The 55,367-nt window shown below is 67.4% G+C and carries 56 protein-coding genes (2 of these 56 running past the window's edge); 30 read left to right on the top strand and 26 right to left on the bottom strand.

Going from position 1 to position 55,367, the window contains the following annotated elements; genetic code table 11:
* Window positions 1-878, bottom strand: the 5' portion of a protein-coding gene (locus J2P76_RS04230) for a protein adenylyltransferase SelO (RefSeq protein WP_207404694.1). The gene continues 616 nt to the left of window position 1, outside the view; the window shows 878 of its 1,494 coding nt (coding positions 1-878); its start codon is at window positions 876-878; its stop codon lies beyond the left edge, outside the window.
* Complete coding sequence (locus tag J2P76_RS04235; RefSeq protein ID WP_207404696.1) at window positions 875-1,258, bottom strand: DUF2069 domain-containing protein; 384 nt, start codon at window positions 1,256-1,258, stop codon at window positions 875-877. The genes J2P76_RS04230 and J2P76_RS04235 overlap by 4 nt, the downstream gene beginning before the upstream one ends.
* A gap of 17 nt (window positions 1,259-1,275) precedes the next feature.
* Between J2P76_RS04235 and J2P76_RS04240 the strand changes: the two genes are divergently transcribed.
* Window positions 1,276-2,628, top strand: a complete 1,353-nt coding sequence (locus J2P76_RS04240; RefSeq protein WP_207404698.1) for a YihY family inner membrane protein — start codon at window positions 1,276-1,278, stop codon at window positions 2,626-2,628.
* Window positions 2,622-3,080: a CBS domain-containing protein gene (locus tag J2P76_RS04245; protein WP_207404700.1), complete on the top strand. Its 459-nt coding sequence runs from the start codon at window positions 2,622-2,624 to the stop codon at window positions 3,078-3,080. The genes J2P76_RS04240 and J2P76_RS04245 overlap by 7 nt, the downstream gene beginning before the upstream one ends.
* 23 nt (window positions 3,081-3,103) lie before the next feature.
* On the opposite strand, the gene dusA is transcribed toward J2P76_RS04245, so the two are convergent.
* Window positions 3,104-4,117, bottom strand: a complete 1,014-nt coding sequence (gene dusA / locus J2P76_RS04250) for a tRNA dihydrouridine(20/20a) synthase DusA (protein ID WP_207409113.1) — start codon at window positions 4,115-4,117, stop codon at window positions 3,104-3,106.
* 161 nt (window positions 4,118-4,278) lie between these two features.
* On the opposite strand from dusA, the gene J2P76_RS04255 reads away from it, so the two are divergent.
* Entirely contained in the window at window positions 4,279-5,247 is a 969-nt protein-coding gene (locus J2P76_RS04255) for a homoserine kinase (protein ID WP_207404702.1), read from the top strand.
* A 56-nt stretch (window positions 5,248-5,303) separates the two neighbouring features.
* Window positions 5,304-6,119 carry a BPSS1780 family membrane protein gene (locus J2P76_RS04260; RefSeq protein ID WP_207404704.1) on the top strand — a complete coding sequence of 272 codons (816 nt, stop codon included), beginning with the start codon at window positions 5,304-5,306 and terminating at the stop codon, window positions 6,117-6,119.
* 28 nt (window positions 6,120-6,147) lie between these two features.
* Here J2P76_RS04260 and J2P76_RS04265 read toward each other — a convergent pair whose 3' ends face one another.
* Window positions 6,148-7,026 (bottom strand): LysR family transcriptional regulator, encoded by an 879-nt coding sequence (locus J2P76_RS04265; RefSeq protein WP_207404706.1) that lies wholly within the window; start codon window positions 7,024-7,026, stop codon window positions 6,148-6,150.
* A 170-nt stretch (window positions 7,027-7,196) separates the two neighbouring features.
* On the opposite strand from J2P76_RS04265, the gene J2P76_RS04270 reads away from it, so the two are divergent.
* From J2P76_RS04270 to J2P76_RS04285, 4 genes are read left to right on the top strand one after another with little or no spacing between them, the layout of a single operon-like run.
* The gene (locus J2P76_RS04270; RefSeq protein WP_207404708.1) at window positions 7,197-9,050 is read left to right on the top strand and encodes an assimilatory sulfite reductase (NADPH) flavoprotein subunit; all 1,854 of its coding nucleotides are present in this window, start codon (window positions 7,197-7,199) and stop codon (window positions 9,048-9,050) included.
* A gap of 20 nt (window positions 9,051-9,070) precedes the next feature.
* Window positions 9,071-10,840: an NADPH-dependent assimilatory sulfite reductase hemoprotein subunit gene (locus J2P76_RS04275; RefSeq protein WP_207404710.1), complete on the top strand. Its 1,770-nt coding sequence runs from the start codon at window positions 9,071-9,073 to the stop codon at window positions 10,838-10,840.
* Between the two features lie 5 nt (window positions 10,841-10,845).
* On the top strand, window positions 10,846-11,292 hold the full coding sequence (locus tag J2P76_RS04280; RefSeq protein WP_207404712.1) for a DUF6306 domain-containing protein: 447 nt from the start codon (window positions 10,846-10,848) through the stop codon (window positions 11,290-11,292).
* A 49-nt stretch (window positions 11,293-11,341) separates the two neighbouring features.
* Window positions 11,342-11,983 carry a peroxiredoxin gene (locus tag J2P76_RS04285; RefSeq protein ID WP_207404714.1) on the top strand — a complete coding sequence of 214 codons (642 nt, stop codon included), beginning with the start codon at window positions 11,342-11,344 and terminating at the stop codon, window positions 11,981-11,983.
* 53 nt (window positions 11,984-12,036) lie between these two features.
* Here J2P76_RS04285 and J2P76_RS04290 read toward each other — a convergent pair whose 3' ends face one another.
* The 11 genes from J2P76_RS04290 to J2P76_RS04340 all read right to left on the bottom strand — a co-directional run bounded on the left by J2P76_RS04290 (window position 12,037) and on the right by J2P76_RS04340 (window position 21,002).
* The gene (locus J2P76_RS04290; RefSeq protein ID WP_207404716.1) at window positions 12,037-13,410 is read right to left on the bottom strand and encodes a replicative DNA helicase; all 1,374 of its coding nucleotides are present in this window, start codon (window positions 13,408-13,410) and stop codon (window positions 12,037-12,039) included.
* 8 nt (window positions 13,411-13,418) lie between these two features.
* Complete coding sequence (locus J2P76_RS04295) at window positions 13,419-14,249, bottom strand: hypothetical protein (RefSeq protein WP_207404718.1); 831 nt, start codon at window positions 14,247-14,249, stop codon at window positions 13,419-13,421.
* A 96-nt stretch (window positions 14,250-14,345) separates the two neighbouring features.
* On the bottom strand, window positions 14,346-14,801 hold the full coding sequence (gene rplI / locus J2P76_RS04300; RefSeq protein ID WP_207404720.1) for a 50S ribosomal protein L9: 456 nt from the start codon (window positions 14,799-14,801) through the stop codon (window positions 14,346-14,348).
* A gap of 15 nt (window positions 14,802-14,816) precedes the next feature.
* Window positions 14,817-15,089: a 30S ribosomal protein S18 gene (gene rpsR / locus J2P76_RS04305; protein ID WP_012249960.1), complete on the bottom strand. Its 273-nt coding sequence runs from the start codon at window positions 15,087-15,089 to the stop codon at window positions 14,817-14,819.
* A 75-nt stretch (window positions 15,090-15,164) separates the two neighbouring features.
* Window positions 15,165-15,488, bottom strand: coding sequence for a primosomal replication protein N (gene priB, locus J2P76_RS04310; protein ID WP_207404722.1), 324 nt, complete (start codon window positions 15,486-15,488; stop codon window positions 15,165-15,167).
* 38 nt (window positions 15,489-15,526) lie between these two features.
* On the bottom strand, window positions 15,527-15,904 hold the full coding sequence (gene rpsF / locus J2P76_RS04315) for a 30S ribosomal protein S6 (RefSeq protein ID WP_207404724.1): 378 nt from the start codon (window positions 15,902-15,904) through the stop codon (window positions 15,527-15,529).
* 157 nt (window positions 15,905-16,061) lie between these two features.
* Window positions 16,062-16,859, bottom strand: coding sequence for a GTP cyclohydrolase FolE2 (folE2, locus tag J2P76_RS04320; protein ID WP_207404726.1), 798 nt, complete (start codon window positions 16,857-16,859; stop codon window positions 16,062-16,064).
* A 138-nt stretch (window positions 16,860-16,997) separates the two neighbouring features.
* A complete protein-coding gene (gene dxs, locus J2P76_RS04325; protein ID WP_207404728.1) occupies window positions 16,998-18,881 on the bottom strand; it encodes a 1-deoxy-D-xylulose-5-phosphate synthase in 1,884 nt (627 codons plus the stop codon).
* 8 nt (window positions 18,882-18,889) lie between these two features.
* Window positions 18,890-19,801, bottom strand: coding sequence for a polyprenyl synthetase family protein (locus tag J2P76_RS04330; protein WP_207404730.1), 912 nt, complete (start codon window positions 19,799-19,801; stop codon window positions 18,890-18,892).
* 4 nt (window positions 19,802-19,805) lie between these two features.
* Window positions 19,806-20,072, bottom strand: coding sequence for an exodeoxyribonuclease VII small subunit (locus J2P76_RS04335; protein ID WP_207404732.1), 267 nt, complete (start codon window positions 20,070-20,072; stop codon window positions 19,806-19,808).
* A gap of 102 nt (window positions 20,073-20,174) precedes the next feature.
* Entirely contained in the window at window positions 20,175-21,002 is an 828-nt protein-coding gene (locus J2P76_RS04340; protein WP_207404734.1) for an IclR family transcriptional regulator, read from the bottom strand.
* Between the two features lie 108 nt (window positions 21,003-21,110).
* Here J2P76_RS04340 and J2P76_RS04345 point away from each other — a divergent pair, with 108 nt between their 5' ends.
* The 4 genes from J2P76_RS04345 (at window position 21,111) to J2P76_RS04360 (ending at window position 25,248) form a co-directional block, all read left to right on the top strand.
* Window positions 21,111-22,076: a Bug family tripartite tricarboxylate transporter substrate binding protein gene (locus J2P76_RS04345; protein ID WP_207404736.1), complete on the top strand. Its 966-nt coding sequence runs from the start codon at window positions 21,111-21,113 to the stop codon at window positions 22,074-22,076.
* Between the two features lie 122 nt (window positions 22,077-22,198).
* A complete protein-coding gene (locus tag J2P76_RS04350) occupies window positions 22,199-23,206 on the top strand; it encodes an acyltransferase (RefSeq protein WP_207404738.1) in 1,008 nt (335 codons plus the stop codon).
* Between the two features lie 150 nt (window positions 23,207-23,356).
* A complete protein-coding gene (locus tag J2P76_RS04355) occupies window positions 23,357-24,499 on the top strand; it encodes an aromatic ring-hydroxylating oxygenase subunit alpha (protein WP_207404740.1) in 1,143 nt (380 codons plus the stop codon).
* 176 nt (window positions 24,500-24,675) lie between these two features.
* Window positions 24,676-25,248: a phosphonate degradation HD-domain oxygenase gene (locus J2P76_RS04360; protein WP_207404742.1), complete on the top strand. Its 573-nt coding sequence runs from the start codon at window positions 24,676-24,678 to the stop codon at window positions 25,246-25,248.
* Window positions 25,249-25,255: 7 nt separating this feature from the next.
* On the opposite strand, the gene J2P76_RS04365 is transcribed toward J2P76_RS04360, so the two are convergent.
* Both J2P76_RS04365 and J2P76_RS04370 read right to left on the bottom strand, forming a co-directional pair.
* Window positions 25,256-26,107, bottom strand: coding sequence for a sulfurtransferase (locus J2P76_RS04365; RefSeq protein ID WP_207404744.1), 852 nt, complete (start codon window positions 26,105-26,107; stop codon window positions 25,256-25,258).
* 26 nt (window positions 26,108-26,133) lie between these two features.
* A complete protein-coding gene (locus tag J2P76_RS04370; RefSeq protein WP_207404746.1) occupies window positions 26,134-26,988 on the bottom strand; it encodes a DMT family transporter in 855 nt (284 codons plus the stop codon).
* 148 nt (window positions 26,989-27,136) lie between these two features.
* Here J2P76_RS04370 and htpX point away from each other — a divergent pair, with 148 nt between their 5' ends.
* Window positions 27,137-28,018, top strand: coding sequence for a protease HtpX (htpX, locus tag J2P76_RS04375; RefSeq protein ID WP_207404748.1), 882 nt, complete (start codon window positions 27,137-27,139; stop codon window positions 28,016-28,018).
* A 54-nt stretch (window positions 28,019-28,072) separates the two neighbouring features.
* Here htpX and J2P76_RS04380 read toward each other — a convergent pair whose 3' ends face one another.
* Window positions 28,073-29,062, bottom strand: a complete 990-nt coding sequence (locus J2P76_RS04380; RefSeq protein ID WP_207404750.1) for a quinone oxidoreductase family protein — start codon at window positions 29,060-29,062, stop codon at window positions 28,073-28,075.
* A gap of 73 nt (window positions 29,063-29,135) precedes the next feature.
* Window positions 29,136-30,089, bottom strand: a complete 954-nt coding sequence (locus tag J2P76_RS04385) for a DMT family transporter (RefSeq protein WP_207404752.1) — start codon at window positions 30,087-30,089, stop codon at window positions 29,136-29,138.
* Between the two features lie 64 nt (window positions 30,090-30,153).
* On the opposite strand from J2P76_RS04385, the gene J2P76_RS04390 reads away from it, so the two are divergent.
* From J2P76_RS04390 to J2P76_RS04410, 5 genes are all read left to right on the top strand, one after another.
* The gene (locus J2P76_RS04390) at window positions 30,154-31,011 is read left to right on the top strand and encodes a DMT family transporter (RefSeq protein ID WP_207404753.1); all 858 of its coding nucleotides are present in this window, start codon (window positions 30,154-30,156) and stop codon (window positions 31,009-31,011) included.
* Window positions 31,012-31,072: 61 nt separating this feature from the next.
* On the top strand, window positions 31,073-31,573 hold the full coding sequence (locus J2P76_RS04395) for a MarR family winged helix-turn-helix transcriptional regulator (protein ID WP_207404755.1): 501 nt from the start codon (window positions 31,073-31,075) through the stop codon (window positions 31,571-31,573).
* Window positions 31,574-31,691: 118 nt separating this feature from the next.
* On the top strand, window positions 31,692-33,113 hold the full coding sequence (locus J2P76_RS04400) for an efflux transporter outer membrane subunit (RefSeq protein ID WP_207404757.1): 1,422 nt from the start codon (window positions 31,692-31,694) through the stop codon (window positions 33,111-33,113).
* Window positions 33,114-33,133: 20 nt separating this feature from the next.
* A complete protein-coding gene (locus J2P76_RS04405; RefSeq protein ID WP_207404759.1) occupies window positions 33,134-34,324 on the top strand; it encodes an HlyD family efflux transporter periplasmic adaptor subunit in 1,191 nt (396 codons plus the stop codon).
* Window positions 34,321-35,910, top strand: a complete 1,590-nt coding sequence (locus J2P76_RS04410; RefSeq protein WP_207404761.1) for a DHA2 family efflux MFS transporter permease subunit — start codon at window positions 34,321-34,323, stop codon at window positions 35,908-35,910. The genes J2P76_RS04405 and J2P76_RS04410 overlap by 4 nt, the downstream gene beginning before the upstream one ends.
* 121 nt (window positions 35,911-36,031) lie before the next feature.
* Here the strand turns inward: J2P76_RS04410 and J2P76_RS04415 are convergent, their stop codons facing one another.
* Window positions 36,032-37,126 (bottom strand): tartrate dehydrogenase, encoded by a 1,095-nt coding sequence (locus tag J2P76_RS04415; protein ID WP_242697288.1) that lies wholly within the window; start codon window positions 37,124-37,126, stop codon window positions 36,032-36,034.
* 41 nt (window positions 37,127-37,167) lie between these two features.
* Complete coding sequence (locus J2P76_RS04420; RefSeq protein ID WP_207404765.1) at window positions 37,168-38,718, bottom strand: PLP-dependent aminotransferase family protein; 1,551 nt, start codon at window positions 38,716-38,718, stop codon at window positions 37,168-37,170.
* Window positions 38,719-39,003: 285 nt separating this feature from the next.
* Between J2P76_RS04420 and J2P76_RS04425 the strand changes: the two genes are divergently transcribed.
* From J2P76_RS04425 to J2P76_RS04460, 8 genes are all read left to right on the top strand, one after another.
* The gene (locus J2P76_RS04425; RefSeq protein WP_207404767.1) at window positions 39,004-40,578 is read left to right on the top strand and encodes an ABC transporter substrate-binding protein; all 1,575 of its coding nucleotides are present in this window, start codon (window positions 39,004-39,006) and stop codon (window positions 40,576-40,578) included.
* A 94-nt stretch (window positions 40,579-40,672) separates the two neighbouring features.
* Window positions 40,673-41,686 carry an ABC transporter permease gene (locus J2P76_RS04430; RefSeq protein ID WP_207404769.1) on the top strand — a complete coding sequence of 338 codons (1,014 nt, stop codon included), beginning with the start codon at window positions 40,673-40,675 and terminating at the stop codon, window positions 41,684-41,686.
* Window positions 41,683-42,522, top strand: coding sequence for an ABC transporter permease (locus J2P76_RS04435; protein ID WP_207404771.1), 840 nt, complete (start codon window positions 41,683-41,685; stop codon window positions 42,520-42,522). Before J2P76_RS04430 ends, J2P76_RS04435 begins: the two co-directional genes overlap by 4 nt.
* Before the next feature lie 9 nt (window positions 42,523-42,531).
* A complete protein-coding gene (locus tag J2P76_RS04440) occupies window positions 42,532-44,175 on the top strand; it encodes an ABC transporter ATP-binding protein (protein ID WP_207404773.1) in 1,644 nt (547 codons plus the stop codon).
* A complete protein-coding gene (gabT, locus tag J2P76_RS04445; RefSeq protein WP_207404775.1) occupies window positions 44,172-45,437 on the top strand; it encodes a 4-aminobutyrate--2-oxoglutarate transaminase in 1,266 nt (421 codons plus the stop codon). The genes J2P76_RS04440 and gabT overlap by 4 nt, the downstream gene beginning before the upstream one ends.
* 28 nt (window positions 45,438-45,465) lie before the next feature.
* Window positions 45,466-45,756, top strand: a complete 291-nt coding sequence (locus J2P76_RS04450) for a cupin domain-containing protein (RefSeq protein WP_207404777.1) — start codon at window positions 45,466-45,468, stop codon at window positions 45,754-45,756.
* 54 nt (window positions 45,757-45,810) lie between these two features.
* Window positions 45,811-46,878 (top strand): histone deacetylase family protein, encoded by a 1,068-nt coding sequence (locus J2P76_RS04455; RefSeq protein ID WP_207404779.1) that lies wholly within the window; start codon window positions 45,811-45,813, stop codon window positions 46,876-46,878.
* Window positions 46,879-46,897: 19 nt separating this feature from the next.
* On the top strand, window positions 46,898-47,809 hold the full coding sequence (locus J2P76_RS04460) for a DMT family transporter (protein WP_207404781.1): 912 nt from the start codon (window positions 46,898-46,900) through the stop codon (window positions 47,807-47,809).
* On the opposite strand, the gene hemN is transcribed toward J2P76_RS04460, so the two are convergent.
* The gene (gene hemN, locus J2P76_RS04465; protein ID WP_207404783.1) at window positions 47,806-49,191 is read right to left on the bottom strand and encodes an oxygen-independent coproporphyrinogen III oxidase; all 1,386 of its coding nucleotides are present in this window, start codon (window positions 49,189-49,191) and stop codon (window positions 47,806-47,808) included. The two genes, J2P76_RS04460 and hemN, sit on opposite strands and share 4 nt — an antisense overlap.
* Before the next feature lie 175 nt (window positions 49,192-49,366).
* Between hemN and J2P76_RS04470 the strand changes: the two genes are divergently transcribed.
* From J2P76_RS04470 to J2P76_RS04485, 4 genes are all read left to right on the top strand, one after another.
* The gene (locus tag J2P76_RS04470; protein ID WP_207404785.1) at window positions 49,367-51,358 is read left to right on the top strand and encodes a ribonucleoside triphosphate reductase; all 1,992 of its coding nucleotides are present in this window, start codon (window positions 49,367-49,369) and stop codon (window positions 51,356-51,358) included.
* 68 nt (window positions 51,359-51,426) lie between these two features.
* The gene (gene nrdD / locus J2P76_RS04475; protein WP_207404787.1) at window positions 51,427-51,597 is read left to right on the top strand and encodes an anaerobic ribonucleoside-triphosphate reductase; all 171 of its coding nucleotides are present in this window, start codon (window positions 51,427-51,429) and stop codon (window positions 51,595-51,597) included.
* Window positions 51,560-52,321 (top strand): anaerobic ribonucleoside-triphosphate reductase activating protein, encoded by a 762-nt coding sequence (locus tag J2P76_RS04480; RefSeq protein ID WP_207404789.1) that lies wholly within the window; start codon window positions 51,560-51,562, stop codon window positions 52,319-52,321. The genes nrdD and J2P76_RS04480 overlap by 38 nt, the downstream gene beginning before the upstream one ends.
* Before the next feature lie 79 nt (window positions 52,322-52,400).
* Window positions 52,401-53,594, top strand: coding sequence for an NAD(P)H-dependent flavin oxidoreductase (locus J2P76_RS04485; RefSeq protein ID WP_207404791.1), 1,194 nt, complete (start codon window positions 52,401-52,403; stop codon window positions 53,592-53,594).
* A 51-nt stretch (window positions 53,595-53,645) separates the two neighbouring features.
* On the opposite strand, the gene J2P76_RS04490 is transcribed toward J2P76_RS04485, so the two are convergent.
* The 4 genes in view from J2P76_RS04490 to ubiU are tightly spaced (at most 5 nt apart) and all read right to left on the bottom strand, a layout consistent with a single transcriptional unit that may run on beyond the window.
* The gene (locus J2P76_RS04490) at window positions 53,646-54,038 is read right to left on the bottom strand and encodes a putative zinc-binding protein (RefSeq protein WP_207404793.1); all 393 of its coding nucleotides are present in this window, start codon (window positions 54,036-54,038) and stop codon (window positions 53,646-53,648) included.
* Between the two features lie 4 nt (window positions 54,039-54,042).
* Window positions 54,043-54,459 carry a ubiquinone anaerobic biosynthesis accessory factor UbiT gene (ubiT, locus tag J2P76_RS04495; protein WP_207404795.1) on the bottom strand — a complete coding sequence of 139 codons (417 nt, stop codon included), beginning with the start codon at window positions 54,457-54,459 and terminating at the stop codon, window positions 54,043-54,045.
* Window positions 54,456-55,340 carry a U32 family peptidase gene (locus tag J2P76_RS04500; protein WP_207404797.1) on the bottom strand — a complete coding sequence of 295 codons (885 nt, stop codon included), beginning with the start codon at window positions 55,338-55,340 and terminating at the stop codon, window positions 54,456-54,458. Before J2P76_RS04500 ends, ubiT begins: the two co-directional genes overlap by 4 nt.
* Window positions 55,341-55,345: 5 nt before the next feature.
* Window positions 55,346-55,367, bottom strand: the end of a protein-coding gene (ubiU, locus tag J2P76_RS04505; RefSeq protein ID WP_207404799.1) for a ubiquinone anaerobic biosynthesis protein UbiU. 995 nt of this gene lie beyond the right edge of the window; only the last 22 of its 1,017 coding nucleotides appear in the window; its start codon lies beyond the right edge, outside the window; the stop codon is at window positions 55,346-55,348.

Consider the following 55,367-nt stretch of genomic DNA (forward strand, 5'->3'; position numbering starts at 1 on the left):
TCGCTGTCGGAATGGTTGCAGATGTGGTCCAGCCGGAAGGTGTCCATGAAGCCGTAGGGGCCGTAGTCCAGCGTCAGCCCCAGAATCGACATGTTGTCGGTATTCATGACGCCATGGCAGAACCCCACCGCCTGCCAGCCGGCCATCAGTTCGGCGGTGCGGCGGGTAACCTCGGCCAGCATGCGCAGCAGGGCGCCGTCGGCGCCCGGCGCGTCGCCGGGCCGCGGCTCGCGGCACTCGGGATAGAACTTGTCGATGACGTAGTCGGCCAGAATGCGCAGTTCGTCGGGCTGGCGGCGCGACGACCAGTGCTCGAACGACCCGAACCTCACGAAGCTGGGCGACATGCGGGTCACGATGGCTGCCGTTTCGACCGTTTCGCGCATGACCGGGTCGTCGGACACCACCAGCGCCAGAGCGCGCGTGGTGGGAATGCCCAGGCCGTGCATGGCCTCGCCGGCCAGGTATTCGCGCACCGACGAGCGCAGCACCGCCCGGCCGTCGCCCATGCGCGAATACGGGGTCATGCCCGCCCCTTTCAGCTGCAGTTCCCAGTTGCCCCGGGGCCCGGCCACTTCGCCCAGCAGGTGCGCGCGGCCGTCGCCCAGCTGGCCGGCCCAGACACCGAACTGGTGGCCGCTGTACACCGCCGCCAGGGTCTGGCCGCCGGGCAGCGGCTGCTGGCCCGAGAACACGCGCAGGAATTCGTCGGACTGCAACGCGTCGCTGGACAGGCCGATCAGGGCGGCCGCCTGCTCGTTGGCGTGCAGCAGGCGCGGCGCGGTCAGCGGCTGGGGCGCCAGGCGGGTGTAGAACGCCGCCGGCAGGGCCGCGAAGGAATTGTCGAGCCGCAGTTGGCTCAGGGTGGCGACGGTCATGGCGTGTCTCCGGCGCGGCGGGCGCGGGCGGCGCGCTTGGCCGGACGCACATACAGAATGGCGGACAGGAAAAACACCAGCGACAAGGCGATTTCCACACCGGCCAGCGCCGCCGACAGCGGCGCCGGATCGGACATTGCTCGCACCACGCCCTCCATCAGGTACAGCAGCACCAGCATCGAAGCCCACTGGAAGGTGTACAGGCTGCCCCGCAGAATGCCGCGCAGCGGAAATGCCAGCGGCAGGGCCTTCAGGAACAGCCACGAGCCGCCCGGCCGGATCGGCGCCAGGAAGGTCTCCCAGGCGACGCACAGCGCAATGAGCGCCAGCAAGGAAACCACCGCCAGGCGCCGCAAATGGGGGTTGAGTTCAGGGTTCATACTGCTATTATCGCCTGATGAGCCACCCTGCCGGGCCCGCTGCCGCTCAGCCGGCAACGGCCGCCGCCCCTCGCCAGCGCACGCCCTGGATCACCCGCGTGGGCAGGGTGTTCCGTTTCGCGGCGCAGCGCGCCGACGAAGAAAAGCTGCTGCAGGTCGCCTCCAGCCTCACGTTCACCACGGTGCTGGGCATCGTGCCCATGCTGGCGGTGGTGCTGTCGCTGTTCACGGCTTTCCCCGTCTTCCAGGACTTCCGCCTGGCGCTCGAAGACTTCCTGACGCACAGCCTGATGCCGCCGGCCGTGTCCGACAACATCATGGACTACCTCAACCAGTTCGCATACCAGGCCTCGCGCCTGACCGCCATCGGCGGCGCGTTCCTGGTGGTCACGTCGCTGCTGCTCATCATGACCATCGACAAGACCTTCAACGACATCTGGCACGTCACGCGCCAGCGCCCCCTGCCCCAGCGCGCGCTGGTGTACTGGGCGGTGGTCACGCTGGGGCCGGTGGTGGCCGGCGCCAGCCTGTGGGCCACCTCGTTCCTGGCGCGCGAATCGCTGGGCCTGGTGCGCGACGTGCCCGAAGTGGTCAGCCTGGCGATCTCTTTCGTGCCGCTGATCCTTACCGGGCTGGGCTTCGCGGCATTGTTCGTGGTGGTGCCCAACCGCCATGTGTACTGGCGCGACGCGCTGGCCGGCGGCTTCGGCACGGCCATCGTGCTGGAACTGATGAAAGCGGCGTTCGCCTACTACCTGACGCGCTTCCCCACCTACACCGTCATTTACGGCACTTTCGCCACGCTGCCGATTTTCCTGTTGTGGATCTACCTGTCGTGGCTGGCGGTGCTGTTCGGCGCCACCGTGGCCGCCAGCGCGCCGCTGATCCGGCTGGGGCGCTGGGAAATCAACCGCAGCCCCGGCGCGCCCTTCATCGACGCCCTGGCGGTGTTGCGCTCGCTGCACGCGGCCCAGGGCATGCGGCCGGCCGGACGCAGCGCCAGCGCGCTGGCCAAGCGGCTGCACCTGCACCACGACGAGCTGAACGCGGTGCTCGAAACGCTGGAAAACCTGGGGCTGGTGGCGCGCACCGCCGAGCAGCGCTGGGTGCTGGCCTGCGATCCGCGCAAGACCACGCTCGAGCCGGTATTCGACAATTTCCTGCTCGACCGCCGCCAGCCCCGGCTGCGCGACGACCCCCAGGTCGTCCAGGTCGCCGCCGCCGTGCTGGGCCAGGGCCAGGCCCCCACGCTGGAAGAACTGGCCGGGCTGGCGCACAATATGCCCATGGGACTCGCGGCGATCGTGCCGCTCGAGGCAGGAAAGAATAGTAGAAGGGGGCCGCATGCCCCGGGAGAATCATCATGCTGAAAGTCAGTGAAATCCTTCGCGTGAAGGGCGATACGCTCTATACGGCCTCGCCCGACATGCCCGTGGCCATGGCGGTGCAAACCATGAGCGAGCAGGACATCGGCTCGCTGGTCATCATGGAATCTGGCATGCTGACCGGCATGCTGACTTTCCGCGAAATCATCCGCCACCTGCACGACCACGACGGCCAGCTGGGGCAAACCACCGTCCGCGCCATCATGGACGACGCCCCGGTCAGCGTATCGCCCAACACCAGCGCCGACGAAGTGCAGCGGCTGATGCTCGAAAAGCACGCGCGCTACATCCCGGTCATGGACGGCCCCACCCTGATGGGGGTGATTTCGTTCTACGACATGGCGCAGGCCATCGTGGCCGCCCAGCAATTCGAAAACAACATGCTCAAGGCGTATATCCGCGACTGGCCCATGGACGGCGACACCGCCAAATCCTGAGCCCCGGGCGCCCTGGCGCCCGTTCAGCCGGCCTCGGGCAGGGCCTCGGCCGGCGCGTCTTCGCGCGGCGCGCCCTGCAGGCTGCGCCAGGCCTGGTAGATCAGGCCGGCATCATTGGCCGCCAGGTGGGCGGGATCCGACAGCATGCGCCGCCAGCGGCGCGCCCCCGATTGCCCGTTCACCAGCCCCAGCAGCGGGCGCACGATCACCCGCAGCGGCACGCCCCGCGCAACCTGGCCCGCCGCGTAGCGCACCATGGCGTCCACCACCTGCGCATCGGTGGGCAGCCGCACCGACGGCCACAGCTGCAGCGAAACCTCGGACAGCACGCGCGGCGTGTGCCAGGCCGCCCGGCCCAGCATCACGCCGTCGAATGCGCCGGCGGCGCCCACGGCCTGGGCGGCATCGGCCAGGCCGCCATTGAGCACGATGACACTGTCGGGAAAATCGGCCTTCAACTGCCGCGCCACCTGGTAGCGCAGCGGCGGGATCTCGCGGTTGTCTTTGGGCGACAGCCCCTTGAGCACGGCATTGCGGGCATGCACGATGAACACGCGGCAGCCGGTATCGTGGATGGCCCCGACGAAATCTCGCACGAACCCGTATGACTCGTCATAGTCGAGCCCCAGCCGGTGCTTGATCGTCACCGGCAGGTCGACGGCGTCCTGCATGGCTTTCATGCAATCGGCCACCAGCGCGGGCTCGGCCATCAGGCAGGCGCCGAAGGCGCCGCGCTGCACCCGTTCGGACGGACACCCGCAATTCAGGTTGATTTCGTCGTAGCCCCATTGGCGGCCCAGGCGCGCCGCGTGCGCCAGCGCGTCGGGCTCGCTGCCGCCCAGCTGCAGCGCCACCGGATGCTCGGCGGCGTCGAAGTCCAGATGGCGCTCCACGTTGCCATGCAGCAGCGCCCCGGTGGTGATCATCTCGGTGTACAGGCGCGCGCGCGGCGCCAGCAGCCGATGGAAATAACGGCAATGCCGGTCGGTCACGTCGATCATGGGGGCGACGCACAGCCGCCAGTCTGGAGAACTCAACATGGCTTGGAAACGGTGGGGAATCGCCTATTTTACGGCCGCGGCGCCGCAGCCGCCCGCCCCGCGCCGGGTCCGCCCCGCTCGTAGACTAAAATTGCCAGCGCCGCCCGGGCCGCGCCGCCCGCGGCAACTGCCCGCCGTCCCACCCTATTCGCTGATCCATGGCCGTTTTCACCCCTGTTTCCGACGACGACGCCCGAACCCTGCTGGCGCATTTCGATCTGGGCGACCTGGTGTCGCTGCGCGGCATCACCGCCGGCATCGAAAATACCAATTACTTCCTGGCCACGACCCGCGGCGAGTACGTGCTGACGCTGTTCGAAGTGCTGACGCAGGCGCAACTGCCCTTCTATATCGAGCTGATGCACCACCTGGCCTCGCGCGGCGTGCCGGTGCCGCAGCCGCAGACCTTGCGCGACGGCACCCGCCTGACCACGCTGCACGGCAAGCCCTGCGCCATCGTGACGCGCCTGCCCGGGGGCTACGAGCCCGCGCCGGGCCCGGCCCACTGCGCGCTGGCCGGCGCCACGCTGGCGCGCACGCACCTGGCCGCGCGCGACTTCCCCCTGCAGCAGCCGAACCTGCGCGGCCTGGCCTGGTGGACGGCTACGGCGCCCAAGGTGCTGCCGTTCCTGGACGCCGCCCAGGCGCAGCTGCTGACCCGTGAACTCGACGAACAGCAGCGCGTGGCGGCCACGCCGGCCTGGCAGGCGCTGCCGGCCGGCCCTGCCCACTGCGACCTGTTCCGCGACAACGTGCTGTTTGCCGGCACCTTCGAAGACCCCCTGATGGGCGGCATTATCGATTTCTATTTCGCGGGTTGCGATACCTGGCTGTTCGACGTGGCGGTCAGCGTCAACGACTGGTGCATCGAGCGCGACAGCGGCATCTTCGTGCCCGCGCTGGTGCAGGCCTGGCTGGAGGCCTACGCGGCCGTGCGCCCGTTCACCGACGGCGAGCGCCAGGCCTGGCCGGCCATGCTGCGCGCGGCGGCGCTGCGCTTCTGGCTGTCGCGCCTGTACGATTATTTCCTGCCGCGGCCGGCCCAGACACTCAAGCCCCATGATCCGCGCCACTTTGAAAGAGTGTTGCAAGCACGCCACCGCGCAGACCTGCCAGCCTTGCCCTAGGCGCGGCGGTCCGCATAATTGAGTGTAGCCACCTCTTACGATCCTGACCGAGACCTATGCAAGCAGCATCCCTACCCGCATCCTACGGCTGGCAATGGGTACGCGACGGCCTGCGGCTGTTCATGAAGCAGCCGCTGGCCGTGTTCACCTGGGCCCTGGCCATCAGCCTGCTGGTGCTGTTCGCCACGTTCACCCCGCCCGTGGGGCCGCTGCTGTTCGTGGCCCTGATGCCCGTGGTCACGCTGATGACGCTGTCGGCGTGCAAGCACATCGAAGCCGGCCGCATCATGCTGCCCTCGATGTGGCCCCAGCCGCTGATGCGGCCGGGCGTCTTCAAGAAAATGCTGATCATCGGCGTCATGTATGCCGCCTTGTGCATCGCGGCCGGGCTGGTGTCGTTCCTGCCGTTCTCCCATGCGCTCACCGAAGGCATGCGGGCGGCATCGGTCGAACAGGATCTCACGCCTTTCATCAGCGCCATGCGCGTGCCCCTGGCACTGTTCGGGGCGCTGTACGTCATCATCGCCGCCCTGTTCTGGCATGCCCCCGTGCTGGTCGCCTGGCACGGGCTGCGCATCGGCCAGGCGCTGTTTTTCTCGGGCATCGCATGCTGGCGCAACAAATGGCCATTCCTGGTCTACGGCACGGCCTGGATACTGGTGTTCCTGTTCATCGACCTGTGCGCCGGCCTGCTGGTCAGCGCCGGCGTCCCGTCGCAACTGGCCGGCACGCTGCAGATCCCGTTCAACATCGCCGCCGGCGGCGTGCTGTACTGCAGCTTCTACCCTGCCTACACATCGGTGTTCGGCATCGAAGACACGCACGCGCACCTCGACGGCGGCTCCAACGGCCAGCCGCAGTCGCAACCCTGAAGTACGAAGCCGCATCGGGCATCAGCTGTCAGGCCTGATGGCTGCCCGACGGCACCTGCGGGTGCTGCAGGCCGGCCGCCACGGCGTGCAGGCCGTGGCGCACCTGCTCCATGACCTCGCTGCGCTGCTGCGTGGCGTACAGCGCATAGGCCGAATACGAGAATTCCGGCGCCCCCGCCACGCGCCGCAGGCGGCCGCTGTCCAGGAACGGCCGCGCCGCCCCCACCCGGAAATAGCCCGATCCCCCGACTGACAGCAGATAGCCCAGCGCCAGCGGCCCCAGCGAGATCGACACCGGCGGGCTGCTCAACTCGGGAAACGCCGCCTGATGGTTGGCGGCGAATGCCGGCCCCCAATCAACATACACATACTGCTCCGGCAGCAGCGCCCCGCCGGCGTCGCTGGTGACCAGAATCAGTTTTTCCTCGGCCAGCAGCTCGGCCACCAGGCCCGGCCGCTCGGCCGGGCTGTACAGCACGGCCAGGTCCAGCGAGCCATCCTGCACGCCCTGCAGCAGCCGCGCCGGGCTGTCCACGTCGGCGCGCAGCGCCACCTGGGGGCAATGCGCATGCATCCACACCATCCAGTCGGCCAGCAGCGGGTGCCACAGGCTGAGCTCGGCGCCGATGCTGATGCCGTCTTCGCGCCCGGGCGGCAGCCCGACCTGCTGGCAGGCCCTTTCCCATACCTGGACCAGGGTGCTGGCATGGCGTGCAAAGCGCTCGCCCGCGGCGGTCAGGCGCGCGCCGGCCTTGTTGCGCACGAACAGGCGCCGGCCCAGCTGCTCTTCCAGGGTGCGCACGCGTGCGCTGACCGCGGTCTGGGTGATGTCGAGCCGCTCGGCGGCCGCCATGAAACTGCCGCTGTCGGCAACCGCCAGGAATGTCTTGGCTAAATCGATATCCATCTTTGTTTATATGAATAATTTTGGTTTTATATTAAATAAAGTTAGTTTGATTGCATTAATTATGAAGACACAATCTAAGAGATGAACCGTTAACGCATTGCGAAAGCACATGCTCGGGTGCATAGCCGCACGGCCCCCGGCCCAGGATTGCTTTCAGAACTCCCTCGCTCATGCTCATCTCTGAATTTCGCGGCCCCGGTTTCACCGAGGTCCAATGGCAGTACGTCAACTCGCTGGCCACCTCGCTGGATGCACGCCAGCTCATGTGGGCCAGCGGTTTCCTGGCAGGCGCCGAACTGCTGCGTTCGAACGGCTCCGCCGCCGAGCCCGGCCCGGCCCCGGCCCCGGCCCCGGCGCCCGCCGCACCCGCCGCCCAGCCGGCGCAGCGCCGCCTGACCGTACTCTACGCCAGCGAAACAGGCAACAGCACCGCGCTGGCCAATGCGCTGGCCGGCCAGGCCGCCGCGCAGGGCCTGCAGGCCGCCGCGCACGACCTGGCCGACTACAAGACCCGCAACCTGGCCGGCGAACAGGACGTGCTCATCATCACCAGCACCTACGGCGAAGGCGACCCGCCCCAGCCGGCCGCCGGTTTTTTCGAATTCATCGAAGGCCGCAAGGCCCCCAAGCTGCCCGGCCTGCGCTTTGCCGTGCTGGCCCTGGGCGATTCCACCTACGAGCATTTCTGCGAAGCCGGCAAGCGCCTCGACCGGCGTTTTGAAGAACTGGGCGCGACGCGCCTGCAGGCGCGCATCGACTGCGACGTCGACTACGACGGGCCGGCGCAGGCCTGGGCCGACCGCCTGCTGGCCTGCCTGGAACCCGCGCGCGGACAGGACGCGCCGCCCGCCGGGCCTTCGCCGGCCCAGGCCGCCGCCGCGCCCGCCGCAGCCCGCTACGACAAGCGCAATCCCTATACGGCGAACGTGGTCGACAATCTCGTCCTGACGGGACGCGGCTCGTCGAAAGAAACCCGCCACATCGAGCTGTCGCTCGAGGGATCCGGGCTGGCGTACGAGCCGGGCGACGCGCTGGGCATCATGCCGGCCAACGATCCGGCGCTGGTGCGCGACATTGTGAGTGAACTAGGCCTGGCGGCCGAGGCGCCGGTCAGCGTGCAAGGCGACTTTCTGCCGCTGGGCCGCGCCCTGGAAGAACGCGTCGAGATCGCCGCGATCACGCCGCGCTTCCTGGAACAGTGGGGCAAACTGGCCCAGGCGCCCCGGCTGCAAGAACTGGCGCAGCCCGGGCAGGCCGAAGCGCGCACCGACTTCGCGCGCCACCACCACATCATCGACGTGCTGCGCCAGTTCCCGGCCAGGGGCCTGGATCCGCAGGATGTGCTCGCCGCTCTGCGCCCCCTGCAGCCGCGCCTGTATTCCATCGCCTCGAGCCAGCTGGCCGCGCCCGATGAAGTGCACCTGACCGTTTCCGTCGTGCGCTATGGGCTGCAGGGCGCCGCCCGCACCGGCGTGGCTTCCGGCCACCTGGCCGAACGCGCCCTGCCGGACGCGACGCTGCCGGTCTACATCCAGTCCAACCCCCATTTCCGGCTGCCGGCCGACGATGTGCCGATCATCATGGTCGGCGCGGGCACCGGCGTGGCGCCCTACCGCGCGTTCCTGCAGGAACGCGAGGCCCGCGGCGCCGCGGGGCGCTCCTGGCTGTTCTTCGGCGAACGCAATTTCCGCAGCGACTTCCTGTACCAGGCCGAATGGCAGGGCTTGCTGAAAGACGGGGTGCTGACGCGCATGGACGTGGCATTCTCGCGCGACCGGCATGCCGCGGGCGGCGCCAAGACCTACGTCCAGCACCGGCTGCAGGAACAGGCCCGCGACGTCTATGCCTGGCTGGAAGAAGGCGCCCATGTGTACCTGTGCGGCGACGCCAGCCGCCTGGCGCCCGACGTGCACCAGGCCCTGGCCAGCGTGGTCGCCTCCCAGGGCGGGCTGAACCCGGAAGCGGCGGAAGACTACCTGCGCCGCCTGCAGCGCGAAAACCGCTATCAGCGCGACGTCTATTGATCATCCCGCGAATCGACCCCATGCAATCCACCGACAACGACCTTTCCCAGCCGCCGCAAAAGCTCAGCGCCGACGAGCGCCTGAAAGCCTCCAGCGACCAATTGCGCGGCACCATCCTGCGCAGCCTGGCCGACCCGCTCACGGGCGCGGTGTCGGACATCGACACCAAGCTGTTGAAATTCCACGGCATCTACCAGCAGGACGATCGCGAGCAGCGCGATGAGCGCCGCCGCCAGAAACTCGAGCCGGCCTATCAGTTCATGATCCGCGTACGCCTGCCGGGCGGCGTCTGCAGCGCGGCGCAATGGCTCAAGCTGGACGAACTGGCGCGCGCCTATGGCGGCGATTCGCTGCGGCTCACCACGCGCCAGACCTTCCAGTTCCATTGGGTGCTCAAGCACAACCTGCAGGCCACGCTGCAGGGGCTGCACGAAGTGCTGCTGGACAGCATCGCGGCCTGCGGCGACGATGCGCGCGGCGTGATGTGCTCGGTCAATCCGCAGCTGTCGGCGCTGCATGCCGCCGTGTACGACCTGGCGCGCCAGGCCAGCGACCACGCCATCCCGCGCATGCGCGCCTATCATGAGATCTGGTACGGCGAGCAGCGGATCGCCTCGTCCGCATCCGAACCCGAAGAGCCGTTCTACGGCCAGACCTACCTGCCGCGCAAATTCAAGGTCGGCTTCGCCATTCCTCCCGTCAACGATATAGACGTCTACGCCCAGGACCTAGGCTTCATCGCCATCGCCGATGACCACGGCTCGCTGCAGGGCTTCAATGTGGCGATCGGCGGCGGCATGGGCCGTACCGACCAGGCTCCCGCCACCTACCCGCGCCTGGCCGACGTGATCGGTTTCGTGCCGCCCGAAGCCGTCATTGCCACCTGCGATGCGGTAATGGGCGTGCAGCGCGACTACGGCAACCGCAAAGACCGCGCCCGCGCGCGCTTCAAGTACACCATCGACGATTACGGCCTGGATGCCGTCAAGGCCGAAATCGAGCGCCGCCTGGGCTTCGCGCTGCAGCCGGCGCGCCCCTTCCGGTTCGAATCGAACGGCGACACCCTGGGCTGGCAGACCGGCGAAGACGGCCGCCACCACGTGACCCTGTTCATCCAGAATGGCCGCCTGGTCAACCTGCCGGGCCAGCCGCTGCTCGACGGCCTGCGCGAGATCGCCCGCATCCATGCGGGCTCGTTCCGCGTCACGCCGAACCAGAACGTGGTCATTGCCGATATCGGCGACGCGCAGCGGCCGCGCATCGAACAGCTGCTGCGCCAATACCGTCTGGAAGCCGATCAATCCGCCAGCGCGCTGCGGCTGAATTCGATGGCCTGTGTGGCGCTGCCGACCTGCGGCCTGGCCATGGCGGAAAGCGAACGCTACCTGCCCGATCTGGTCGGCAAGATCGAGACGCTGCTGCGCGCGCACGGCCTGGAACGCGACCCCATCACGATACGCATGAGCGGCTGCCCCAATGGCTGTTCGCGTCCCTACATCGCCGAAATCGGATTGACCGGCCGCGCCCCCGGCAAGTACAACTTGTACCTGGGCGGCGGTTTCCACGGACAGCGCCTGAACCGCATGGTGCTGGAGAACGCCGCCGAGGCGGCGATCCTGGCGACGCTCGACACCACGCTGGGCCACTACGCCCGCGATCGCCACAGCGGCGAGCATTTCGGCGATTTCGTGGTGCGCGCGGGCTATGTCGAAGCCGTGACCGCCGGACGAGACTTCAATCTGCGGCGCGCGCCTGCGCGGGATGCGGGCGCCGCCGCCCGACAGGCCTGAACACCATGCCACCCGATTCCGCCCTGCCCGCGGCACAGCGCGACGCGCTGCTCGCCGAACTGAACGCCCTGCTCGAAGCCGAGCGCGCCGGCGCGCGCGTGGCGCTGGAAACCGGCCGCGCACTTGACGAGCCGCGCATGGCGGAACTGGTGGAGCACATCCGCCTGGACGAAGTGCGCTGGTGCGGCATGCTGCTGCGCGCGATCCGCGCCCTGGGCGCCACGCCGTCGGACCTGACGGGCGCGTTCCACGGCAAGGCCATGGCCATTGCCGATATCGAGCAGCGCCTGGTGCTCCTGAACCGCGGCCAGGGATGGGTGGTGCGCAAGCTGCAAGACCTGCTGCAGCGCCCCCTGCCCGATTTCCTGCGCGCCGATCTGGCCGACATGCTGGCGGCCCACGAGTCCAACATCGGGCTCGTCAAGGCCGCTCTGCCGCCGCAGGCTCCGTGATTTCCCCTCCCGGCCCGCCCAGCGGGCACTCTTCAGAAGGTACACAACCATGAGCAAAATCCATCTGGGCGACACCGTGCCCGATTTCGAACAAGACAGCTCTGTCGGCCCGATCCGGTTCCATGAATGGGCCGGCAATTCGTGGGTGGTGCTGTTCTCGCATCCGGCCGATTTCACGCCTGTCTGCACCACCGAGCTGGGCCTGACGGGCAAGCTGCAGGGCGAATTCGAAAAACGCAATGTCAAGGCGATCGCGCTGTCGGTGGACGATGCCGATTCGCATCGCGCCTGGACCAAGGACATCGAAGACACGCAGAACACTGTCGTCAAATTCCCCATCATCGCCGACCGCGACAAGAAGGTGGCCACGCTGTACGACATGATCCACCCGAACCAGTCGGGCACCGCCACGGTGCGCTCGGTGTTCATCATCGACCCGGACAAGAAGCTGCGCCTGACCCTGACCTACCCGCTGAGCATCGGCCGCAACTTCGACGAGATCGTGCGCGTCATCGACGCTCTGCAGGTCAGCGACAAGTATGGCGTGGCCACCCCGGGCAACTGGAAACACGGCGACGACGTCATCATTCCGCCGGCCTTGCAGGACGAGGAACAGATCAAGGCGAAATTTCCGCAAGGCTACAAGGCGCCCCGCCCCTACCTGCGCTTTACGCCGCAGCCCGGCAAGTAAGAACTGGCGGCCCGGGTGTCTGACTCCCGTCAGGGTGTCGGACACCCCGGGGGTCAGTACTGCGGCGCCGCGGTGAAGTTCAAGAAGCGCGTGCTGGAACCCTGGAACGTCAGCCGCACCGTGCCGATCGGCCCGTTACGCTGCTTGCCCACGATGATCTCGGCCGTGCCCTTGTCGGGCGAATCGGGGTTGTAGACTTCGTCGCGGTAAATGAACAGGATCAAGTCGGCGTCCTGTTCGATGGCGCCCGATTCACGCAGGTCGCTCATCACCGGGCGTTTGTTGGGGCGCTGTTCCAGGCTGCGGTTGAGCTGCGACAGCGCGATCAGCGGGCAGTTCAGTTCTTTGGCCAGCCCTTTCATCGAGCGGCTGATTTCCGAGATTTCGGTGGCGCGGTTCTCGCCGCCGCCGTTGCCCGCCATCAGCTGCAGATAGTCGATGATGATCAGGCCCAGCTGGCCGCACTGGCGCGCCAGGCGGCGCGAGCGCGCGCGCACTTCCATGGCGCTGAGCGCGGGGGTTTCGTCGATGTACACCTGGGCATCCTGCATGAGCTGCACCGCGTGCGTCACGCGCGGCCAGTCGTCGGCCACCAGTTTGCCGGTACGCATGCGGTGCTGGTCCAGCATGCCTACCGAGCCCAGCATGCGCATCGCCAGCTGCACCGCGCCCATTTCCATCGAGAACACCGCCACCGGCAGCCCCTGCTCGATCGCCACGTGTTCGCCGATGTTCATCGAGAACGAGGTCTTGCCCATCGAGGGACGTCCGGCCACGATGACCAGGTCGCCGGGCTGCAGGCCCGACGTCATCTTGTCGAGGTCGGAAAAACCGGTAGGCACGCCGGTGACGTCGGAATCGCCCTCGCGGTGGTAAAGCTCGTCGATGCGCTCGACCACCTGCGTCAGCAGCGGCTGGATTTCCTGGAAGCCGGCCGAGCCCTTCTCGCCTTCCTGGGCGATCTTGAACACCTTGGATTCGGCCTCGTCCAGCAGCTGGCGCGCTTCCTTGCCTTGCGGGTTGAGGGCGGCCGAGGAGATCTCGTCGGCAATCGTCACCAGCTTGCGCAGCATGGCCCGCTCGCGCACGATCTCGGCGTAGCGGCGGATGTTGGCGGCCGACGGCGTGTTGTGCGCCAGCGCGTTCAGGTAGGCCAGCCCGCCCGTGTCTTCGGCCTTGCCGGCGCTGATCAGCGACTCGTTGACGGTGATGACGTCGGCCGGCCGCGCCAGCCCGATCAGCCGGGCAATGTGATGCCAGATCAGGCGGTGGTCGTGGCGGTAGAAGTCTTCTTCGCCCAGCACGTCGGCGATGCGGTCCCAGGCGCCGTTGTCCAGCAGCAGCCCCCCCAGCACCGACTGCTCGGCCTCGATGGAATGCGGCGGCACGCGCAGGTAATCTAGCTGGGAATCGGCGGGATTGTTCATCGAATGGACTAGTAAAGAGTACGCAGGGTGTCGGCCACCCGGAAGAAACCTTGGATGTCGCGGCCGGGCAGCCGGCCGCCCACGGGGCGCAGCACGGCGGCGCAGCCGCATACTACGCGCGCCAGCCGCTGCAGGCGGGCGCGCACGGCGGGGGCTGGATGGGTTTCGAAATAAATGTCCAGCATCAGTTTACCCAGCCCTGGCAGATTGTCATCTTCCAGTTTGCGCAGTCCCAGCAGCGACGATACCAGCTGGAACAGATCGTAGGCCTGGGCCATGGGCAGCGACAAGGCGCCGCCGGTATTTTCTTCAAAATCAATGCGCCACAGCTCGCCGTTGTGCAGGGTGATGTTGCGCACCTGGGCGCCGCCGTGCCAGTGGCCTTGCGCGTGGAAGGCCGCCAGGTCGGCGGCCAGGGCACGCACCCACTGCACGCGCTGCGCCGGGTCGGCATGCCTGACCAGCCCGGCGAAATCTTCGCCCACGTGCTCCAGCACCAGCAGGCCGGGCGCTTCCCACCATACCTGGGGCACCCGGCAGCCGGCCTGCGACAGCCGGCGCAGCCGCCCGGCCTCGTGCGCCAGGCCGTTGCGCAACAAGACGCTGGGGCGCGGGAATTCGCCCAGAAACAGCCGGCAGCCCACGGCCAGCGCCAGCGCCCGCACGTACCGCAGCGCGTAGCCCGCGCCTTGCAGCAGGCCCGAACGGCGCCGCTTCACCACGCAGGCGACCCCGTCGATGACGACTTCACGCACGGAAGGCTCGCGCGCGGCGTCGACGCTATCGAGCCAGGCGCGCAGGCCGGCGGGCGCTTGCTGATGCTGGGGCGGCTGGCTCAAGAAGACATCCTTGTAGGCTTGGGCGTGAAAGGGCCGCAATAAGCAAAAAAGCCGGCACGGCCGCCGGCTTTTCTGCTTGGCGTAAACGCGACAGGCTTAGGCGATGTCGCCTTCGACCACGACGGTCACGTCCACGGTCACGTCGGCGTGCAGCGCGACCTGGATGGGGTACTCGCCCACGGCCTTCAGCGGGCCGTTGGGCAGGCGCACCTGAGCCTTTTCAACGGCCTCGAAGCCGGCCTTCTTCAGGCCTTCGGCCACGTCGGCGTTGGTAACGGAGCCGAACAGGCGGCCGTCGACGCCGGCCTTTTGCACGACCTTGAGCTGGTAGCCAGCCAGGCGGCCACCCAGCGCTTCGGCGGCGGCCAGCTTTTCAGCCTGGACTTTTTCCAGTTCGGCGCGGCGGGCTTCGAATTCCTTCAGGGCGGCGTCGGTAGCGCGACGGGCCATTTTCTGGGGAATCAGGAAGTTGCGGGCGTAACCATCGCGCACGCGGACGACTTCGCCCAGGTTGCCGAGGTTGACGACTTTTTCGAGCAGGATGACTTGCATTTCAGTAACCCCGGATCAGTTGTGGTTGTCGGTGTAAGGCAACAGGGCCAGGAAGCGCGCGCGCTTGATGGCGGTGTCCAGCTGGCGCTGGTAGTGTGCCTTGGTGCCGGTCAGGCGAGCCGGGATGATCTTGCCGTTTTCTTGCACGAAATCGCGCAGGGTGTCCAGATCTTTGTAGTCGATCTCTTCGACGCCGGCGGCGGTGAAGCGGCAGAACTTGCGGCGCTTGAACAGCGGGTTCTGCTGCGTGAATTTGCGTTTCTCTTTGCGTTTTCCGAAGAAAGCCATGATGTGCCTCTTAGTCTAGTCGGGCCGGGGTTTCATTCCGCGGACCCGGAATCTGTGTCTGGTTCCGGTTGCCTGTCATCCCACCAGCGGGTCGCGCCCTGCACTGCCGCCGACTTTGCGGGCCAGCTGCATGTGCAGCTTGACCTTCACCGAATCTTTGCGGGCAGCGGCCAGAAAGCCCTGCACCTGCAGTTCGGTCCCCAGAGGGGTGCCGGCCAGCAGTTGAGCCAGATCGCCGAGGGCCACGGCGGTAATCGTGAGTTCGACGCGGCGGGGATGGCCTGCTTCGACGATTTCCGATTCGTGGGCCAGCAGCATTTCCAGCGCTGGCACGCCGGCGGGAGTATGGCGCAAAGGCTCGCATTCGAGAACGCGGGCGCTGAGTTCCAGGGTGTTCATCCTGCCGGTGCGTGGTGGTAAAACTTGGCGCGGCCGGGTTACTGGGCCTGGGCCGGCGCCGTCGCTTCCGTGCTGGCCTTGCGGGCCTCTTCGCGCTCGACCGACTTCATCATGATCGAGGGCGTGGTCTGGGCCTTCTTGGTCTTGATGACCAGGTGGCGCAGCACGGCGTCGTTGTAGCGGAACGAATGCTCGAGCTCGTCGAGGGTGGCCTGGCCGCACTCGATGTTCATGCAGACGTAGTGGGCCTTGACGAGCTTCTGGATGGGATAGGCCAGCTGGCGGCGGCCCCAGTCTTCCAGGCGGTGCACCGTACCGCTCTGGCCGGTAACGAGCGCCTGGTAGCGCTCGACCATGGCGGGCACCTGCTCGCTTTGGTCCGGATGGACAATGAACACTACTTCGTAGTGACGCATGGGTAAAACTCCTTGAGGATGTCTTGCCTGGCCGGGCAGTTTGCCGGCCCGCAAGGGGCAGCCCGCCACCCCCAAAAAGGGGCGATCGAGCAAAGAAAGCCCACGATTATCGCCGATCCGGGCGCATCGTGCAAGCTACCGTAAACGCCGGCCCGCGTCAGCCTTCGACGACGGCGTAGGCGGAATGGTTATGGATGGATTCGAAATTCTCGGCTTCGACGCGGTAGCGCGCCACGCCGGGGTGCGCCGCCAGGCGCGCCGCCACGTCGCGCACCAGGTCTTCGACGAACTTGGGGTTGTCGTAGGCGCGTTCGGTCACGAATTTCTCGTCGGGGCGCTTGAGCAGGCCCCACAGCTCGCACGAGCCTTCGTCCTCGACCAGGCGAATCACGCGATCCATGGCAACGTCGCCATTGAACACGGCCGACACCGTGACGTGCGAACGCTGGTTGTGCGCGCCGTATTCGGAAATCGCCTTCGAGCACGGGCACAGGCTGGTCACCGGCACCTGCACCACCAGTTCGAACTCGACCTGGTCGCCGGCGGCGCGGGCGATCCATTGCACTTCGTAGTCGAGCAGGCTCTGCACGCCCGATACCGGCGCGGACTTGTTGATGAAGTACGGGAAAGCGGCCGTAATGTCGCCGCGCTCGGCGTGCAGCAGCGGCAGCATGTCGCGCGCCATGGCGGCGAACAATGCCGGCGTCATGGGCACGCTGCGGTATTTTTCGAGCAGCGCCACGAAACGCGACATGTGCGTGCCCTTCTCTTCGGCCGGCAGCGCCACCGTCAGGGTCCAGGTGGCCACGGTGGGCTGGGGCGCGCCATCGGCGCCCGCCACCAGCATGGGATGCCGCACGCCGCGGATGCCTACGCGCTGAATCGGGATATGCCGCGTATCAGCCGAGCTTTGGACATCGGGCATGACCAGGGCGGGATCGATCGGAGAATTCATAGGATTACCTGTCAGGGCGGGATGAAATGAGAATCGCTGTTGCCCTGAAATATGTTAGCGGAGCCATTATTACCGAAAAGCCGGGCCGGCTGCGCGGAAAACCCTCCTACTAGTAGGTTGGTAGTCCGGCCTTGACCCCTATTGCGCCTGCGCGGCGGCCGGGCGGCCCGTTTTTTCGAAGCGGGCGCGGATCGAACGCTCGATTCCGGCGGCATCCAGCCCCACCCCGGCCAGCAGCGCGGCCTGGTCGCCGTGGTCGATGAAGCGGTCGGGCAGGCCCAGTTGCAGCACCGGCACGCCCACGCCTTCCTGGTGCAGCACCTCGGTCACGGCGCTGCCCGCCCCGCCCATGATGGCGGCCTCTTCGAGGGTGACGATGGCGTCGTGGCTGGCGGCCAGCTCCAGGATGAGCTCGCGGTCGACCGGCTTGACGAAGCGCATGTCGGCCACGGTGGCGTCCAGCGCCTCGGCCGCGCCCAGCGCCGCCTGCGCCAGGGTGCCGAACGCCAGGATGGCGATGCCGCGGCCCTGCCGGCGGATGACGCCCTTGCCCACCGGCACGGTGTCCAGGCCGGGCGAGACTTCGGCGCCGCGGCCGGCTCCGCGCGGATAGCGCACCGAGGCCGGGCCGGGATATTCATAACAGGTCGACAGCAGCAAGCGCGCCTCGTTTTCATCCGAGGGGGTGGCGACCACCATGTTCGGCACGCAACGCAGGTAGGCGATGTCGTAATTGCCCGCGTGCGTGGCGCCATCGGCCCCCACCAGGCCGGCACGGTCCAGGGCGAAGGTGACGTCCAGATTCTGCAGGGCCACGTCGTGGATGAGCTGGTCGTAGCCGCGCTGCAGGAAGGTGGAATAAATGGCCACCACCGGCTTCTGGCCTTCGCAGGCCAGCCCGGCCGCGAATGTCACGGCATGCTGTTCCGCGATGCCCACGTCGAAATAGCGGCGCGGGAAGCGCTGCTCGAACTCGACCAGGCCGCTGCCTTCGCGCATGGCCGGCGTAATGCCCACCAGGCGTTCGTCGCGTTCGGCCATGTCGCACAGCCACTGGCCGAACACCTGGGTGAACGTTTTGCGCGCCGACGGTTTGCCCTGCTGGATGCCCACGGCGGGATCGAACTTGCCCGGCCCGTGATACAGCACCGGATCGGCCTCGGCGAGCTTGTAGCCCTGGCCCTTGCGCGTCACCACGTGCAGGAACTGCAGGCCTTGCAGCGCCTTCAGGTTCTGCAGCGTGGGCACCAAGGCATCGAGGTCGTGGCCGTCGATCGGGCCCACATAGTTGAAGCCGAACTCTTCGAACAGCGTGGCCGGCGTGACCATGCCCTTGGCGTGCTCTTCGAAGCGGCGCGCCAGCTCGAGCACCGGCGGCACGTGCTGCAGCATGGCGCGGCCGACGTTCTTGGCGGCGGCGTAGAAGCGCCCGGACATCAGACGGGCCAGGTAGCGGTTCAGCGCGCCCACGGGCGGCGAGATCGACATGTCGTTGTCGTTCAGCACCACCAGCAGGTTGATATCGGGGGTGACGCCGGCGTTGTTCATGGCCTCGAAGGCCATGCCAGCCGACATGGCGCCGTCGCCGATGACCGCGATGTGCTGGCGCTGCACGCCGGCGTTGCGCGAAGCCACCGCCATGCCCAGCGCGGCCGAGATCGAGGTCGACGAATGAGCCGTGCCGAACGCGTCGTATTCGGATTCGCTGCGCTTGGGAAAGCCCGAGATGCCGCCTTCCTGGCGCAGGCGCGCCATGCCGGCGCGGCGCCCGGTCAGGATCTTGTGCGGATACGACTGGTGCCCGACATCCCAGACAATGCGGTCGTGCGGCGTGTCGAACACGCGGTGCAGGGCCAGGGTAAGTTCGACGGTGCCCAGATTGGACGACAAGTGGCCGCCCGTCTTGGATACCGACTCCAGCACGAAGCCGCGCAGCTCTTCGGCCAGCGCCTTGAGCTCGCGGCGATCCAGTTGGCGCAGGTCGGCGGGCGTTTGGATGCGGTCCAGCAATTCTGTCGTCATGCTTGGTATCAGCGGTCTCTGAGTACGATGTAGTCTGCCAGGCGGGCCAGCGTCGAGCCGGCATCGCCCAGCGGCGTCAGGGCCGAGTGCGCGGCGCCGCGCAACTCTTCGGCCAGCGCGCGGGCGTCGTCCAGCCCCAGCAGCGACACATAGGTGGGTTTGTTGCCAGCGGCGTCTTTGCCGGGCGTCTTGCCCAGGCTGACAGTATCGGCGGTAACGTCAAGAATGTCGTCCACGACCTGGAAGGCCAGGCCGACGGCCTGGGCGTAGTCGTCGAGCGCCTGCCGGGTGCTGGAACTGGCCCCCGACACAATGCCGCCCAGCGCCACGCTGCATGCCAGCATGGCGCCGGTTTTCATGCTGTGCATGGTTTGCAGTTCGTCGCGCGACAAAGCATGGCCGACGCTGTGCAGGTCGATGGCCTGCCCGCCCGCCATGCCCTGGCTGCCGGCCGCGCGGGCCAGCGCCTGCGTGGCCTGCACCACCAGTGCCGGCGCGATGGGCATGTCGGCCAGCAGCTCGAAAGCCAGCGGCTGCAGCGCATCGCCGGCCAGCATCGCGGTGGCTTCGTCGAATTGCACGTGCGTGGTGGGGCGGCCGCGGCGCAGCGTGTCGTCGTCCATGCAGGGCAGGTCGTCGTGAATCAGCGAATAGGCGTGGATCAGTTCCACCGCCGCGGCGGCGCGATCCATCGAGGCCTGGATGGCCACTGCGCTGCCGTTGACGGGGCAGGCCTGGCCGGCCGCATAGACCAGCGCGGCGCGGATGCGTTTGCCGCCGCCCAGCACCGCGTAGCGCATGGCCTCGTGCAGGCGCGCGGGCAGCGCGTCGGCAGCCGGCAGGCATTCGTCCAGGACCGCTTCGATATGCTGCGCGCGGCCCTGCAGCCAATCCGCGAACGCAAGGTGTTGTTGCTTCATCCGGTTATTCGTCGTCGAGCGCGCGCGGATCCAGCGGCCGCAGCAGGCCGTCTTCCAGCACCCTGACCTGCTGCTCGGCCTGCGCCAGGCGCTCTTGGCAGACGCGCGTCAGTTCGACGCCGCGCCGGTAGGCGGCCAGCGATTGCTCAAGAGGCAGGGACCCGTCTTCCATGGCGGCCACCAGCGTTTCGAGCTCGGCCAGCGCGGTTTCGAAATCCTGGGGCAAGGGGCGGTCGTCGTGCTGCGGATCGGTTTGCGGGGAAGTGGCCAAACGGGGCTCCGTGCGCGGAAATGAGTGATTCGATCCGTGAATTGTACGATGATGCGCGCGCTTTCCGCGCCCGGCCGCGGCGCCTTTCAGCGTAACCGGGCCCTAAGAAAGACTGCCCGACAGCTGCCGCACCGCCTCGCGCAAGGCCGGCGCGACACGTTCGCGCAGCGCCGCCGCGGGCAGCAGCGCGGCCGGCCCGCCGCAGCTCATGACGAACAGGCCTTCTCCGGTCACCGACTGAAACGGCACCGCCACGGCGTTGATGTCGGCCCGCCAGGCCCCCAGCGCGAAGCAGCAGCCATCAGCGGCCAGATCGGCGCGCGCCTGCGCCACCATGGCCGGGTCGGGCGCGGCCTGCCCCAGGCGCCCGAGCAGCGCCGTGCGCTGCGTGTCAGGCAAGGCCGCCAGATAGGCCCGCCCCATGGCGCTGTCCAGGCTGGCCCGGTAGCCCACGGGCAGGCGCAGATACAGTTCGGACGAACCGTGGATGGCCTCGACATAGACCATGGCATCGCCGTCGAATGCGCCCAGCGCCACCGCGCCGCCGGTATCGCGCGCCAGTTGCACCATGGACGCCTTGGCCAGCTCGCGCACTTCCAGCCCGGCCAGCAATCCGAAGCCCAGCGCCAGCACGCCATAGCCCGGCGAGTATTTGCCGCTATCGGGGTGGTAGCGCAAATAGCCCAGCTCGGTCAGCGTGTAGGTGATGCGGCTGATGGTGGGCTTGGGCAGGCCGGTAAGGCCGGCCAGGTCCTGGTTGCCCAGCGTGACGGCGCCGGGCCCGAAGCAGCGCAGCACATCGAGCCCGCGGGCCAGCGCCACGATGAAATCGGGCGTGGCCCGGCCCTGGCTGTCGCCGCGCCGCCGCCGGGCGGGCCCGCTGCGTCCGGCGTCTGCGCCGGGCCCGGGAGGATCGGAAGGGGCTTGCATCGTATGGGCTTCGTTCTTATAGTTTATTTCGTTAAACAAAATTAAATTCCATTCTACGGAATTTTATAGAACCCAACCACCACTTTCTGCCATTACCAAGGGGAAAACATGTTCAAGCGCGTCTCTCTCTTCGCGGCCGCCGCGGCCCTGTCGGCCTGCGCCGGGCTGGCCCAGGCCGCCTATCCTGAACGGCCCATCACCATCATCTCGCCCTTTCCCGCCGGCGGCGCCACCGACGCGCTGACGCGGATCCTGGCCGAACGCATGAGCAAGGCCCTGGACCAGAGCATCATCGTCGAGAACAAAGCCGGCGCCGGCACCACCATCGGCGCGGCCTATGTCGCGCGCGCCCAGCCCGACGGCTACACCCTGCTGATGGCCACCAACTCCACGCTGGTCACCAACCGGTTCCTGTACAAATCGCTGCCGTACGACCCGGACGGCTATGCGCCGGTCGGCATGGTGGGCATCGGCCCGCTCATCCTGCTGTCGAACGACAAGCATGGCTTTAAAAGCACTGCCGACGTGGTCGCGCAGGCCAAGCAGCGGCCCGGCAGCCTGACCTTCGCCACCTTCGGGCCGGGCACCTCGTCGCACCTGGCCGGCGAGCTGTTCAAGCAGGAAGCCGGCATCGATCTGCTGCACGTGCCGTTCAAGGGCGCCACGCAGGCCCTGCCGGCCCTGATCAACGGCGACGTCGATGTGTTTTTCGACATGGTGGCCACGGGCATGCCGCAAGTCGCCGCGGGCAAGCTCAAGGTGTTCGGCATTACCAGCAAGACGCGCCTGCCCACCCTGCCCGAGGTGCCCACGCTGGCGGAACAAGGCTATCCCGCCTTCGACCTGACGGCCTGGTTCAGCTTCGTAGCCCCCAAAGGCACGCCTGCCGATACGCTGGCGACCCTGCAGCAGGCCCTGGCCGCCACGCTGCAAGACCCCCAGATCCGCGACAAGATGCTGACCATGGGCATCGAGCCGCGCTCGGGCACGGCGCAGGAACTGACCCAGCAGATCCGCAACGAACAGCCGGTCATCAAGAAACTGGTGCAGCAGGCGGGCCTCAAGCCGCAATAAAGCCCGCTCCAGTTGCAACAAAATGCCCCCCGGCCGCGCGCGCGGCGGGGCATGTTTGCGTTTGCAAGCCGCGACTAACGGTTCGAAACATCGGCCCGGGCGGGCGCTGCTAAGGTGAAAGCATGCCTCATTCCGCAGATCGCCTGGACCGACTCGACGCCGCGCGCTGGCTGGCCGCGCTGGCAGTGGTATTGCTGCATAGCGCCGCACAGGCCGTTTCCGATGCCGGCGCCTACGGCAGCGGCGACTGGCTGGCGGCCAACCTGTACGACTCGGCGGTGCGCTGGTGCGTGCCCGTGTTCGTCATGGTCAGCGGCGCCCTGCTGCTCGACGCCGACCGGCCGCAGGATGCGCGCAGCTTCTATCTGCGCCGGGCCGCGCGCATATGCGCGCCGCTGGTATTCTGGACCCTGTTCTACCTGAGCTGGCGCAGCCTGCTGGACTGGTGGGACGACGGGCGCGTCGACCTGTCGTTCTGGCCCCGCAAGGTGGCCGAAGGCGCGCCTTATTACCACCTGTGGTACCTGTACATGATCGTGGGCCTGTACCTGTTCGCCCCGCTGGTGCGGGCGCTGTACCAGCGCAGCCTGCCGGCCGCGCGCCGGCTGTGGGTAGTGGGCATCCTGGGCATCGCCATCCTCGACGCGCTGTATCGCCAGGCGCTGGGCGCGGGCCAGGGCTTCTTCCTGACCTGGTTCCTGCCGTACCTGGGCTACTTCGTGGCCGGGCGCATGATTTTCGACGGCGAACTGCGCGTGCCGCGCCCCGCCCTGCTGCTGGCCCTGAGCGTGGCGGCGACTGCCTGGGGCGTGTACTCCTTGTCCGAGGCCGGCAAGCTGAACCTGTATTTTTACGATTACTTCAGCATCACGGTGCCGTTCATGTCGCTGGCGGCGTTCCAGTGGATCATGAACACCTCGCGCGTGCCGCCGCTGTCGACACTGGCTCCGTTGACGTTCGGGGTGTACCTGATCCACCCCCTGTTCCTCGACCTGGCCGATCGCGCCGGGGCCCACGCCGGGCCCGGCGCGGCCTGGCACGTGCCGCTGCTGGCGACCGCGGTGTTCGGCCTGTCGGCCGCCAGCAGCTGGCTGCTGCGCCGCCACCCCGTGACGCGGCGGCTGGTGTAAGAAACGCGTCATGCGCGGCCGGTATGGCGCAAGGGTGCCCCGCAGCAAGGGATAGGGTACAATTCACGGTTTGATCGGCCAGCCCGATTTTTCTTCGCGCCAGAACGGAAACTCTGCCGTCCTGGCTTTTTTATCCGAGCGGAGGGAATCATGACCGACGTTGGTCGGATGGCGCATGTCGTGCCGGCTCGCACCCAGCTTCCCGTCAGTGCGTATTTTGACGAAGCCCGCTTCAAGCGCGAGCAAGAACTCATCTTCAAGCAATCCTCGCTGTATGTCGGCCACCAGAAACTGGTGCCTGAAATCGGCGATTGGCGCACCCTGCCCCAGGAAGACGGCGGGCGCGTACTGGTGCGCAACGCCCAGGGCGTCGAACTGATCTCGAACGTCTGCCGCCACCGTCAGGCCCTGATGCTGGGCGGCCAGGCGGGCAATGTCAGCGGCCCCGCGCCCGGGCAGGGCAACCTGAAAGAAACCGGCGGCAACATCGTCTGCCCCCTGCACCGCTGGACATACAACAACCGCGGCGAGCTGCTGGGCGCCCCGCAGTTCGACTCCACGCCCTGCATGAACCTGCAGCGCTTCCGCCTGCGCGACTGCCACGGCCTGCTGTTCGAAGGCCCGCGCGATCCGCAGGCCGACCTGGCGCCGCTGTTCGCGCGGCCCGAGTTCGATTTCGGCGACTACGTGCTGGACCACGTCGAAGTGCACCAGTGCAACTACAACTGGAAGACCTTCATCGAGGTCTACCTCGAGGACTACCACGTCGGGCCGTTCCACCCGGGCCTGGGCCGCTTCGTCACCTGCGACGACCTCAGCTGGGAATTCGCCGACTGGTACAGCCTGCAGCGCGTGGGCGTGCACAAGGCGCTGGCCCAGCCCGGCTCCGACGTCTACAAGCAGTGGCACGATCGCGTGCTCGATTACCGGGCCGGCGACGCCCCCGATTTCGGCGCGGTGTGGGTGACATACTTCCCCACCCACATGATCGAGCTCTACCCGCACGTGCTGGTGCTGTCCACGCTGTACCCCAAGAGCCCGCAGGAAACCGTCAACGTGGTCGAGTTCTACTACCCCGAAGAAATCGTCGCCTTCGAGCGCGAGTTCGTCGAGGCGCAGCGCGCGGCCTACATGGAAACCGCCGTCGAAGACGACGAGATCGCCGAACGCATGGACGCGGGCCGCAAGGCCCTGATGCTGCGCGGCACCAACGAAGCCGGCCCGTACCAGTCGCCCATGGAAGACGGCATGCAGCACTTCCACGAATGGTATCGCCGCATTATGCAAGAGTAGGCCTCTGCTCCCCCGACGCGCTGCGCGCTTCGGGGGCTTTCACTTCACGCTCCGCAGGGTGCCTGATACCTCCGGACGCGTCATCAAACTGTCAAACGCCTGCGGTCTACTGACCCTCCGGCCCCGCAATGGCGCGCCCGCGCGGCGCCGCACTGGAACAACCCCAGGGGCTCATCATGGCTTTTACCCTGCAAGATATCGAACAGCTGTTCGTGGAGCGCGGGCACCGCGCCTACGACGGCGAACCCGTCACCCAGCTGCAGCATGCGCTGCAAACGGCCGCCCTGGCCGAGCAGGCCGGCGCGGCGCCGGCGCTGATCACCGCCTGCCTGCTGCACGACCTGGGCCACCTGATCGCCGACCGGCCCGGCACGCCCTCGCTGGACGGCCTGGACGACAAGCACCAGTATTTCGTGCTGCCCTTCCTGCGCGGTCTGTTCGGCGCCGCCGTGCTCGACCCGATCCGGCTGCACGTCGAGGCCAAGCGCTACCTGTGCTTCGTGGAGCCCGATTACGACGCCGTGCTGTCGGCGGATTCGCGCCGCAGCCTGGTGCTGCAGGGCGGCAGCTTCGATGCCGGCCAGGCGGTCGATTTCGCCAGCATGCCAGGCGCGCCGGACGCCATCCGGCTGCGCCGCTGGGACGACATGGCCAAGACGCCCGGCCTGGCCACGGAATCGCTGGATTACTACCTGCACATCGCCGAAGGCGTGGCGAGCCCCAGCCGGCAGCCCGCCGCCATCTGGTAGGCCCCGCTCAGGCGCCGCGCGCCACCGGGCGGGCCGGGTCGCTGCACCATTCGCTCCAGGACCCGGGATACAGGCGCGAGCCCGCCAATCCGGCGATCTCCATGGCCAGCAGGTTGTGGCAGGCGGTAATGCCCGAACCGCACTGGTGCACCACCGCGCGCGGATCGCGATCGCCCAGCAGGCTCGCGAATTCGGCGCGCAACTGCCCGGGCGGCTTGAAGCGGCCGTCGGCCTGCAGGTTTTCGCCATTGGGGCGGTTCAGCGCGCCGGGAATGTGCCCGGCCACCGGGTCCATGGGTTCGACCTCGCCCCGGTAGCGGTTCGCCGCGCGTGCGTCGAGCACGGTGAAGGCCGGCTGCGCCAGATTGGCCAGCACCGCGTCGGCATCCACGGTTTCGGCCAGCGACGGGCCGGCCGGCGCCGCCCCGGAGCCCGACTCGGCCGCGACGGCATCGGTGCCGACCGGCAGCCCGGCCGCGACCCAGCCCTGCCAGCCGCCGTCCAGCACCGCCACGCGCTCGTGGCCCAGCCAGCGCAACATCCACCACAGATGCGCGGCGAACATGCCGCCGCTGGCATCGTACGCCACCACCAGGGTATCGGGCTGCACGCCGTGGGCGGCCATCAGCGCCGCCAGGTCGGCGCGCGACGGCAGCGGATGCCGGCCATTGCTGCCGGTGCGCGGCGCGGCCAGCTCGGTTTCGTGGTCCAGGTAGCGCGCGCCGGGAATATGGCCCTGCTCGTAGGCGCGCCGGCCGGCCGCGTGATCGGCCAGATCGTGGCGCACGTCGAAAATGCGCACGTCGGGCGACTGCAGGCGACCGGCCAGGTCGGCGGCGGAAATCAGCGTCATGGTCATGCAAGCTCCTTGGAAGCAGGTTCGGGTCAGGACTCGGGCGGCATGCGCATGGTGCGCCATACCGACAGCAGGCCCGCCATGATGATCAGGCCCATGCCTGCCCAGGCCAGGGTGTCGGGCCGGTCGCCCCAGAAACCCATGCCCAGCAGCGCGGCAAATATGATCGTGGAATACTGCAGCGCGGCCGTCAACAGGGCCGAACCGACTCCGAACGCCCGCGTCATGGCCAATTGCCCGAACAGCCCGGCCACCCCCACTCCCACCAGCGCGGCATAGCCCAGCAGGTCGGCGTAGCCCCAGCCCTCGACGGCCAGGCCGGCCATGCTGCTCAGGCACACCCCCAGCGAAAAGAACAGCACGGTGCGCCATTCGGGCTCGCCGATGCGGCCCAGCTGGCGGATCTGCAGCATGGCCACCGCCGACATGGCGCCGGCGCCCAGGCCGAACAGCGCGGCCAGCCACTGGTCATGGTTGATGCTGGGGCGCAAGACGGCAATCACGCCGGCAAACCCCAGGGCCACGGCGGCGATGCGCACGGGGTCGCGCTGCGCCCCGCCCCAGCCCAGCATCCAGCAGGCGATGAACAGCGGCGCCGTGTAATTCAGGCTGGTGGCGGTGGCCAGGGGCAGGTGCGAAATGGCGAAAAAACCCAGCCACATCGAAGTGACGCCCGCCACATTGCGCCACAGATGCAGCCGCCAACTGGTGGGCACGATCGACTGCCGCCCGGCGCGCGCCCACAGCAGCAGCAGGATGACAGACGGAAAACCGCGGAAAAGCACGATCTGGGGCAATGAAGCGCCGTGCTCGGTGGCCAGCTTCACGAACGACCCCATCATGGCGAACATGGCGGACGCCACCAACATCCAAAGAGCCTGCATGGGGTCCAGATGATGAAAAAAAGAAGGGAAATAGGGGAAAGCGATACTATACTCCGGGTCCGGAAAGCCTATCGCGGCCATAGGGGAACCGCCCTGCCCCGGCCCGGTCAAAACAGGCGCTCATTGCTCGCAGAGGATCACAACAAGCATGAAACGCATCTTCCTGTTCATCGTCACCAACCTGGCCGTCATGGTCGTGTTGTCGGCCACGCTGCGCGTCCTGGGCGTCGACCGCTACATCACCGCGCAGGGCATCAATTTCCAGTCGCTGCTGATCCTGTCGGTGGTCATCGGCTTCACGGGCTCCTTCATCTCGCTGCTGATCAGCAAGCCCATGGCCAAATGGAGCACCGGCGCCCAGGTTATCGACCCCGCCGCGCCGCGCGGCGCGCGCGAGGCCTGGCTGGTCGAAACCGTGCACCAGCTGGCCGACCGCGCCGGCATCGGCCATCCCGAAGTCGCCATCTACGAAGGCCCGCCCAATGCATTCGCCACCGGCGCATTCAAGAACGACTCGCTGGTGGCCGTGTCCACCGGGCTGCTCGACAGCATGACCGAAGAAGAAGTCGCCGCCGTGCTGGGCCATGAAGTCGCGCACATCGCCAACGGCGACATGGTCACGCTTACGCTCATCCAGGGCGTGGTCAACACCTTCGTGGTGTTTCTGGCCCGCGTGGTGGGGTACTTCATCGACCGCACCGTGTTCCGCAACGAGCGCGGCGTGGGCGCCGGCTATTTCATTACCGTGCTGGTCTGTGAAATCGTCTTCGGCCTGCTGGCCTCGATCATCGTTGCCTGGTTCTCGCGCCAGCGCGAATACCGCGCCGACGCCGGCTCGGCCCAGCTGATGGGTTCGCGCGAACCCATGATGCGCGCCCTGGCGCGCCTGGGCGGCCTGGAACCGGGCGAACTGCCCAAGTCGTTCGAGGCCTCGGGCATTGCCGGCAAGGGCGGGCTGGGGGCCATTTTCGCCTCGCACCCGCCCATCCAGGCCCGCATCGCCGCCCTGCAGCAAATGCGCGTGGCGTAAGGCCGCCGCGGCGGGCAACGGGGCGGCCTTACGGCCGCCCTTGCTTTTCCCCGGTCAGTCCAGCGTCAGCACGGTGGCGCCGGTGGTCTTGCGGGCGGCCAGCGCAGTCTGCGCCTGGCCGGCTTGCTCCAGGCTGTAGCGCTGGTCGATGCGCACCTTGATCTTCTTCTTCAACACCAGATCGAACATCTCGGCAGCGGCGGCGTTCAGCTTGGCCTGCGTGTTCACGTGCAGCCCCAGCGACGGACGCGTCACGTACAGGCAGCCCTTCTGATTCAGCGTGGCCAGGTTCACGCCCGACACCGGCCCCGACGCATTGCCGAAACTGACCATCAGCCCGCGCGGCTCGATGCAGTCCAGCGAGGTTTCCCAGGTGTCTTTGCCCACGCCGTCGTACACCACCGGCACCTTCTTGCCGCCGGTCAGTTCCAGCACGCGCTCGACTACGTTCTCGCGCGAATAATCGATGGTCTGCCAGGCGCCGTTGGCGCGCGCCAGCTCGGCCTTCTCGGGGCTGGAAACGGTGCCGATCAGCTTCACGCCCAGCGCCTTGGCCCATTGGCAGGCAATCAGCCCCACGCCGCCGGCGGCCGCATGGAACAGAATGGTTTCATTGCCCTGCAGGCGGTATGTCTGGCGAAACAGGTACTGCACGGTCAGGCCCTTGAGCATCAGCGCCGCGGCCTCGTCGAAATCCACCCCCTTGGGCAGCTTGACGACCTGGGCGGCCGGCACGTTGCGGGCCTGGGCGTAGGCGCCGATAGGGCTCTGCCCGTAGGCCACGCGGTCGCCTTTCTTCAGGTGGGCCACGTCGGCCCCCACCGCTTCGACCACGCCGGCGGCCTCGAAACCCAGGCCGTGCGGCAGCGGGTGGGGATACAGGCCGGTGCGGTAATAGATGTCGATAAAGTTCAGGCCCGCCACATGCTGGCGGATGGTGACCTCGTTGGGGGCCGGCGGCGGGACTTCGACGTCGACGACTTTCAGGACTTCGGGCCCGCCATGTTGTTCGATACGGACTGCCTTGACGAGATTGCTGGCCATGCCGGCCTCCTTTGCGTGTTGAATTCTCAGACTGCCATGCGGCGCCATGCCGCGCTAAACCCGTGCCCGGGCGTCATCCGCCCGCCCCCGCCCGGCTGCGCCCGCCCATCAGCACGAACACGCCGACCAGCACCAGGGCCGTGCCCGCCAGCTGCCAGGCGGTAATGGGCTCGCCCAGCAGCCATGCCGCCAGGAACAGCACCGACACCGGCCCCACCATGCCCAGCAGCGACGCGGTAGGTGCGCCCACCAGGGCCACGGCCCACATCAGCATGAACACGGGCACCACGGTATTCAGCGTGGCGTGAACGAACGAATAGCCATAGACGCCGGCCGGCTGGGCCAGCATCGATGGCGGATGCACCAGGAAGAACTGGACGATGCAGGCCAGGCAGGACACCAGCATGGCATAGGCCACCAGGCGGGTCGCGCCCACCCGCTTGACCAGCTCGCCCGAACAGATCAAGTACACAGCATAGCTGAGCGCCGACCCGAAAATGAACAAGGCCCCGAGCGCCACGTGGGAACCCGCGCCATGCCTCAGGTCTTGCGCGAACACCAGGATCACGCCCAGGTACGACGCCACCATGGCCACCCACTGGCGCGGCGCCACCGGGCGCTTCAGCCACCACGCCGACAGCAGCACCACCAGCGTGGGCGACAGGAACAGGATCAGCCGCTCGAGGCTGGCCGATACATAGCGCAGCCCCAGGAAGTCGAGAAAACTGGAAAAGTAATAGCCCAGCAGGCCCAGCAGGCAGACCTGCACGCGCTCGCGCCGGCTCAGCACCGGCAACTCGCCGCGCGCCGCCCGCCGCGATTCGCGCCAGGCCACCGCCGCGAAGAACGGCATGGCGAACAGCATGCGGAACGCGATCAGGGTGACGGCGTCGATGCCATACCGGTAGGTGAGTTTCACCACGATGGCCTTGGCCGCGAACAGCACGGCGCCCAGCGTGGCCAGGAAGAAACCGAGGGCGCGGGAAGAGGCGAAGGTCGGCGACCAAGACCTGGCTGGGCGATTCATGCGATGATTTTATATTTTCCGGCGCCGCCGCGGTGCCGGCCGCCACCGCCAGCCGCCTTTTCGCATGACTCGCCAACGCGCCCTCGTCTATATCCATTTTGCCGCCGTGCTGTTCGGCCTGACCGGCGTGTTCGGCGAACTGATCCAGGCCGGCGCCACGGTCATCACCCTGGGGCGGGCCGCCTTCGCCGTGCTGGCGCTGGCGGGGTTCGCGCGGGCCCAGCGCCGGCCATTGTTCAGCACCCTGTCGCCCGCGCAATTGTTCATCCTGATCGTGGCCGGCTGCCTGCTGGCCGCGCACTGGGTCACCTTTTTCATCTCGGTCAAGACCGGCGGCATCGCCATTGCGACGCTGGGTTTCGCCAGTTTTCCCGCCTTTATCACCCTGCTAGAGGGCGTGCTGTTCCGCGAACGCGTGCGGCTGGCCGAATGGTCGCTGCTGGGCCTGGTCACGGCCGGCCTGGTGCTGGTGACCCCGTCGTTCGATTTCGCCGACCAGGGCACCATCGGCCTGGCGTGGGGCATTCTGTCGGGCCTGTCGTTCGCCCTGCTGGCCCTGACCAACCGTCGTTCCGCCGCAGGCCTGGATCCGATGCAGGTCGCCTGCTGGCAGAACATCGTGGTGGTGCTGGCCATGCTGCCCTTCGCCACCAGCCAGCTGCCGGCGCTGGCCGCGCTCGACTGGCTCTGGCTGGGGCTGCTGGGCATATTCTGCACAGGCCTGTCGCACTACTTGTTCGTCTCCAGCCTGACCCGGCTCAACGCGCGCAGCGCGGGGCTGGTCATCGCGCTGGAACCGGTCTATGCCATCGCGTTCGCCTGGCTGCTGTTCGCCCAGCAGCCCACGCTGCGCATGGCGGCCGGCGCCGCCCTGATCGTGGCCGCCATCGTCTGGTCGGGCTTGCGCAAGGCCCCGCACTAGCTCGCCTGCGGCAGCGCAAGTGCGCCTTGACAATATCTGACTAGGCAATAAAATACGCGGCATGAGCTCTACCCGCCCGCCCGCTTCGTCCGACACCCCGGTGCATTACCGGGGCACTGCGCGCTGCACCGACGACAACATCGGCTTCATGGTCAAGCTGGTGTACAACTCGCTCAACCGCATGCTCGATCTCGAAATGGCGCCGCTGGGCCTCACGGCCATGCAGTGGCGGCCCATCGCCATGGTGGCGCGCGGCAGCGCTGACACGCCGGCCGAAATGGCGCGCCTGCACGGCGTCGATACCGGCGCCATGACCCGCACCCTCGACCGCCTCGAGGCCAAGGGCCTGCTGCGCCGCGCCCGCAGCCATGAAGACCGCCGGGTGGTCAAGATCGAACTCACCGAGCTGGGGCAGGAAAAGGCCAAGGCCATTCCCGCCAACATCGCCCGGGTACTCAACCACCACCTGCGCGGGTTTTCCACCGACGAAGTCGCCCAGCTGCAGCACCTGCTGGGTCGCATGCTGGCCAACGGCACGCCCGCGGGCACCCCGGAACCCTGACCGGCGCCCTCCCGCCGGGCCGACCACCAACCGAAAGATCATGCTGCGCCCCTCATTGCCCCACACTAACTGCCTAGGCAAATACGGTTTGATCAACAATTTTCAGCAAAACGTCAGGATGAAATCCCTAGTTCCCATGGTTCTGCTGCTGGCCCTGGGCGGCTGCGCCTGGATGGCCCCCACCAGCGAGCCCGTGGCCCAGCTCGACGCGGCCCGGCTCGGGCTGCAGGGCACGTCTGTCACCTGGCCCGACACCCAGTGGTGGCGCCGCTACGGCGACGCCCAGCTCGACACGCTGGTGGGCGAGGCCCTGGCCAACAACCCGTCAATGACGGCGGCCCAGGCCCGCCTGGCCCAGGCCAACGCCGCCGTGCGCGGCGCCCGCGCGCCGCTGTTTCCGCAGGTGGACGCCAATTACAGCCTGACCCGCCAGCACCTGCCCGAGAACTACATCTACCAGCCGCCGCTGGCCGGCGGCGTCAGTTCCGACAACCGCCTGGCGCTCGACTTCAGCTACGAGCTGGACTTCTGGGGCAAGAACCGTTCCCTGCTCGACGCTGCCGTTTCGCAACAGGCCGCGGCCCAGGCCGATGCCCAGGCGGCGCGCAACCTGCTGGCGCGCGCCGTGGTGCGCAGCTACCTGAACCTGCAGAACGCCTTTGCCCAGCACGAAGTGCTGCAGCGCATCCTGGCCCAGCGCGCGGATGTCCTCAAGCTGACGCAGGACCGCCGGAACGCCGGGCTGGACACGCTGGTCGAGGTCAAGCAGGCTGAATCGTCATTGGCAACCGCCAAGGTCGAACTGACCCAGGTCGACACCACCATCGCGCAGCTGCGCAACCAGGCCGCGGCGCTGGCGGGCGCCGGGCCAGCGCGCGGCCAGCAGCTGCGGCCCGTGACGCTGGCCGCGCCGGCCGGCGTGGTGCCCGACAGCGTGCCGCTGGATCTGCTGGGCCATCGCGCCGACATCACGGCGGCCCGCTGGCGCGCCGAGGCGGCCCGCCACAACGTCGACGCGGCGCGCGCCGAGTTCTACCCCAACATCAACCTGGTGGCATTCGCCGGCTTCCAGGCCATCGGCACCGGCAACCTGCTCGAGGCCGGCAGCCGCACCCTGGGCATCGGTCCCGCCATCACCCTGCCCATCTTCCATGGCGGCGCGCTCAACGCCAACCTCGCCGGCCGGCGCGCCGATGCCGACCTGGCGGTGTCCGACTACAACCAGAACGTGCTCGACGCGGTGCATCAGGTGGCCGACGCGCTGGATGCGCTGCGCCTGCTCGGCCGCGAGACCACCCAGCAGCGCCAGGCCCGCACGGCGATCGACGCCGCCTATGACCTGGCCGTGCAGCGGTATCGCGCCGGCATGGGCAACTACCTGACCGTGCTGGTGGCCCAGACCGGCGTGCTGGCCCAGGCCCGCCTGGACACCGACCTGCGCTTCCGCGCCTACCAGCTCGATGCCGACCTCGCCTATGCGCTGGGCGGCGGCTACACGCCGCCCGCCGCCGATGGCCAGGCCTCGTCTTCTTCTCATTGACCGACCCGGATCCCGAAGTCATGACCGCAACTCCCGTAGCCAACCCCGCCCGCAAACGCCTGCTGCTGATCGCCGCCGGCGTGTTCATTCTGCTGGCGATCCTGTACGCCATCTGGTGGGCATTGTTCGGTTCCCGCGTGGAAAGCACGGACGACGCCTACGTGCACGGCAACCTGGTGCAGATCACGCCGCAAGTGCCCGGCACCGTCATCGCCATCGAGGCCGGCGATACCGAGCACGTGCGCGCCGGCCAGCCGCTGGTGCGGCTGGACCCGTCCGACGCCGACGTGGCGCTGCAGCAGGCCGAAGCCCAGCTGGCGCAAACCGTGCGCCAGGTGCGCACGCTGTATGCGCAGAACGATTCCCTGGCGGCCGACGTCAATGTCCGGCAGGCCGATATCGAACGCGCCCAGGCCGATCTGAGCCGCGCCCAGGCCGACTTGAAGCGCCGCCAGGCGCTGGCCAAGTCCGGCGGCGTCAGCGGCGAAGAATTGCTGCACGCCCAGACCGCCCTGAAATCCGCCCAGTCGGGGCTGGCCCAGGCCAAGGCAGCGCTGGCCGCTGCGCAGGCCCGGCTGGCCACCAACCAGGCCCTGACCGACAACACCACGGTGGCCGACCATCCCGACGTGCGGCAGGCCGCGGCCAGGCTGCGCGATGCATGGCTGGGCCGCTCGCGCACGGTGCTGCCCGCGCCGGTGGACGGCCTGATCGCGCGCCGCAGTGTGCAAGTCGGCCAGCGCGTGGCGCCGGGCGCAGCGCTCATGAACGTGGTGCCGCTGGACCAGGTGTGGGTCGAGGCCAACTTCAAGGAAGGCCAGCTGCGCCGCATGCATCCCGGGCAATCCGCCACCCTGGTCGCCGACATGTACGGCAGCTCGGTCACGTACCACGGTACGGTGGTGGGTCTGGACGCCGGCACGGGCAGCGCCTTCGCGCTGCTGCCGGCGCAGAATGCCACCGGCAACTGGATCAAGGTCGTGCAACGCGTGCCGGTGCGCATCGAGCTCGATCCCGAAGAGCTGAAGACGCATCCGCTGCGGGTCGGCCTGTCGATGGACGTCGAAGTCGACGTCAGCCAGGGCGGCGACGAGCTCGCCCCGCTGCCGCAGCGCCATGAGCCGGCCTGGTCCACCAAGGCCTTCGCCGATCCGCAGGCCGAGGCCGACGCCCTGATCGCCAAAATCATCAAGGCCAACCTGGCATCATGAGCACCAAGTCCCGTCCGTCTTCGGCGGCCGCCGCGCCGCCTCCGCTCGAAGGCGCGACCCGCATCATCGGCTCGATCGCCCTGTCGACCGCGGTGTTCATGAACGTGCTGGACACCTCGATCGCCAACGTGTCGCTGCCCACGATTTCGGGCGACCTGGGCGTGAGCACCAGCCAGGGTACGTGGGTCATCACTTCGTTCGCGGTGGCCAATGCCATCACCGTGCCGCTGACGGGCTGGCTGACCCAGCGTTTCGGCCAGGTGCGCCTGTTCCTGACCTCGACGCTGCTGTTCGTGCTGGCCTCGTGGCTGTGCGGCTTTTCGCCGTCGCTCGAGGCGCTGCTGGCGTTCCGCGTGCTGCAGGGCGCCGTGGCCGGCCCCATGATCCCGTTGTCGCAGGCGCTCATGCTGGCCAGCTTCCCCAAGTCGAAGGCGGGCATGGCGCTGGCCGTCTGGTCCATGACCACGCTGGTGGCGCCCGTGGCCGGGCCGCTATTGGGCGGCTGGATATCCGACAACTATTCCTGGCCGTGGATCTTCTACATCAACGTGCCGGTGGGGCTGCTGGCGGCATGGATCAGCTGGCGCGTCTACCGAGACCGCGAATCGGCCACGCGCAAGCTGCCCATCGACAAGGTCGGGCTGGCCCTGTTGGTGGTGTGGGTGGGCTCGCTGCAGATCATGCTCGACAAGGGCAAAGAGCTGGACTGGTTCGCCAGCCCGGTGATCCTGGTGCTGGCCCTGGTGGCGTTTGTGGCCTTCGTGTTCTTCCTGATCTGGGAACTCACCGACGCGCATCCGGTGGTCGATCTGCGCCTGTTCAAAGAGCGCAATTTCACAGTGGGCGCGCTGACGCTGGCCGTGGCCTATGGCGTGTTTTTCGGCAACGTGGTGCTGCTGCCGCTCTGGCTGCAAAGCAACATGGGTTACACCGCCACCTATGCCGGCCTGGTAACCGCGCCGGTGGGGCTGCTGGCCATTCTGCTGACGCCCATCGTCGGCAAGGCGCTGGCCACGCAGGATGCGCGCATGCTGGTAACGGGCGCGTTCCTGATCTTCGCGCTGGTGTGCTTCATGCGCGCCGACTTCAACCCGCAGGTCGACATCCGCACGCTGATGATCCCCACCATCATCCAGGGCGCCGCCATGGCCGCATTCTTCGTGCCGCTGACATCGATCACGCTGTCGGGGCTGGAACCCTGGCGCATTCCGGCCGCGTCGGGCCTGTCGAACTTCGCCCGGCTGACCGCCGGCGCGTTCGGCACCTCGATCGCCACCACGCTGTGGGACAACCGGGCGGCGCAGCACCACGCCCGCCTGACCGAAGTCGCCTCGCCCGGGCACCAGCCGTTCGACCAGGCGATCGCCACCCTGCAGAACGGCCTGGGCGTGTCGCACCAGGAAGCCATCACGCGCCTGAACGGCATGATCAACACGCAGGCCTTCACCATGTCGGCACTGGATGTGTTCTATGCGTCGGGAGTGATCTTCATCCTGCTGACCGGGCTGGTGTGGTTCGCCCACGGGCGCGACAAGACGGCCGCGGGCGGTGGCGGCGCGGCCGAGGCTGCCGCCGGCGCGCACTGATCACTGCCGAAGGTGCCTGGCTCCGCAGGTGCCAGGCACCGAAGCGGTGCAGCGGCGCTCTCAATCGCACGGCGCCCGGCCCCCGGACGGGAGCCAGGCGCCTGCCGGGCACTGCCGGCGCTCAGCCCGCCGACACCAGTTCGGCAATGGCCTTGCCCACGTCCTGCGTGGACGCCGTGCCCTTCATGTCGCGCGTGCGCGGGCCTTCGGCCAGCACTGTTTCAATGGCCCCGACCACCGCCTGCGAAGCCTGCGGATAGCCCAGGAAATCCAGCATCAGCGCGCCGCTCCAGATTTGCCCGATCGGGTTGGCGATGCCCTTGCCGTAGATGTCGGGCGCCGAGCCGTGCACCGGCTCGAACAGCGACGGGAACTTGCGCTCGGGGTTCAGGTTGGCCGACGGCGCAATGCCGATCGTGCCGGTGCACGCCGGGCCCAGGTCGGACAGAATGTCGCCGAACAGGTTGGACGCCACCACCACGTCGAACCAATCCGGGTGCTGCACAAAATGCGCGCACAGGATGTCGATGTGGTACTTGTCCCAGCGCACGTCCGGATACTGGCTGGCCACGTCGGCCACGCGCTCGTCCCACCAGGGCATGGAAATGGAAATGCCGTTGGACTTGGTGGCGGCGGTCAGGTGCTTGCCGCGCTTTTGCGCCAGGTCGAAGGCGAACTTCAGCACCCGGTCGGCTCCCACGCGGGTGAACACGCTTTCCTGGATCACCACCTCGCGCTCGGTGCCCGCGAATAGCCGGCCGCCGCTGTTGGAATACTCGCCTTCGGTGTTTTCGCGCACGATGAAGAAATCGATGTCGCCCGGCTTGCGGTCGGCCAGCGGCGACGGCACGCCCGGCATCAGGCGCACCGGGCGCAGGTTGATGTACTGGTCGAAATCGCGGCGAAAGCGGAACAGCGACCCCCACAGCGCTTCATGGTCGGGCACGGTGGCCGGCCAGCCGATGGAGCCGAAGAAGATGGCTTCGTGGCCGCCGATCTGCTGCGCCCAGTCGTCGGGCATCATCTGGCCGTGCTTGGCGTAGTAGTCGCAGCTCCAGTCGAAATGGTCCCACTGGAAGTCGATGCCGAAGCGCGTGGCCGCGGCGTCCAGCACGCGCAACCCCTCGGGCACCACCTCTTTGCCGATGCCGTCACCGGGAATGACTGCGATCTTGTGTTTGTTTCCTGCCACCGATGTTCTCCAATTGAGGTTCAAGCCTGTATCCGGCACGGCCGGCGGCACGGCACCGGGTGCCGCTAGGCGCCGCTCCACGCCTCCGCGTTCAGTTTATCGCTGTATACCGGCCGGCGCTGCGACCGCTGCACGTGGTCCAGCGCGGGCGTGATCACCTGCACCAGCCGGTCGAAAGACGGACGGATTTCCGCCTCGGGCACGCAAGCGTACCCGAGCAGCACCCCGGGCCGGGCATCGTGTTCGTTGGCATAGTAGCGGGACAGCGGCCGCGCGTGCAGGTCCAGCGTGCGGGCCGCGATGGAAATCCCCAGGTCGTCCGTGCCGTCGGGCAGGTGCATCACCAGGTGCAGGCCCGCCTCGTGGGTAGAAATGGGCCAGTCGGCGCCGAACCGCGCGGTGATGGCCTCGCGCAGCAGCGCCTGGCGCGCCGAATAGCGCTGCCTCATGCGACGGATATGGCTGGCGTAGTGCCCGCCCTCGATAAAGTCGGCCAGCACCGCCTGGTCCATCAGGCGCCCTTCGCGATACAGCTCCGACAGGCCGGTGGCCATGTGGCTGGCCAGCGGCTTGGGCAGCACCATGTAGCCCAGCCGGAATCCCGGGAACAGCGTCTTGGAGAACGTGCCCAGGTACAGTACCCGGTCGTGCTGGTCCAGGCCCTGCAGCGAGGCGATGGGCCGGCCGTCGAAGCGGAATTCGCTGTCGTAGTCGTCCTCGACCAGCCATGCGCCGCGGCTGTGGGCGTATTCCAGCAGCATGCGCCGGCGCGCCAGGCTCATCACCATGCCCAGCGGATACTGGTGCGACGGGGTCACGAAAATGAAGCGCGGCGGATCGCGCAGCTGCTGGGCGCTGGGCGCCATGCCCTCGCTGTCGACCGCCACCGGCACGGGCGTAATGCCGCAGGCCGCCAGGGTCGAGCGGGCGCCCCAGTAGCCGGGGTTCTCCATCCAGGCCGTGTTGCCATGGTCGCCCAGCAGCCGCGCCAGCAGGCTCAGCGACTGATGGATGCCGCTGGTCAGCACGATCTGGTCGGCTTCGCATTTCACCGAGCGCGACAGCCGCAGGTGCTCGGCCAGCGCCCGGCGCAGCGGCATGTAGCCGGCGCCGTGCGCATAGGTCAGCAGCTCGGGCTGCGATTGCCGCCAGCGCCGGCCCTGCAGGCGCGCCCACACCGCGCGCGGAAACAGCGACACGTCGGGCACGCCCGGCACAAACGCGCCCCACTGCCGGTCCGAGGCCGAGGCCTCGTGCACCAGTTGCGACCCGCGCCGCGACAGGGCGAACTGCGGCGGCAGCGCCGCGCCCGGCGCGTGGTCGGCCACGGGCGGCTGCTGCACGGCAGGCACGGTGTCCGAAACGAAGGTACCACTTCCGAACGCCGAGACCAGGTACCCTTCGGCCAGCAACTGATCGTAAGCATGCAGGACCGTATTGCGGGATAACCCTGTATCGGCCGCCAGTGCCCGGGTGGCCGGCAGCTTGGTCCCGGCCGGCACGTCACCGTCCAGGATCAGCCCGCGCAGAATGTCGTAGATCTGCCGGGATAGCGGAATGGCCGTATGGCGTTCCAATCGCTGCAGCAGGCACTCGGACAGAATCAGTTCTTTCAAAGTGGCACCAGAAACAAAAAACGATTTGGACCTATTGAGAGTACCAAATATCCGATACGCTGCCTCAGCGCAAGCAGAAAACGTCCACATAAATGCCAAGGGGAAAACCATGCAGCCGGACTCACCGCAACTTGCCGCCTTCGCGCCCTGGCCCGCCTGAGGCGGCGCCGCGCAACGTGCTTTACCTGTTCCACCCGTAGCACCCGAGTTGCGGGATGGCACGGCTGCCTGCACAGGAGTCCGGCGCCGTCCTCCCGCGTTTCCTTCAATGCCCGGAGGTTCACAGTGAAACTGACAACACGCCTCAAACTGTCCCTAGGCGCGCTCGCCCTGATAGCCGCCGTACCCATGGCCGCGGTACAGGCCCAGACACGCGGCGGCACGCTGCGCATGATCGTCCAGCCCGAGCCGCCCATCCTGATTCCCGCGCTGAACCAGCAGGCGCCCACGCAGTTCGTGGCCGGCAAGATCTACGAAAGCCTGTTGACCTACTCCTTCGACCTCAAGCCGCAGCCCGGCCTGGCGAAATCGTGGGAAGTCTCGCCCGACGGCCTGGCCTACACCTTCCATCTGCAAGAAGGGGTGAAATGGCATGACGGCAAGCCGTTCACCGCCGACGACGTGGTGTTCTCGCTGTCCGAGCTGCTGCCCAAGACCCATGCCCGCGCCCGCGTCATCCTGGGCCGCTACCTGGACAAGGTCGAGAAGGTCGACGACCACACCGTCACCATCCGGTTGAAGACCCCCTTCCCCGCCTTCATGCTGATGTTCGAGCCGGGCTTCGCCCCGATGATGCCCAAGCACATCTATGCCGGCACCGACTACATGAAGAATCCGGCCAACCAGAAACCGGTAGGCACCGGCCCGTTCATGTTCCAGGAATGGAAGCGCGGCGAATACATCAAGCTGGTGCGCAACCCCAACTACTGGAAAAAGGGCCAGCCCTACCTGGACGAGCTGGTTTTCAACGTCATTCCCGATTCGGCCTCGCGCGCCGTGGCCTTCGAGCGCGGCAGCGTGGACGTGCTGCGCGGCGGCGACGTCGACAACGTCGATGTCAAGCGCCTGCGCTCGCTGCCCAATGTCGAGTACACCACCAAAGGCTGGGAAATGTTCTCGCCCCAGGCCTACCTGATGTTCAACATGCGCACCCCGCCGCTGGACAACGTCAAGGTGCGGCAGGCGGTCATGGCCGCGCTGAACCGCAAGCTCATCGTCAACAACATCTTCTTCGGCCTGGGCAAGGTGGCCACCAGCCCGTTCGTGACCACCGAGATGTTCTATGACAAGAACATGCCGCCGCTGGACTTCAACATGAAGAAGGCGCGCGCGCTGATCAAGGAATCCGGCATCGACCCCAGCGCCTATACCCTGCGCTTCCTGGGCTTTCCGTACGGCTCCACCTGGGACCGGCTGGGCGAATACATCAAGCAGTCGATGGAGCAGCTCGGCTTCAACATCAACATGGAAGCCACCGACGCGGGCGGCTGGGCCAGCCGCACCGGCAACTGGGACTTCGACCTGACGCTGAACTACACCTACCAGTACGGCGACCCGGCGCTGGGCGTGCAGCGCCTGTATGCCGCGGCCAACATGGTCAAGGGCTCGCCCTTCGCCAATGTGCAGGGCTACAACAATCCCGAAGCCGACAAGCTCTGGACGGCGGCCGCTTCGGAAGTGGACCCGGCCAAGCGCCAGGAGCTCTACAGCAAGATCCAGACCATGCTGGTCAACGATGTGGCCAACGGGTTCCTGGTCGACATGGAGTTCCCCACCATTTATCGCAGCAACATCAAGAACCTGGTGCAGACGGCCATCGGCCTGAACGAATCGTTCGCCGACGTCTATATCCAGAAATAGAGGCGGGCGCGCCTGGCGCGCCCGGCCTGCCGCGGCACGGCCCGGCAGGCCGCCGCAACCCGCGGCCCTGCCGGGCCGCGGTGTTCCGACGGAGATGCACGGCATGAAATTCCTGTCCTTTTTCATCTCGCGCCTGGGCAAGGCCCTGGTGGTGGTGCTGGGCGTGGTCATCATCAATTTCTTCATGATCCGCATGGCGCCCGGCGACCCGGCCGCCGTGCTGGCCGGCCAGGCCGGCGCGGGCGACCCCACCTACCTGGCCAGCCTGCGCGCCGAGTTCGGCCTGGACCAGCCGCTGCTCACGCAGCTGTGGCTGTACTTGAAAGGCGTGTTCCAGCTCGACCTGGGATTCTCGTACCGCAACCACGTGCCGGTGCTCGACCTGATACTCGAACGCCTGCCGGCCACCTTCCTGCTGATGTCCTGCGCCTTCCTGTTCTCGATCGTGTTCGGCGTGCTGCTGGGCGTGATCGCCGCGCGGGCCCGCTACAACAACAAGCGCCGCTGGATCGACAGCAGCGTCATGACCGGCGCGCTGCTGCTGTACGCCACGCCGCTGTTCTGGCTGTCGCTGATGGGCATTCTGCTGTTCTCGGTGCTGCTGGGCTGGCTGCCGGCCTTCGGCATGGAAACCGTGGGCGCCAACCTGGCCGGCTGGGCGCGCGTGCAGGATATCGCCACCCACCTGATCCTGCCCACCGTTACCCTGGGCTGCTTCTTCATGGCCGTCTACGTGCGCCTGACGCGCGCCTCGATGCTGGAGGTGATCGGCATGGATTTCGTCAAGACCGCCCGCGCCAAGGGCGTCAGCCCCAATCGCGTGATCCGCACCCACGTGCTGCGCAACGCCCTGCTGCCGGTGGTCACCTTTGCCGGCATCCAGCTCGGGCAGATGGCCGGCGGCGCCGTGCTGACCGAAACAGTATTCGCCTGGCCCGGCATCGGCAGGCTGATGTTCGACGCGCTGCTGCAGCGCGACTACCAGCTGCTGCTGGGCATCTTCCTGGTCACATCGGTCATGGTGGTGGTTTTCAACCTGCTTACCGACCTGCTGTACCGGCTGATCGACCCGCGCATCGCGGCGGGCTCCCAGGAGGCCTCGGCATGAAGCCATTCCTGAAGCGCTACATGCGCAACTACGGCGCCGTGGCCGGCCTGGCCGTCATGCTGGTGGTAGTGGCCATTGCTCTGGCGGCGCCCCTGCTCTACCCCGAATCGCCCTGGATGATGGTGGCCGATCCCCTGATCAAGCCGTTTGCCGATCCGGCCTACCCGTTCGGCACCGACATGCTGGGCCGCGACATTACCGCCGGGCTGGTATGGGGTGCGCGCGTGTCGTTGCTGGTGGGCCTGCTGTCGACCGGCGTCGCGCTGGTGTTCGGCATTCTGGTGGGCGCCGTGGCGGGCTATTGCGGCGGCCGCATCGACGACGCCCTGATGCGGTTCACCGAATTCTTCCAGACCATTCCCCAGCTGGCCATGGCGGTCGTGCTGGTGGCGGTGCTGAGCCCGTCGGTGTATTCCATCATGGGCGCCATCGCCCTGGTGTCGTGGCCCCCGGCGGCGCGGCTGGTCCGTTCCGAATTCATGACGCTCAAGCAGCGCGAATTCGTGCAGGCCGCCATCGTCATCGGCCAGACACCGTCGCGCATCGTCTGCACGCAGATCCTGCCCAATGCCATGTCGCCCATCATCGTATCGGCCTCGTTCATGGTGGCCACCGCCATCCTCACCGAATCCTCGCTGTCGTTCCTGGGGCTGGGCGACCGCAACCTGATGAGCTGGGGCTTCATGATCGGCGCGGCCCGCACCATGATCCGCGAAGCCTGGTGGATGAGCGTCTGGCCCGGGGTCGCCATCCTGCTGACCGTGCTGGCCATCAACCTCATCGGCGAAGGCCTCAACGATGCCCTCAACCCCCAACTGCGCAAGCGCGGCGAATAGGAGGCCGTCATGGATGACAACACGCCCCTGCTGTCGGTGCGCAACCTGACCATCGCCCTGCCCGCCGGCGGCGACCGCCGCTATGCGGTGCGCGACATTTCCTACGATGTGCGCGCCGGCGAGATCCTGTGCATCGTGGGCGAATCGGGCTCCGGCAAATCGATGAGCGCCAACGCCATCATGGGCCTGCTGCCCGACTACCTGGCTCCGCAGGGCGGCCAGATCCTGCTGCGCGGCACCGACCTGCTGCGGCAGGACGAAGCCCGCCTGCAGGCCATGCGCGGCAAGGACATGGCCATGATCTTCCAGGAGCCGCTGTCGGCGCTCAACCCGCTGATGACGGTGGGCGAGCAGATCGCCGAAGTCATGCGCGTGCACAACGCCTATCCCGGCGAGGCGCGCACCCGGCGCGTGCTGGAGCTGCTCGAGTTCGTCGGCCTGCCCGATCCGGCCACGCTGTACCACGTGTATCCGTTCCGCCTGTCCGGGGGCCAGCGCCAGCGCGTCATGATCGCCATGGCGCTGGCCCTGGAGCCGTCGCTGCTGATCGCCGACGAGCCCACCACCGCCCTGGATGTCACCACCCAGGCGCAGATACTGGCGCTGATCGCCCGCATACAGAAAGAAAAAGGCATGGGTGTCATGTTCGTCACCCACGACTTCGGCGTGGTGGCCGAGATCGCGCATCGCGTGGCGGTCATGGAGCGCGGCGAACTGGTCGAGCAAGGCCCGGCCGAACAGATACTGAATGCTCCCCGGCATCCGTATACCCGCCGGCTGATCGCGGCGGTGCCCCGGCGCCGCGCCGACGCGGACAGCACGGCCGACACCGCGCCGCCGGTGCTCGACGTGCGCAATCTCAGCAAGACGTACGTGACCGGCCGCGGCTGGCTCGGCCACAAGCGCATCGTGCGCGCGGTCGATGATGTCAGCTTCACCGTGCGGCGCGGCCAGACGCTGGGCATCGTCGGCGAGTCCGGCTCGGGCAAGTCCACCATAGGCAAGTGCCTGCTCAAACTCATCGGCATCAACGGCGGCCAGCTGATCTTCGACGGCCAGGACATCGCCGGCCTCAGCGAAAGCCAGTTCCGGCCGCTGCGCAAAGACATTCAGATGATCTTCCAGGACCCCTTTGCCTCGCTCAACCCGCGCCACACGGTGGGCCGCATCATCAGCGACGGCCCGGTCGCCAGCGGACAGACGCGCGCGCAAGCCGAGGCGCGTACCCGCGAACTGCTGGGCCTGGTCGGCCTGGACGCCTCGGCTTTCGACCGCTATCCCAACCAGTTCTCGGGCGGGCAGCGCCAGCGCATCGGCATCGCGCGCGCCCTGGCGCTCGAACCCAAGATACTGGTGGCCGACGAATCCGTTTCGGCGCTGGACGTTTCGGTGCAGGCCCAGGTGCTGCAGCTGTTGCACCAGTTGCAGCAGCAGTTGCAGATCGCCCTGATCTTCATCACCCACGACCTGCGGGTGGCCGCCCAGATCTGCCATGCGGTGCTGGTGATGCATCAGGGCAAGGTGGTCGAATACGGCAGCCCCGGCCAGATCTTCGACCAGCCCCGCCACGCCTATACGCAGAAATTGATAGCGGCCGTTCCCGGCCAGCACTGGGACCCGCCGGCCGAACCACCGCCGGAGCCTGCCTTATGAACAACGCCGACCTGACGCGCCGCAAGGACGCCGCCACGCCGCGGGGCGTGGGAGTGATGTGCAACTTCTACGCCGACCACGCCGACAACGCCGAACTTTGGGACATCGAGGGCCGCCGCTATATCGACTTTGCCAGCGGAATCGCGGTGCTCAACACCGGCCACCGCCATCCGCGCCTGGTCGGCGCCATCGAGGCGCAGATCCGGCGCTTCACCCACACGGCCTACCAGATCGTGCCGTATGCCAGCTATATCGAACTGGCCGAGCAGATCAATCAGCTGGTGCCGGGCGATTTTCCCAAGAAGACCGCACTGTTCACCACCGGCGCCGAGGCGGTCGAAAATGCCGTCAAGATCGCCCGCAGCGCCACCGGACGCTCGGCGCTGATCGCGTTCAGCGCCGCCTTCCACGGCCGCACCCTGCTGGGCATGGCGCTGACGGGCAAGGTCGTGCCCTACAAGGCAGGCTTCGGCCCATTTCCCGCCGACGTCTATCACGCGCCATATCCCGACCCGACACATGGCGTGTCAGTGGCCGACGCCCTGGCCGGCCTGCGGGCGCTGTTCAAGACCGATGTCGACCCGCGGCGCGTGGCCGCCATCGTCATCGAGCCGGTGCAGGGCGAAGGCGGCTTCAACATCTGTCCTCCCGAATTCATGCAGGGCCTGCGCGCCCTGTGCAACGAGCACGGCATCCTGCTGATCGCCGATGAAGTCCAGACCGGTTTCGGACGCACCGGCAAAATGTTCGCCATGGAGCACTATGGCGTCGCGGCCGACCTCACCGCCATGGCCAAGGGCCTGGCCGGCGGCATGCCGCTGTCGGCCGTGTGCGGGCGCGCCGAAATCATGGACGCGCCGCCCCCGGGCGGCTTGGGCGGCACCTATGCCGGCAACCCGCTCGCCGTCGCGGCGGCCCTGGAAGTCGTGCAGCTGATGCAGGCCGACGGCCTGCCGGCGCGCGGCGCGGCGCAGGGTGAACGCCTGCGCCGCCACCTGGAAGCTCTGCGCCCGCGCGTGCCCGAACTGGCCGATGTGCGCGCGCTGGGCGCCATGGTGGCAGCCGAATTCCGCCATCCCGGCGACCACTCCCCGCATCCCGATTTCACGCGGCAGCTGCAGGCGCGCGCGCTCGAAAAGAACCTGCTGCTGCTGAGCTGCGGCGTCGACGGCAATGTCATCCGATTCCTGTTTCCATTGACCATTCCCGACGACATCATGAGCGAAGCCATGGATATTCTGGCTCAGGTCCTGATCGCATGATCCTGCCACACGACAAGGAGACAACCCGATGAACCGCCCCGGCGCAGTGCCCACGGTGCAGATCGACAACGAACACGTCAGGGTGACCGAATGGCGCTTCCCGCCGGGCGGCGAAACCGGCTGGCACCGCCACGGCATGCCTTATGTGGTGGTGCCCCAGACCACCGGGCCGCTGCTGCTCGAAACGCCCGACGGACAAGTGTCCAGCGATCTGCGCACCGGCATCTCGTATTACCGGCCGCTGGGCGTCGAACACAACGTGGTCAATCCGAACGACACCGAATTCGTCTTCGTGGAAATCGAGCTCAAGCAGGCTTAGGGCTGGCCGGTACACGGCTCCTTGTAGTGTGGACAGACACTGACGGGAATACTCATGAAGGCGTTTTTTTGCGAAGAGCAGATGCTGCACCAGCCGCGGCAATTCATGCGCCTGGGCCGCCTGTGCGCGCCCACCGACACGCCCGCGCGCGCCCAGACCCTGCAGGCGGCGCTGGCCGCCCGCGGCGTGCCGCTGCAGGCGCCGCCCGACTACGGGCGCGGCCCGCTGCATGGCGTGCACAGCCCCGACTACCTGGACTTCCTGGAACACGCCTATGCACGCTGGCTGGCGCTGCGCGCCAACGGCATGGATCCGGGCGACGAGGTGCTGCCCAACCTGGGGCCCTACTACAGCGGCCGCCTCGAACAGGCCGAACGCGGCCCGTGCCCGTCCGGCTCGGTGGTGGCGCAAGCAGGCTACTACCTGGGCGACCTGTCGTGCCCGATCGGCCCGCACACCTGGCGCTCGGCGCTGCGCTCCACCCACAGCGCGGTGGCCGCCGCCGACTGGGTGGCGCAGAACCAGGGCGTAGCCTACGCACTTTGCCGGCCATCGGGCCACCATGCGCACCGCGATCGCGCGGGAGGCTTCTGCTACCTGAACAGCAGCGCCGCCGCGGCCCAGCGCCTGCTGCAGGCCTACGGCAAGATCGCCATCCTGGACGTCGACGCCCATCATGGCGACGGCACGCAGCAGATCTTCTACCAGCGCGCCGACGTCATGACGCTGTCGCTGCACGCCGATCCCGCCGGGTATTACCCGTTCTATACCGGCCATGCCCACGAGCGCGGCTATGGCAGCGGCCACGGCTACAACCTGAACTTCCCCCTGGCGCACGGCTCTGGCGACGAGGCTTTCCTCGACGCGCTGGACAACGCCCTGGTGGCGCTGCGCGACTACCGTCCGCGCGCACTGGTCTTGCCGCTGGGCTTCGACACCTACAAAGACGACCCCATCAGCGTGCTGACGCTGGACATCGACGCCTACCGGCATATCGGCGAGCGCGTCAACGGGCTGGGCCTGCCCACCGTGATCGTGCAGGAAGGCGGCTACCTGGTCGACGCCATCGGCCCGGCGCTGGACGCATTCCTGCAGGGCATGGCGCAGACGGTAGCCCACTAGCGGCAGGCACAGGCCTCCCATGCCCCGGCCCCATGCCGCCGATCTGTCCGGCCCGCCGCCGTCGCCCGGCTCCGGTATCGCGCTGTATCTGGCGGCGCTGGTGCTGTTCGCCAGCTTCGACGCCGCGATCAAGCACCTGCTGACGCTTTATCCGGCGCCCTTCCTGAACGTAATGCGCTACCTGTCGGTGGCCACCATCGCCGCGGGTCTGGTGCTGCGCCACGGGTTGCCGCGCCTGTCGGCCACGCCCGACAAGGGGCTGCTGCTGTTGCGCGGGCTCATGCTTGGCACCGTGGGCACCTGCTTCATGACAGCCCTGATCTGGATGCCCCTGTCAGAGGCCACCGCCATCTATTTCACTTCGCCGCTCATCGTGGTGGCCCTGTCGCCCTGGCTGCTGCGCGAGCGCGTCGGCGCCCGGCAATGGGCGGCGGTCGCGCTGGGCTGCGCCGGCATGCTGCTGATCGTGCGGCCGGGCGGCAGCCTGCCATGGCTGGGCACCGCGCTGATGGCGGTCTCGGCAGTCAGCTATGCGCTGTTCCAGGTCTTGACCCGCAAACTCTCGGGCCGCGTGCCCGGCCATGTGCAGTACGGATACACCGCCTTCGTATGCCTGGCCGTCACCGCGCTGCCGGCGCCGTTCTTCCTGCCCGACCCATGGCCGGCGCTGCGCGACTGGGCGGCAATCGTGCTGCTGGGCGTCACCAATGGATTGGGCCAGATATTGCTGATCGCCGCCTTCCGGCGAGTGCCCGCCTCGACACTGGCGCCGTTCAATTACTGCCACCTGCTGATGGCCGTGGCTTTCAGCACCTTCGTATTCGGCCGCCCGCCCGATGTGCTGGCCATGGCGGGCATGGCGCTCATCGTGGCGGCCGGCCTGTCGCTGGCTGCTGCCCGCGGGCCGGCCTTGCCGGGCGGCGGGCGCTAGACGATGCGCGAATATTGCGCCTGGGTGCGGCGTTCGCGCAGATGCCGGTCAAATACCATGGCCACCGCGCGCACGAAATACCAACCCAGGTCGCTGACGTGCAGCCCGTCGGGCCGGCACTGCACCAGCCCCATGCCGGCCAGGTTTTGCAGCGCCTGCAGCTCATCGGCGAAATAAGATTCGAACACGATGCCGTGCGCCTGTTCGACGGCGCGGAAATCCAGCCCGCCCTGGCACATGATGGCCATGATGACGTCGCGGCGCAGCAGGTCGTCGGCGCTCATGGCCAGGCCCCGCTCGACCGCGAACTCGCCCTGGTCGATGCGCGCGTAATAGCCGTCCAGGGTCTTGGCGTTCTGGCTGTAGGTGGCGCCCACGCGCCCGATGGCCGATACGCCCAGGGCGATCAGGTCGCGGTCGGGCTGGGTGCTGTAGCCCTGGAAATTGCGGTGCAGGCGCCCCGCCCGCTTGGCCTGGGCCAGTGCGTCATCGTGCAGGGCGAAGTGGTCCATGCCGATGTAGTCGTAGCCGGCATCCAGGAAGCGCGTGATGGCTGAACCCAGCAGGGCGATGCGCGTCTCGCCGTCGGGCAGCTCGGCCGGCAGGATGCGGCGCTGCGCCTTGAAGCGTTCCGGCAGATGCGCGTACCCATACAGCGCGATGCGGTCGGGCCTCAAGCCGCAGACCTGTTCCAGCGTGCGCGCGAATGATTCGGCGGTCTGCAGAGGCAGGCCGTAGATCAGGTCCATGTTCACCGACGCATAGCCCAGCTGCCGGGCGCTGTGCATCAGGTCGCGCACGCTTTCGTACGGCTGCATGCGGTGCACGGCGCGCTGCACCGCGGGGTCGAAGTCCTGCACGCCCAGGCTCAGGCGGTTGAACCCCAGGCCGGCCAGGTACGCCAGGCGCTCGGCCGTGGCGGTGCGCGGATCGACTTCGACAGAGATTTCGGCGTCGGGCAGCAACTGAAAGTGGCTGCGCAGCGCCGCCATCAGGCCGTCGAGTTCGGCGTCGGACAGGAAAGTGGGCGTGCCCCCGCCGAAATGCAGCTGCGATACCGGTACGCCGCGGCCGACCAGGCTGCTGTGCAAGGCCATTTCACGCCGCAAGGCATCCAGGTAGCGCGCCGCGCGCTCATGGTGGCGCGTGATCACCTTGTTGCAGGCGCAGTAGTAGCAAAGCGACTCGCAGAAAGGAATGTGCACGTACAGCGATAGCGGGCCGCGCGCCCTATCCTGCGCGCGACAGGACAGCGCCTGGCGGTACTGTGCAGGCCCGAAGCTGGCGTCGTAGCGGTCGGCGGTGGGATAAGAGGTGTAGCGCGGGCCGTTCTTGTCGAGCCGGGCCAGGATGTCGCGCGAGAATGAAGGCGGGGATTGCATGAATCGATTATGCAAAGCGGCACTGCCGGGCATGTTGATTCTTCGCAAACAAACCGCAGATGAGCGCAGCAATTGCGTTGCATCAAGCAGCCAGCCATCGCCCAGCCCGCAGGGTTTCTAACCACATGATGTAGTAGTAGTCTACCCAGACCAACACTACATGAAGTATCCGCCCATGATGCCCCAAGAAATCCTCAAGCGCGACGGCCGCATCGTCAGCTTCGACGGCGCCAAGATCGTCCATGCCATCGCCGCCGCCGGCCAGGCCACCGGCGAAATCGACGCCGCCGCCGCTGAAATACTGGGCGCACGCGTGGCCGCTCGCCTGGCCGGCCACCTCCGCCCCGGCATCGAAACCATCCAGAACCTGGTCGAAGAAGCACTGGTCGAAGCAGGCTGCTGGCACACGGCGCGCGCCTATATCGTCCACCGCGAACGCCACGCCCGCCTGCGCTCGCTGCAGCACACGCTGGTCGACGTCGAAAGCGCCATGGAAGAATACCTGGACCAGCGCGACTGGCGCGTCAACGCCAACGCAAATCAGGGCTACAGCCTGGGCGGCCTGATCCTGAACGTGGCCGGCAAGGTCACCGCCAACTACTGGCTGTCCCATGTATACAGCCCGGCCGCGGGCCAGGCCCACCGCGAGGGCGACATCCACATCCACGATCTCGACATGCTCAGCGGCTACTGCGCCGGCTGGTCGTTGCGGCAACTGCTCACCGAAGGCTTCAACGGCATCCCCGGCAAGGTCGAGGCCACGCCGCCGCGCCACATGTCCGCCGCCATCGGCCAGATCGTCAACTTCCTGGGCACCCTGCAAAACGAATGGGCCGGCGCCCAGGCGTTCAGCTCGTTCGATACCTACATGGCACCGTTCGTACGCCGCGACAACATGTCGTACGCCGAGGTCAAGCAGGCCATGCAAGAGCTCATCTACAACCTCAACGTGCCCAGCCGCTGGGGCACCCAGACGCCGTTCACCAACCTCACGTTCGACCTCACCTGCCCGGCCGACCTGCGCGAGCAGGTTCCCTACATCGGCGGCCAGGAAATGCCGTTCAGCTACGGCGATCTGCAGGTCGAAATGGACATGATCAACCGCGCCTACATCGAAGTCATGATGGCCGGCGACGCCAAGGGCCGGGTGTTCACGTTCCCCATCCCCACCTACAACATCACTGCCGATTTCGACTGGGACCACCCCAATACCGAACTCCTGTTCGACATGACCGCCAAGTACGGCCTGCCGTACTTCCAGAATTTCCTCAATTCCGATCTCGAACCCCACATGGTGCGCTCGATGTGCTGCCGGCTGCAGCTCGACCTGCGCGAACTGCTCAAGCGCGGCAACGGGCTGTTCGGCTCGGCCGAGCAAACCGGCTCGCTGGGCGTGGTCACGGTCAACTGCGCGCGGCTGGGCTATCTGCATGCCGGCAACGAGCCCGCCCTGTTCCAGCGCCTGGACACCCTGCTGGAACTGGGCCGCGACGTCCTCGAAGTCAAGCGCAAGGTGGTGCAGCGCTATATCGACCAGGGCCTGTATCCCTACACCCGTCGCTATCTGGGCACGCTGCGCAACCACTTCAGCACGCTGGGCGTGAACGGCATCAACGAAATGGTGCGGAACTTCAGCGGCGATGCGTACGACCTCACCGCGCCCCAGGGGCACGCGCTGGCCGTGCGCCTGCTCGACCACGTACGAGCCCGCATGACCGAATTCCAGGAAGCTACCGGGCATCTGTACAACCTCGAAGCCACACCGGCCGAGGGCACCACCTACCGCTTCGCCCGCGAAGACCGCAAGCGCTGGCCCGGCATCCTGCAGGCAGGCACCGATGCCCAGCCCTACTACACCAATTCCAGCCAGTTGCCGGTGGGCCACACCGACGACCCCTTCCACGCGCTGGCCATGCAGGAAACCCTGCAAAGCAAGTACACCGGCGGCACGGTGCTGCACCTGTACATGAACGAAGCCGTATCCTCGGCCAGCGCCTGCCGCCAGCTGGTGCGGCGCGCGCTCGAAAACTTCCGCCTGCCCTATATCACCATCACCCCTACGTTCTCGATCTGCCCCACCCACGGATACTTGTCCGGCCGGCACGAATTCTGCCCCAAATGCGATGCCGAACTGCTCTCCCGGCAGCAGGCATGCAGCCACGGCTAGGCGCCCGCGCGCCCGGCATCGCGGGCCCCGGCATCGCCCGGCCCGCTTCTTTTCCCACAGGAGCTCTCATGCAAACCGTAACCTCTGCCCCCACCCTGCCCCTCGACGACAGCCAACGCGTGCGCTGCGAAATCTGGACGCGCGTCATGGGCTATCACCGCCCGGTCACCTCGTTCAATACCGGCAAGCAGGGCGAATTCAATGAACGCCGCTTCTTCTCCGAACAACGCGCTGCCTGACGCCGGCGGCGCCGTCCCCCGATGGGCCGCGGCGCCGCCAGCCATGCTGGCGGTGCCGCGCGGCGAACCCTCCATCGGCGGCATCGTGCCCTATTCCAGCGTCGACTGGCCCGGCATGCTGGCCTGCGTGGTGTTCATCGCCGGATGCCCCTGGCGCTGCAGTTACTGTCACAACCCGCACCTGCAAGTGCGCGGCGGCCACTACGACTGGAACGCCGTGCTCGAATTCCTGCGTAGCCGGCAGGGCCTGCTCGACGCGGTGGTCTTCTCGGGCGGCGAACCGCTCAGCGAACCCCGCCTGCCGCAAATGGTGCGCGCGGTCAGGACACTGGGGTTCCGCGTGGCACTGCATACGGCGGGCATCTACCCGTCGCGTCTGCGCGAACTGCTGCCCAGCCTCGACTGGGTGGGTTTCGACGTCAAGGCCGATGCCGCGGGCCACGATGCCCTCACCGGCCGCACAGGCACTTACCCGGCCGCCCAGGCCTGCCTCGATTCGCTGCTGGCCAGCCGCGCCAATTTCGAATGCCGTACCACCTGGCACCCCGACTGGTTGACCGAGCCCGCCCTGCTCGACCTGGCGCGCGATCTCGCCCGGCGCGGTGTGCGCCATTACACGGTGCAAAACCATCGCCCCTCGCCCGGCTCCGCGCCCTCCGCCGCGCTCAGCGCCGCCGCGCTCGACGAACTCCAGGCGCTCTTTCCGCAATTCCTCTATCGCTAATACCTTGACATAGCGCAATACACAGCTGGGGCTCATCGCCTACCGTTGCGCTATTGCCCAAATTAGGGATTCTGTATCCATGTGGTTCAAAACACTGACTCTCGCCGGCCGTGAGCTGCTACCCATCGTCCAAGGCGGCATGGGGGTGGGCATCTCGGCGCATCGCCTGGCCGGCGCGGTCGCAAGCGAAAACGCCATCGGCACCATCGCCAGCGTCGACCTGCGCCATCACCACCCCGACCTGCTCGAAAAAACCATCAAGTGCCGCGACCGGGATGCCATCGACCAGGCCAACCGCACGGCGCTCGACCGCGAAATCCAGGCCGCGCGCCAGCTGTCCAGGGGCCGCGGCCTGATTGCCGTCAATGTCATGAAAGCGGTGCGCGATCACGCGGCCCTGGTGAAACAGGCCTGCGAAAGCGGCGCCGATGCCATCGTCATGGGCGCCGGCCTGCCGCTCGATCTCCCCGAAATGACGGCGGGCCACGACAAGGTCGCCCTCATTCCCATTCTTTCAGAAGCGCGCGGTGTCGCCGTCGTGCTTAAAAAATGGCTTAAAAAGGGCCGGCTGGCCTCCGCCGTGGTCATCGAGCACCCCGCCCACGCCGGCGGCCACCTGGGCGCCAGCAAGCTGTCCGAACTGCGCGACGAGCGCTTCAGTTTCGGCAAGGTGCTGGCCGAATGCCGGGCGCTGTTCGACGAGCTCGGCCTCAGCCGCGATGCGCCCAAGCTCATCGTGGCCGGCGGGGTGGGCAGCCACGACAAGGTCAGGCATTGGCTCTCCCATGGGGCCGATGCGGTGCAGGTGGGCACGGCCTTTGCCGTTACCGAAGAAGGCGACGCGCACCAGAACTTCAAGCAGGTGCTCATCGACGCCGACCCTTCCCAGCTCAAAGAATTCATCAGCGTGGCCGGCCTGCCGGCCCGCGCCGTGGCCACGCCCTGGCTGGTGCGCTACCTGCGCCAGGAAAAGCGCCTGCAGGAAAACGCCAGGCCCGATCCGCGCCGCTGCACCCAGCGCATGGATTGCCTGACCCAATGCGGATTGCGCGACGGCCTGGCCCGTTTCGGCCAGTTCTGCATCGACCTGAAGCTGGCTGCCGCGGTGCGCGGAGAAGTCGACAAGGGGCTGTTCTTCCGTGGCGGTTCGAAACTGCCCTTCGGCGATGCCATACGCCCTGTGCGCGAACTCATCGACTACCTGCTTCATGGTGTCATGCCAGCCAACGCGCCAATAGCGCCTGCCGGCAATACCGCCGCCGCGCTGGCCTGAATCCGCCCCGATCGCCGCTGCCCTGAGGGCAGCGGCCAAACAACACTATCGCTAGGTATCTGCGTCAGCGTCGGCAGCCAGTTGCCGTGCCACGATAGACACAACCTCCCAGGCCGCCGCCCGCTCGGCTTCGGTGCTGTCTTCGTGGTACCGCTTGGTGGCGCCGTACTGGTTCAACACCATGTGGCGCGTGGGCTCCACACCCACGCGGGCCAGGCAAGCCCTGGTGCACGCCAGCACGCAGCCATCCAATGCCAGAATGGGCCGCCCGCTGCGCGCCCGCTTCACCAGCATGGGCACGCCTCCACCCACGCCGCTGATGCACGACATTTCCGCCGCGTCCTCGTGATCCAGCCGCACGGCCAGGTAATTGGCCAGCTGCGCCACACTGGAACAGCCCGAACACGAATAGACCAGGGGCAGGGTCGGGTCAGGTGCGTTCATGGTGTCAGGCCTCCCCGCCTACGCGTCGCAGCCAGCCGGGCCGTTCGGTGGCGTCCAGCCAGTTTTTCACGATCAGCCCCAGCTCGGTATCGCCGGCGATGCGCAGGCGGCGCTGGAAAAACAAGGTGTCGGCATCCGAAGTGCCCCGCAGCAATGCCGCGAAATCACTCAGCGAGGCCCCCAGCTCGAGATCGACATCGGCAGCCCACAACGGCCGGAAGCGACCCTGCCGGCAGGTGAAGCAGCTGCGCAGCCCCAGGTCTTCGACCTTGATGGCAAAGCGCTTGCCTTCGATTTCCGTGGGTGGCTGCAACCACTTGAAGTGGCGGGCGATTTCCAGGCCCAGCGCGAAATGCGCCGAGACCAGGGGGGCTGGCAGCAGGCGGTCAAGGCGCGACAACATGGCGGTAATGCGGTTCATGGTTGGGTTTCCAGATAATCGATGCCGGCCTTGCCGTGCCAATAGCCGTTGCAGCGGCCGATGCCCTCGGGCGGGGCTACCGGCTGCGGCGGCAAGCCCTGGCGTATGTGGTCGAGTGCGGCCACGGCCTGCAAGGTATTCTGCGACTGCGGGCTGACGCGCAACACGTCGACGCCCATGGCGGCGAGTTCGCGGGCCTGGTCCAGAAGATCCAGGCATGCCGCTGATTGGGTCTGGATACCGTTGAATGCCAGGAACTGCTGCCCTTCGCGTGTTTGCACGGGCAGGCCGTCGGGATGCTCGATGCAGCGGAACTCGCAGGCGTCTTTTTTCAGGCGGAAATGGCGCGCGGTGAAGCATCGGGCCGAAAAGGCCAACGGCAGGCGGCCCCACACCATGACTTCGGCCTGCAGGCCCGGCGGCCGCTCTTGCAACAGGCATTGCAGTGTGTCGCGATCCATTTCAACCGGCACCACGACGCGCAAGGCGCCTTGCGCGGCCAGCCAGGCCAGCGTGTCGCCATGGTACGCGTTGATATGCGGCCCCGCCACGAAATGGCGCCCCTTCAGGTGGCGCAGCGCGCCGACCTCGCCGGCCTCGAGCAGGAAGTCGTCGTGTTCGCACAGGCGCCGCAAGGCATGCGCGTCGGCGCTGGTTTCGATGAGGGTCTGGCTGGACAACACCACCGTTTTCCCCGCGTCGCGCAATGCGCGGGCGAGCTCCAGCCAGTCGGCCGCGCGCAGTTCGTGGCGGCGGCTACAGACGGTTTCGCCCACGTAGACGATGTCGACGGGGCTATCGATGGCGGCGGCGTAGAAATCCAGCACGGTGCGCCGGGGCCAGTAGTACAGCAGCGGGCCCAGTGAAATCTGATAAGGCATGAGAGTCATTTCCAGGGACGGTCGAAG

The sequence above is a fragment of the Bordetella petrii genome (genome assembly GCF_017356245.1).
GTDB classification, from domain to species: Bacteria; Pseudomonadota; Gammaproteobacteria; order Burkholderiales; family Burkholderiaceae_B; genus Bordetella_A; species Bordetella_A petrii_D.

Excerpts from the sequence above, each read along its gene's own strand:
- J2P76_RS04235 (WP_207404696.1), bottom strand. The coding sequence starts at position 1,258 with ATGAACCCTGAACTCAACCCCCATTTGCGGCGCCTGGCGGTGGTTTCC.
- J2P76_RS04240 (WP_207404698.1), top strand. The coding sequence starts at position 1,276 with ATGAGCCACCCTGCCGGGCCCGCTGCCGCTCAGCCGGCAACGGCCGCC.
- J2P76_RS04245 (WP_207404700.1), top strand. The coding sequence starts at position 2,622 with ATGCTGAAAGTCAGTGAAATCCTTCGCGTGAAGGGCGATACGCTCTAT.
- J2P76_RS04255 (WP_207404702.1), top strand. The coding sequence starts at position 4,279 with ATGGCCGTTTTCACCCCTGTTTCCGACGACGACGCCCGAACCCTGCTG.
- J2P76_RS04260 (WP_207404704.1), top strand. The coding sequence starts at position 5,304 with ATGCAAGCAGCATCCCTACCCGCATCCTACGGCTGGCAATGGGTACGC.
- J2P76_RS04265 (WP_207404706.1), bottom strand. The coding sequence starts at position 7,026 with ATGGATATCGATTTAGCCAAGACATTCCTGGCGGTTGCCGACAGCGGC.
- J2P76_RS04270 (WP_207404708.1), top strand. The coding sequence starts at position 7,197 with ATGCTCATCTCTGAATTTCGCGGCCCCGGTTTCACCGAGGTCCAATGG.
- J2P76_RS04275 (WP_207404710.1), top strand. The coding sequence starts at position 9,071 with ATGCAATCCACCGACAACGACCTTTCCCAGCCGCCGCAAAAGCTCAGC.
- J2P76_RS04280 (WP_207404712.1), top strand. The coding sequence starts at position 10,846 with ATGCCACCCGATTCCGCCCTGCCCGCGGCACAGCGCGACGCGCTGCTC.
- J2P76_RS04285 (WP_207404714.1), top strand. The coding sequence starts at position 11,342 with ATGAGCAAAATCCATCTGGGCGACACCGTGCCCGATTTCGAACAAGAC.
- J2P76_RS04290 (WP_207404716.1), bottom strand. The coding sequence starts at position 13,410 with ATGAACAATCCCGCCGATTCCCAGCTAGATTACCTGCGCGTGCCGCCG.
- rplI (WP_207404720.1), bottom strand. The coding sequence starts at position 14,801 with ATGCAAGTCATCCTGCTCGAAAAAGTCGTCAACCTCGGCAACCTGGGC.
- rpsR (WP_012249960.1), bottom strand. The coding sequence starts at position 15,089 with ATGGCTTTCTTCGGAAAACGCAAAGAGAAACGCAAATTCACGCAGCAG.
- priB (WP_207404722.1), bottom strand. The coding sequence starts at position 15,488 with ATGAACACCCTGGAACTCAGCGCCCGCGTTCTCGAATGCGAGCCTTTG.
- rpsF (WP_207404724.1), bottom strand. The coding sequence starts at position 15,904 with ATGCGTCACTACGAAGTAGTGTTCATTGTCCATCCGGACCAAAGCGAG.
- folE2 (WP_207404726.1), bottom strand. The coding sequence starts at position 16,859 with ATGAATTCTCCGATCGATCCCGCCCTGGTCATGCCCGATGTCCAAAGC.
- dxs (WP_207404728.1), bottom strand. The coding sequence starts at position 18,881 with ATGACGACAGAATTGCTGGACCGCATCCAAACGCCCGCCGACCTGCGC.
- J2P76_RS04330 (WP_207404730.1), bottom strand. The coding sequence starts at position 19,801 with ATGAAGCAACAACACCTTGCGTTCGCGGATTGGCTGCAGGGCCGCGCG.
- J2P76_RS04340 (WP_207404734.1), bottom strand. The coding sequence starts at position 21,002 with ATGCAAGCCCCTTCCGATCCTCCCGGGCCCGGCGCAGACGCCGGACGC.
- J2P76_RS04345 (WP_207404736.1), top strand. The coding sequence starts at position 21,111 with ATGTTCAAGCGCGTCTCTCTCTTCGCGGCCGCCGCGGCCCTGTCGGCC.
- J2P76_RS04350 (WP_207404738.1), top strand. The coding sequence starts at position 22,199 with ATGCCTCATTCCGCAGATCGCCTGGACCGACTCGACGCCGCGCGCTGG.
- J2P76_RS04355 (WP_207404740.1), top strand. The coding sequence starts at position 23,357 with ATGACCGACGTTGGTCGGATGGCGCATGTCGTGCCGGCTCGCACCCAG.
- J2P76_RS04360 (WP_207404742.1), top strand. The coding sequence starts at position 24,676 with ATGGCTTTTACCCTGCAAGATATCGAACAGCTGTTCGTGGAGCGCGGG.
- J2P76_RS04365 (WP_207404744.1), bottom strand. The coding sequence starts at position 26,107 with ATGACCATGACGCTGATTTCCGCCGCCGACCTGGCCGGTCGCCTGCAG.
- J2P76_RS04370 (WP_207404746.1), bottom strand. The coding sequence starts at position 26,988 with ATGCAGGCTCTTTGGATGTTGGTGGCGTCCGCCATGTTCGCCATGATG.
- htpX (WP_207404748.1), top strand. The coding sequence starts at position 27,137 with ATGAAACGCATCTTCCTGTTCATCGTCACCAACCTGGCCGTCATGGTC.
- J2P76_RS04380 (WP_207404750.1), bottom strand. The coding sequence starts at position 29,062 with ATGGCCAGCAATCTCGTCAAGGCAGTCCGTATCGAACAACATGGCGGG.
- J2P76_RS04385 (WP_207404752.1), bottom strand. The coding sequence starts at position 30,089 with ATGAATCGCCCAGCCAGGTCTTGGTCGCCGACCTTCGCCTCTTCCCGC.
- J2P76_RS04390 (WP_207404753.1), top strand. The coding sequence starts at position 30,154 with ATGACTCGCCAACGCGCCCTCGTCTATATCCATTTTGCCGCCGTGCTG.
- J2P76_RS04395 (WP_207404755.1), top strand. The coding sequence starts at position 31,073 with ATGAGCTCTACCCGCCCGCCCGCTTCGTCCGACACCCCGGTGCATTAC.
- J2P76_RS04400 (WP_207404757.1), top strand. The coding sequence starts at position 31,692 with ATGAAATCCCTAGTTCCCATGGTTCTGCTGCTGGCCCTGGGCGGCTGC.
- J2P76_RS04405 (WP_207404759.1), top strand. The coding sequence starts at position 33,134 with ATGACCGCAACTCCCGTAGCCAACCCCGCCCGCAAACGCCTGCTGCTG.
- J2P76_RS04410 (WP_207404761.1), top strand. The coding sequence starts at position 34,321 with ATGAGCACCAAGTCCCGTCCGTCTTCGGCGGCCGCCGCGCCGCCTCCG.
- J2P76_RS04430 (WP_207404769.1), top strand. The coding sequence starts at position 40,673 with ATGCACGGCATGAAATTCCTGTCCTTTTTCATCTCGCGCCTGGGCAAG.
- J2P76_RS04435 (WP_207404771.1), top strand. The coding sequence starts at position 41,683 with ATGAAGCCATTCCTGAAGCGCTACATGCGCAACTACGGCGCCGTGGCC.
- J2P76_RS04440 (WP_207404773.1), top strand. The coding sequence starts at position 42,532 with ATGGATGACAACACGCCCCTGCTGTCGGTGCGCAACCTGACCATCGCC.
- gabT (WP_207404775.1), top strand. The coding sequence starts at position 44,172 with ATGAACAACGCCGACCTGACGCGCCGCAAGGACGCCGCCACGCCGCGG.
- J2P76_RS04450 (WP_207404777.1), top strand. The coding sequence starts at position 45,466 with ATGAACCGCCCCGGCGCAGTGCCCACGGTGCAGATCGACAACGAACAC.
- J2P76_RS04455 (WP_207404779.1), top strand. The coding sequence starts at position 45,811 with ATGAAGGCGTTTTTTTGCGAAGAGCAGATGCTGCACCAGCCGCGGCAA.
- J2P76_RS04460 (WP_207404781.1), top strand. The coding sequence starts at position 46,898 with ATGCCCCGGCCCCATGCCGCCGATCTGTCCGGCCCGCCGCCGTCGCCC.
- hemN (WP_207404783.1), bottom strand. The coding sequence starts at position 49,191 with ATGCAATCCCCGCCTTCATTCTCGCGCGACATCCTGGCCCGGCTCGAC.
- J2P76_RS04470 (WP_207404785.1), top strand. The coding sequence starts at position 49,367 with ATGATGCCCCAAGAAATCCTCAAGCGCGACGGCCGCATCGTCAGCTTC.
- nrdD (WP_207404787.1), top strand. The coding sequence starts at position 51,427 with ATGCAAACCGTAACCTCTGCCCCCACCCTGCCCCTCGACGACAGCCAA.
- J2P76_RS04480 (WP_207404789.1), top strand. The coding sequence starts at position 51,560 with ATGAACGCCGCTTCTTCTCCGAACAACGCGCTGCCTGACGCCGGCGGC.
- J2P76_RS04485 (WP_207404791.1), top strand. The coding sequence starts at position 52,401 with ATGTGGTTCAAAACACTGACTCTCGCCGGCCGTGAGCTGCTACCCATC.
- J2P76_RS04490 (WP_207404793.1), bottom strand. The coding sequence starts at position 54,038 with ATGAACGCACCTGACCCGACCCTGCCCCTGGTCTATTCGTGTTCGGGC.
- ubiT (WP_207404795.1), bottom strand. The coding sequence starts at position 54,459 with ATGAACCGCATTACCGCCATGTTGTCGCGCCTTGACCGCCTGCTGCCA.
- J2P76_RS04500 (WP_207404797.1), bottom strand. The coding sequence starts at position 55,340 with ATGCCTTATCAGATTTCACTGGGCCCGCTGCTGTACTACTGGCCCCGG.